Source organism: Nocardia sp. NPDC050406, assembly GCF_044459025.1.
Taxonomy (GTDB): Bacteria; Actinomycetota; Actinomycetes; order Mycobacteriales; family Mycobacteriaceae; genus Nocardia.
Genome location: NZ_JBITIM010000006.1, coordinates 56,056 through 102,327 on the forward strand (window position 1 = coordinate 56,056; position 46,272 = coordinate 102,327).

The following is a 46,272-nucleotide window of genomic DNA, read 5'->3' on the forward strand; positions in this document are numbered from 1 at the left end:
CCCGTTATCAGACGTGTGTCCCATATTGCCCCGCAGGAAGGACCCGATGATGACGCATCGCCCCGTTCCCGACGACGAGTACGCCCCCGACGAGTCCCGCACCATCCGCCCCCATGCCGGGGAGACCCTGGAAGACACCCGCAACTGGCCCGGCTTGGTGCTGCTCGGGATCGGAATCATCGCGGCCGCACTCACTTTGACGGCCGCGGGATACGGATTCATGGGCTGGATGACGATCGGCATCGTGGCCACCGTGCTCTGCCTAGGCATCGGCGCGACGCTGGTCATCCTCGAGCATCGGCGGGTGAAGAAGCTCCAGGGCCGCGACCTGCTCGATCCCGGCGGTCACTGACCGCCCTGGTCGACAGCGCGTGCGCGCCCGGGTGGCCGCCGCGCCGTATCGGCGGCCATCGAGCCTGATTCCGGAGGAGAAGATCATGTCCCAGCCCAGACTCCGAGCCCGCACCGCCGCGGCGGCGACGCTGATGTGCGCCGCCGCCTTCGCGGCCGGATGCTCCGATTCCACCGAGACCACCACACCGGGCAATTCCCTCACCGAATCCGGGCGATCCCCGGTCATCTCCTCGCCCGGCGCGCCCACCGTCTCCGACGAGGCCGCCGAGCAGCTGTGCGACATGATCGCCCCGGAGATCTCCACCTGGCGCGACCAGGGCCCCGCGCTGGGCAAGGTCGCCTTCAACGGCACCGTGCACAACTGGGCCCTGCGCAACAGCGGCGTGAACGCCGCCGTGGCGAACGATCGCGCGGTGGTGGACCAGATCACCACGGCGCAGTGTCCGGACGTACGAGAGGAAGCCATGCGGGTCTTGCAGATCGACAGCCTGGCCGACGGATTGGCGGGATTCTGATGAACACGCACACACGCACCACGCGCACCTTCGGTCACTCGGGGCGCACCCTCGGGGCCGCCGCGGCGGGCGTCATGGCCGCCGCGCTGCTGGCCTCGGGGTGCGGTGAGGCCGAGAAAGCCGTGAACAAGGGCGGTGACACGCCGTGCACCGAATTCGTCCAACAGGACGGAGAAAAGCAGCGCGTAACCGTCCGCAAATTCCTGGAACAAGAACAAAGCACGACCACCGAACCGAGCGCCGACACCGTCGACGCGGCCATAGTCAGCATCAAGCTGATGTGCGAGGCCCAAGCCAATCCCGAAACCCCGATCAAACAGGCTGACCTCACTGGGATTTTCGTACCGAAATAGCGATCTTCGGGCTCGCGCGCAAACCTTTGGCATCCCGAAAAGCCTGCTGCCCCTGCATATTCGAGGTTGCAGATGTACTTGCATCTGTATGTCGCACAGTCATAGACTCACATCTGCAAGGCAAACAGGGGACTTCCAGAGAGCCGAGCGGTGAATCAATGGCGAGTCGTCGCCACCGACTTACCGGCGGCCTGGCGTCAGGGGCGTTCGAATGAACCAGCCAATCAACCTCAGCCGACTCGGGTTCGCCGACAACAGCCGGACCGAACATAGTTATTCACGCGAGACGGCAACGGCATTCGTGATCGACAAGGTCGAATCCACCGGAGCGGCCACTCGGTACGATTTCGATGTCGAACGAATCGTCACCACGGCACACGCCATGGTGAACGATTGGGATCTACACCAGATGCAGCCGGAAGCCTTCTGGCGCATCGCGTCCAGCTTCATCCGTCAGTAGATTCCGGGGCGGGTCCGCGAGGACCCACCCCCCAGACATACCGAAGGCCGCCGCGGGCGCGGCGGCCGTTCCGGTGAGAGCTGTTGTTCCACACAGGCTTTCACCGCACCTGCGGGCAACACTCAGCTCGGAGCCGTATCGCTCCGAGCTTTTTCGCGCTCCCGAGCCGGTGGCTCAGAGCTTCTCGGCGATCTCCAGCAGCAGTTTGCGCGACCGCTCGGGCGCTTCCGCCTGCACGCTCAGCTGGTCCATGACCTGCCGGTACAGTTCCAGATCCGCGCGCCGGTCCAGATACAGCGCACTCGTCAGCTGCTCCAGGTAGACGATATCGGGCAGCTCCGGCTCGGCGAAGCGCAGCATGGTGAACGAACTCCCCGCTGCCGCATGGCCTCCCGCCGCGAACGGCACGATCTGAATCGTGACATTCGGCCGCTGCGACATCTCCACCAGATACTCGATCTGCTCCTTGAGCACCTTGGTACCGCCCACGGGACGGTGCAGCACCGCCTCGTCCAGCACGGCCCAGAAGCTCGGGGCGCCCGGCCGGGTCAACAGCTCCTGGCGACGGCGGCGCAGCGAGACGCGGCGTTCGGCGTCGGCATCGTGGCCCAGCGCCACCACCGAACGAGCATAGTCCGGCGTCTGCAACAGACCCGGAATCAATTGGCCCTCATAGGTACGGATGCTCTTGGCCGCGTGTTCGAGTCCTAGGTAGGTCTCGAACCACTGCGGCAACAGGTCGCTGAAGCGATGCCACCACCCGGGTTGGTTGACCTTGCGCACCAACTCCAGGAAGGCTTCGCGTTCCCCGGGATCGTTGACGCCGTAGAGCGACAACAGATCCCGGATATCGCGTTCCTTGAATCCAGTCCGCCCGAGTTCCAGGCGACTGATCTTCGCGTGGGAGCCGCGGATGTGGTCACCTGCGGCTTCACGCGTTATCCCACATTCCTCACGCAGCTTGCGCAGCTGACCACCGACGGCGATACGCAGGGCAGTCGGGCCACGCTCGGCGACAGTGGAATCCACCCGACCGGGTACTACCGGTTCTGCGATCATTGGGCCTACTCCGTTGCTCGGTTGTCCGGCAGTGGACCACAACCCATCGTCGCGAACCACCGCGCCGATTGCCAATGCTACCTTTCAGCGCGCCAAATCGTCGAACTCTCCGGACTTCGCGCCGCGCAGGAATGCATCGATCTCGGGGCGGGTGTAGACGAGCACCGAGCCCAGGGGGTCGCGCGAGTTGCGCATGGCCACCAGGCCGCTCGCCAACTCGGCCACTTCCACACAGTTCCCGCTGGGGTTACTGAAAGTGCTCTTGCGCCAAGACAGTTCGGTGGGATCGATTCGGGTTGCGGATGTGCGTGTCATTTCCGACTCCTTGCCAGTACCGCCCGCAGACGGTGTGCCCAGTACTTGCAAACGTTCGATCAGGTGTACTTACAGTTGCAACCGCAACTTGAACGATAGCACGCAGGTAGCCCGCTATCGATGCCTCGAAAAAGCTGATCCTTTGCAACACAACAGCTTTGATCTTGATCGCCCCGAGACCATGCGAAGTTGCGAAGATATTCCGGCAATTCCGACTGGACGGTACGGTTGGCCGCGACCCTCGCCAATCACCCCATCCGCACGCCGCCATATGGCGAATCTTGTAGTGTCACTGGGCAGATCGACCCGTGTCAGTACCGCGCGCTCTCGTCGAGGAGACCTACAATGCCCGAACCCGATCCCGCGATCCGCACCGACATCCCGCATTCCGCTCGGATCTGGAACTACTGGATGGGCGGTAAGGATAATTACGACATCGACCGCGTGGTCGGCGATGCCAGCATGGAGATAGATCCAGACATCTCACTCATGGCGGTGCAGTCCCGACAATTCCTCATTCGCGCCGTGCGCTACCTGGCGGGTGAGGTCGGCCTGCGCCAGTTCCTCGACATCGGCACCGGCCTGCCCACGATGCAGAACACCCACGAAGTGGCACAGGGCGTCTCGGCCGAGTCCAAGGTGGTCTACGTCGACAACGACCCGCTCGTGCTGGCGCACGCCCGCGCGCTGTTGACCAGTGCCACCGACGAGGGCCTCACCACCTATATCGAGGCGGACTTCCACCAGCCGGAGGAGATCATCGCCGCCGCGCAGAAGGTCCTCGACTTCTCCCAGCCGATCGGCGTCATGTTCATGGGCGTCCTGGGGCACGCGCGCAGTTACGACGAGATGCGGCGCATCGTGGCCACCGTCATGGAGTCCGTACCGTCGGGCAGCCACCTGGTGCTCTGGGACGGCACCGTCGACAACCCGAACTACGTGCGACTCTGCGAGGAGTACACCAAGTCGGGCGGGGTGCCCTACGAGCCGCGGACCCAGGACCAGATCGCGGCGGTCTTCGAGGGCCTCGAGATGGTGGAGCCGGGGTTCACCCGCATCACCCGCTGGCATGTCGACGACGCGGAGGTCGGCTCCATTCAAGATGTTTCGGCCTACGGGGCCGTGGCGCGTAAACCCTGACGCCACAACAACATCAAAAAGGACAAACCACTCCCGACACCCAGGCTCGATCGTGCAGATGTACTTGCATCTGCACGACACGCCCCCTTAAACTCGGCCATAGACGAATATGGCCGGACTGCGCCGGATCGTATTGGGAGCCCCGCGCCAACGTCGCCCAACCGATAATCCGTTTGCGGCCAGAGGCGTCCTATGACTCAAATGCTTTCGCGTTCCGGCACCCCGCATTCCTCCGGGCCCGGAATAGCCCACTACACCGACATCTCCGGTGACTGCGAGATCGAGCCGCGCGCGCTCACCTACCGGCAGGCACGCGCCATCCTCCGCGCCCACGACCAGCACTTCGCCTGTCGTCAGTATCTGGCCGCCATCGCCTACCTCTCGGCGGACAACAACGACGACTGACCGGTCCGTCGCCTAGTCGACGGCGTGTTTTCCCTTGCGTGCCAACGTCCGCGGCGGGTACCCCGGAAGGGGAACAGTCGCGAGGGAACGAGCGCCGAGATGATTCTTATTGCCGCACAGGACCTGATCACCAGCACCGATCTGTACGCGCAGGTCTTCAACCCGACGCCGGAGACGCCACCGGTGGCGGACAAGCTACTCAAGCTGGTCCGCTACTTCACCTGGTTCGTCCTGCTCTCCGGCACGCTGGCCATCATCTACGCGGGCGGCAAGTTCGCCTGGGAGAAGTGGCAGGGCGGGCCGCTGGAATCGCCCAAACGTATTGCGGGAGCGCTGATCGGCGGCATTGTCGCCACCAGCGCGGGCACCATCATGAATGCCGCCATCGGCGTGTGACCGGTGTTTTCGATCGTGCGCGCGGCACCCGCACGGCGTGACTCCTCGTCCCAGACAATAGGACCGGGGATCACGCCGTAGCCGCGTGCGGGGTCTCCCGCCCCTCCCCCTGCGCGATATCCACACCGACCAGTTCCACGAACCGCGCCACCACCTTCTGGTGGTACATGCCGAACAGATCCTCGAACAGCGCCAGCTGCGCCTCGCTCGGTCCACCGTCGGACTCCCACACGGCAACCAGTGCGCGCCAGACCAATACGTGCAGATCGGGTGTGGCCGCGAAGTAGGCCCGCACCGCCTCCGGCACCTCGAGGACCATATCCCCGATCGAATTCAGGATCGCCCGCCGCATGGTGTGGCCCAGCGCGGTCTGCAGACGGCGCAGCAGCGACAGCTCGATGGTGAGCATCCGCTTCGGATCCGGATCCGTACCGCGCGCAATGGTTTCCAGCTCGTCGATCTCGGCCTTGAGGATCGCGGTGTCGATGCGCCGCTCGCCCTCGGTGTAGTCCAGCAGGGTGTCCAGGACGATGGCGCGTTCCTCGTCGACGATATTGCTGAACATCTCCACGGCCACCTCGGGCAGCGGCATGGAGAGCCGGAACAACCGCCGGTACACCTCCACCCCGCCCGCGCCGCGCACATCGCGAATGGTGAAGCCCTTGCCGCGATGCGCGTCCACGAAGCCGTGCGATTCGAGCCGACCCAGAATCAACTGCGCCGTAGCGCGATTCATATTGAATTCGTCCGCGACCTGCCGGACGGAGGGCATCAGCTCGCCGGGCGCGTACTGCCCGAACGCGACGCGGCGCGCGAGCTCATCCGCGACGTCCGCGACGACCGTCCGCTCTCCCATCGTGACACCCTCCATACTGAAATTTACGTCCCAGACAGTCTAAGTGTTAACAGGGCAAACCGCACACGCGTACGAAATCGTGAGATTTGCCGGGAATCCCCTAGTGGGTCAGCAATTCTCCGACCGTGACGAAGGTGTAGCCGCGCGCCCGCAGTTCGCTCACCAGCCGAGGCAGCGCGGCGCGCGAGGCGGCCCCGGAGCCGTACATGGTGTGCAGCAGGATGATCGAGCCCGGGCGCACCTGATCGAGGGCCTCGGCCACGATCTCGTCGGCGGTCGGGCTCTTGCCGGAATCGGGCTCGACATCCCACATCACCGTGGTGCGGTCGTGTCGGGAGAGGTAGAGCGGCAGCGCGAACAGCTTCTTGCCGAACGGCGGGCGAAAGGTGATCGGGCCCCGGTAACCGGTTTTCGCGATCTCGGCGTCGGTGCGCTCGACCTCGTCGCGCACGCTGCCGGGCGTGGTGAGGACCATGCGCTCGTGGCTGTAGGAGTGGTTGCCGATCTCGTGGCCCGCGGCCGCGATGGCGGCGCCGAACTCCGGATGGGCCGCGAGTTCGGAGCCGGTCAGATAGAAGGTGGCCGGAACCGCGGCCTGCGCGAGCAGGCGCAGCACTTCGGGCGTGTGCTCGGTGGGGCCGTCGTCGAGGGTGAGCGCGACGACCTTGTCGGCGGTGTCCACGTGCGGGACTATCCGTCCGGCCACCTGATAGGTGCGCGAATTCATGAGTACGTACAGACCGCACCAGGTGGCAATGAGAACGACCAGGGCGAGCGCGCCACCGATGAGCAGTTTGCGTTTCACGTTTCTTCTCTTATTCCTCGCCGGTATCCGGATCGGCAATGGTCTCGGCCCACCGGCGCGACCATGCCCAGACCGGTTCCAGCGCAGCGGTGAGTTCGCGTCCCGCCGCCGTTAATTCATACGACTTGTCGGTTTGTTTAACGACCAGGCCCGCATTCTGCAAGCGCTGCAATCGCACCGACAACATACTCGATGAGCAATTGCCCATGCGGCGGCGCAATTCCAGAAAACCGAGCGCCCCGGGTTCGAGTTCCCAGAGCACGCGCAGCACCCAACGCTGTCCGAGCAGATCCATGGCGGTGAGCAGGGGTGCGGCCGCGGCGTCGGCACGGCTCGCGGCGGGTGGCTGGCTTGCGCTTCTCATTTCGAACCACCATAGTGATTCTAAATCAGAAGCATGAGTCAGGGGCGTCCGAGCCCCGATCGGAGCGTGGGCGGATGCGGGTGGAGGAACGTCGAATCGTGTTGATCACCGGGGCTTCTCGGGGGATCGGGGCGGAAACGGCACGGCTGCTGGGCGAGCGCGGCGACCATGTGGTGGTCAACTATCGGGAGAAGCGCAAACGGGCCGAAACCGTCGCGGCGGCGATCGCGGCGGCGGGCGGCAGCGCGTCGGTGGCGGGGGCGGACATCACCGATCCAGAGGCGGCGGCGGGGCTGATCGAGTCCGTGGTCGAGGAGTTCGGGCGCTTGGATGTGTTGGTGCTCAACGCTTCCGGAGGTCTGGAGCGCGGGGCCGCCGAGGACTACGCCATGACGGTGAACCGGGACGCGCAGACCCGATTGGCACGACTGGCGCTGCCACGTATGGCCGCCGGTGCGCGCATCGTCTTCGTCACCAGCCACCAGGCCCACTTCAGCGCAACCCGTCCGGTACCGACCGGGTACGAGCCGATCGCCCACAGCAAGCGTGCGGGTGAGGACGCGCTGCGCGCCATGATCGGCGAATTCGACAGTCGCGGAATCGGTTTCGTGGTCGTCTCCGGTGACATGATCGACGGCACCATTATCGTGCGGCTGCTGGAGCGGCGCGATCCGGAGGCGGTCTCGACGCGGCGCGAGCACGGTGCGCTGCCCACCGTCGAGGAGTTCGCCGCCGCCATCGCCGAGGCCACCACCGTGCGGGCCGAAGCCGGGCACACGATCTATGTCGGTGGCGAGGACTTCCATGACAGCATCGAGGTATGCCCCACTGGCTCGACGTCCTCCCCGAATTCGCCCTCGCCTGCCTGATTCTGGCCGTGCTGCCCGGCCCGGCCACCGCGCTGTTCCTGCAACGCTCGGTGCGCGACGGTCGCAGCGCCGGACTGGCGGCGGTGGCGGGCAACGAGATCGGGGTCTTCGCGTGGACGCTGGCGGGCGGCGCGGGACTGTCCGCGCTGCTGGTGGCCAATCGGGTGCTCAATCACGCGGTGCACATCGTCGGCGCGGTCGTGCTCGTCTGGCTGGGCGTACAGGCGTGGCGCAGTGCGCGACGGCCCGAGGAGTTCGCGGTGGGCACGGCGCCGCTGCGCGGCCGCTCCCCCGCCGCCGCCTTCCGCGCCTCGCTGATCTCGATCGCCGCCAATCCCAAGGCGGCGGTCTTCGGACTCACGATTCTGCCGCAGTTCCTGCCCGCGACCGGGCCGGTGCTGCCGACGGTCCTGATTCTGGCGGTGATCCAACTGGTCATCGACACCGCCTGGTGCGCCGGTGTGGTGTTCGCGGCGGATCGGGCCGCCGGATGGCTGCGCGATACCCGGATTCGCCGCCGCCTGGAGCGCACGCTCGCGGCGGTACTGGTCGCGCTCGGCTTCGGCTTGGCCGCGGACGCGCGCTGACCTGGGGTGTACCGGCTGGTCCGATGGGAAATCCGGTCATATGGTCAACGACGTCGAGAAGCGCTGGTCGGATCCGGACACGTTCAGGCATGCCGCCCGGTACGTCGTCGCCGTGCTGGTGCTCACCGGGTTGGCGATGGCCCTGGTCCTGCTGTGGGCGTCGGGTCGGGCCGCGTGTTCCGACGCGGACAGCACGTTGTGCGACAACCCGTCGCGGCTCGTGGTGGGGCTGGTGCCCGGCGCGGTACTGCTGCTCGGTGGTCTCGGGGCCTTCGTGCAGACCTTCCGGGCATGGCGCCAGGGGCGGGCCTGGCCCATCTGGCAGGGAGCCGGATGGTTTCTGTTCATGCTGATGGTGGCGTATCTGGCCATTGCCGGGGGCGCGGGCTGACGGTCAGCGCACCGGGCAGCGCGCGGCCGCCTCGGCGGTGCCGTCGTGTTGGTCGTACGGCGTGCCGTGAATGCCGACGCGGGCGGCGAGCAGACGGGCCACGCGGGTGTTGAACTGCCAGGCCGGATCCACATGGCGGGCACGGCGATTCCTGCGACGACGCGCTCCGGGCAGGTGATCGTCGAGAGCGCGCAGCCGCACCGCGGTGGTGGCGGCGACACCGGTGAGCTCCTTCCACGGCCGGGTCGGGACCGAGCGCAGCGGGGTGTCGGCGAGGAGGGCGCGCACCAGGCCGTCGCTGCTGTAGTAGGCGAGCAGGCCCACCAGGGGCGCGGTCGCGGCGATCTTCAGTCGATCGGCGAAACCGTTGTCGGCGAAGCGTTTCGTGGCCGCACCGGCCATGGTCGCGGTCCATTCGGGGGCGGTGCCCGCGGTGGCGACCATGTAGTCGGCCATCTCCATGCCTTCGCGGGCCGTGCGCGGAACGAGTTCCTCGGCGACGCCGAACAGGTAGGCGATATAGGCCCAGTAGTGCATGACAGCGTCGAGTTGCCTTGTGCCGCAGCGCCGTCCGTGTACATGGTCGAAACAGATGGGTGAGATGCCGAAAGTGACGGCCGCACCCATGGTGGTGGCGTTCGAGATCGGGTTGCCGTGCACGGCGAAGTGCTCCGGACCCCATGTGCGGCGCAGCCCCGCCCGAACCTGGGCGTGCATGAGCCGCACGCGCACGGTGTCGGCGAAGACCGGCGACCAGCGGTCGATCGCGCCGGGCACGGTGACATTGCGGAACCAGGTGGCGGTCTCCAGGTTTCGCCGATACGGGTCGTTGACGAACCGTCCGGTGGCCCCGGTGGCCGAGGCCACCTCCGCGCCGACGAAGGTGCCCATGAAGTCCTGGACGCCCATGGCCAGTTTTCCGGCGGTCGAGACATTGATCCAGAGGCGGCGGCCGTACTCCCACAGGTCCGGGTCGAACCACTCCGGCGGATTGTCCAGGGAGGCGAAGAGATTCACCAGCTCCGGGGGTGGATCGTCGAGGCTGTCGATGCCGTGCGCCAGGGCTTGGTCCAGCAGCGCACGGCATTTCGTATTGCCGATCCGACCGAAGGCCCTGACCACCGCGTCCATCGGCTCGTCGCCCTGCCAGAGGTGGTCGGCCATGAGCCGGGTGCGCGGCGTATCCACGGGTTCGGGGCGCACGTCGATCCACGGGCCGAGCATGGCCCGGCGGGGCTGGTACCAGAGCTCCGAGGGCACGGCGCGCGGTGGCGGCGGGCGCAGCGGCATACCCGGTCGGTAGTAGTAGTCGTAGGGGTGCGCTCCCCGCGCGGGACGAATATCGGTGTGTGGCCGCATGGTCAGTACCCCGTCAGCTGTCGGAATCGGGTGCGGGCGGTCGAGCCGTGATCGGCGTGGACCGGGCAGTAGTGCTTGGCCTCACCACGGTGTTCCGGTGCGGGCCAGAGCAATTCGGGCGCCTCCGGAGGGGCGAGGGAGTCCGGGCGCTTCCCGGCGGCCCGGCGTCGTCCGGCGCGGATCCGCGGGAAGAAGTACTTGACCTCATCGGGCGTCACGCGATTCATGGCCGACAGCGCACGGCAGAGCAGATCGAACAGGTACTGGTCGCGGGCGGTCCAGGTGAAGCCCATGGTCCGCCGGATCGGCGGATCGCACAGGCCGATGGTGACGAACTTGTAGAACCGCGCGCCGGATGGGCGAATCAGGTGCTCCCACAGCGGTTTCGGCACATGGCGCAGCACCGGGAACGGGGGTACCGGGGCCTGGTCGGCCAGGTGATACACATCCCAGGCGGCCTTGGTGGGTTCGAGACCCCGGCTGACCATGCACCGCCAGTACCGCTGGAACTCCGGCCAGCTCTCGGGCACCACGCGCATACTCATGCCGTACATCTCGTACCACTGGTAATGCTCGCGCCACAGCTGTTCCCGCTCCTGCGGTTTCAGCCCGCCCATGAACAGGTCGGCGGCGCGCAGGGTCTGGACGAAGAACACCGCGTGCGCCCAGTAGAAGGTCTCGGGATCGAGGGCGTGATAGCGCCGCCCTCGACCGTCCACGCCCTTGATGGTGCGGTGGTAGCCCACGATCTCCCGCGCGGTCTGTCGGGCGCGCGGGCCGTCGAAGACCACGCCCACAATGGGATACGCCGACCGCAGCACCCGCTGATAGAACTCGTCCTGGATCTCGGAGTGGAATTCGACGCCCGCGCCCAGTCCGGGATGCATGTTCTGCACCATGCCGAGGAACAGCCCGGTGGGCGCGAAGTACAGGGACCCGAAGATCTTCCAGGTCAGCGAGTCCGGGCCCAGTGGATCCGGCTCGCGACGTGGCTCGCGCGACACCTCGTTGTGTGACACCATGCCCTAGGCTGACACGAATATTTGCTCGCATTCAATTCGCGTTCGCCGGATGCGACGGAAGAGATATGCCACCGAAACGACACACTTCGAAAACCACTGCGGCACCGCGGAAGACACCGGTTCAGGAGCGCTCGCGCGCCATGCTGGCGCGCATTGTCGATGCCGGGGAGGCCACGCTCATCGCGCACGGCTACGACGGAGCCTCCACCAATCGCATCGCCGCGGCGGCCGGAATCAGTCCGGGCTCGCTGTACCAGTACTTTCCGAACAAGGACGCCATCGTGTCGGCGGTGATCGAGCGCTATACCGCCCAGGTGGCCGGGCGGGTACGCGAACATGTGGTGGCACACCTGGCGAGCCCACCGGAAATCGGTGTGCCGGAGGCCGTTTCGGTGCTGCTCGACGCACTCGGCGCACATCCGGAGCTGCTGCGCGCGGTGGTGGAGCAGACGCCGCGGCTCACCTCCGGAAGCGCGGTGGTCGCCTTCGAACAGCAGATCGGCGAACTGGCGCGGGTCGCACTCACCATGCGGCGCAAGCAGGTTCGGGTCGAGGTGGATTTCGATACCGCGGCGTGGATGCTGGTACGCGCGGTCGAACACCTCACGGTGCGGTATGTGCTCGATCAGCCCCCGATACCCCGGGAGCGCTTCCTGGCCGAGATCACCCGTTTGGTGCTCAACTACTTTCGGGAACCGACGCGAACCGAACGCGAGTAGTCGCCCTCGGCGGGCAGCGCGAGCAGCAGGTCCACGGCGCGCGCGGCGCTCTGCGCGGCACTCTCCATGGTGGCGCTCCAGTCGGTGCGCGTCCAGTCCCCCGCCAGCACCAGGGTGGGCACCGACGTACGCTGGTCCGGCCGTAGGCCGTCGGTGCCGACGACCTGGCTGAACGTGGCGCGCGGCATCGGAACCACCTGGGCGTGCACCACTTTCGCGTCGCGGGCGGCGGGATAGTAGCGGCGCAGCAGGGCCATCTGCTCGTCCACGACCTCTTCCTGGGATTTGTGGATCTGCTCGTAGGCCCCGCTGGTGGTGAGGCAGTACAGCCAGCCCTTGGCGGTGTCGCGGTCGTGCATGCGCTGCCGGTCGAAGACCTCGTCGATGATGCCGGTCCCGCCGATGAGCGCCTCGAACTCGCCCTTGGTGCCGAGCGGGCGATCCAGGTACAGGTTGGTGCTGACGATCGGGGTGAAGCCCAATTTGTCGGCGGCGGAGTAGATCTCGTCGTGTTCGGGCAGCTCGTCGAGCAGGCCGCCGATATTGGAGTTCGGGACCGCGCACACCACCGCGTCGGCGGGTAGTTCGGTGCCGTCGGCGAGCAGTACGCCGGTCACCGCGCCGTCTCGAATAGTGATGCGCCGCACCACGGCCCGGTACCGCACCTCGACGCCGTAGCGCTCGAACACCCGCTGCGCGCCGGTGACGAACAGCGTATCGAGATCGGTGGTGGGATAGCCGATGGTCACCGGCCGACGATGTTTGACGCCCAGTCGGATTCCGGTGGCGAGCACATCGGCGAAGACCTTGGCCGACTCCTGCCGAACCGGTTCGGCGGCGATGCCGAGCGCCAGCCAATCCCACAGGGCCTCACGGGCCGTCGCGGGCATGCCGACACGCTCGAACCACTGCTCGGTGGAGAGGTCGGCCAGATCGGCGGGCTGGTTGAGGCATTCCCAGCCGAGCCGGGCGGTGGCGATGCCAGCCCGAATACGGTCGCCCGGACTCGCGTCGGGGTGCGCACCGAGGAAGGTGCGGATGGCTCCTAACCCCTTCGTGGCCATGACCGTCGCGCGGCCGCCGGGCCAGCGCAGCACGCCCTTGTGCGGGAAGGCCACGTACCGGCGGGTGCCGACACTGGTGAGATAGCGGAACAGATGCTCGTATCCGCTGGCGATGACGTGCTGGCCATTGTCCGGAATATCGTCCACGGGCGGGGCGCTGAGCGCGTGCGTGCGCCCGCCGAGCCGACCGCGCCGCTCCAGCAGCGTGACTCGTTTCCCGGCCTCGGCCAGCCAGACGGCGGAGGCGAGCCCGGCGAGCCCTCCCCCGATCACCACATAGTGACGCGGATCGTTCATGAGCGCTCTCCGACCGGACGTGCGTACCGACTTCCGTTCCGGGACGTTACCCCGCAACGACGAAGCACCGCAGGACAATTCGCCAGGCGAGGGCGAATCGTCCCGCGGTGCCGGACGTTTCGAGGCGGTGGTCGGCGCTCAGGCCACGGGTGTCCGCGCGTCGTCGTCGCCGTGCCGCTTGGACAGCAGCGGGTACCCGGCGCACACCAGCACACCCCACACCAGGCCCACGATCAGCGCGCTGCGCCCGGCCTCGGTGAAGAACAGCAACACCACGACCAGACCCAGGAAGGCCAGCGCCAAGGCGGTGGTCACCGGCGCGCCCGGCAGGCGGTAGTCGCTGGCGGGCAGCAGACCCCGCTTCACCTTGCCTCGGTAGATCCAGTGGCAGACCAGGATGATGCCCCACACGAAGATGATGCCCATGGTGGAGACCGAGGTGATGTAGCTGAACGCCTTGTCCGGCGAGATGACGTTCACGCCGACGCCGATCACCATCATGGCCGCCGAGATCGCGATACCGGAGGCGGGCACCGAGCGCGAACTCAGCGTGCTCAGGCTCTTGGGGGCCTCCTGGCGCAGTGAGAGACTGCGCAGCATGCGCCCGGTCGAGTAGATACCGGAATTGCACGACGACAGCGCCGCGGTGAGCAGCACGAAGTTCACGATGCCCGCGGCGGCCGGAATGCCGATCTGCTGGAACACCTCCACGAACGGGCTCTTGCCCGCCTGGAAGTTGCGCCAGCTCGACACCGACATGATCACCAGCAGCGCGCCCACGTAGAACAGGCCGATGCGGAAGGGCAGGGTGTTGATGGCCTTGCGCAGGGTGGCCTTGGGGTTGGCGGCCTCACCCGCCGTGATGCCCACGAGCTCCACGCCGACATAGGCGAAGACGACGATCTGCAGTACCAGCAGGAACTGCCCGAAGCCGTTCGGGAAGACGCCGCCGTCGGCCCACAGATTGGTGACCGTCGGATTCTGGGCGTGCCCGAAGCCGAAGACCAGCACGCCCAGACCGATGAGAATCATGAAGATGATGGCGGTGACCTTGATGGTGGAGAACCAGAATTCGCCCTCACCGAACAGGCGCACCGACACCAGATTCGCCACGAACATGACGCCCAGGACGACCAGGGCGGTCACCCACTGCGGGATGTCGAACCAGTACTGCACGTACTTTCCGGCGACGGTGATCTCGGCCATGCAGGTGGCCACCCACACCGCCCAGTAGGTCCAGCCGGTGGCGAAGCCAGCGAAGCGGCCCAGGAACTCGTTCGCGTATTCGGCGAAGCTGCCCGAGACCGGACGGTAGGTGAGCAGTTCGCCCAGCGCCCGCATGATGACGAAGATGGCCAGGCCCGCCGCCAGGTAGGCGAGGATGAGCGCCGGTCCGGCCTGTTCGATCGCACCGCCCGCGCCGTAGAACAGGCCGGTGCCGATGGCGCCGCCGATGGCGATCATCTGGATGGTGCGCGACGACAATCCCCGGGAGTAGCCCTCGTCGCCGGAGATACCCGGCGGGGCTTCCTGCTGCCGTTCAGAGGTCAATGGTGTTCCTTCCACGTGCGCGGCCGCCCCACCCGGCCTCGTTGCCCGAGCGAGCGGCCACACCGAGCTTGCCGACGGATTGCCGTGCTCGGCCCAACGGCGGATGAGGTTACCGGTTGACGTATCACGGGTCACATTGAGCGGCGGGGTTTCGCATTCGCCGGGCGGTGGCGGGCTCAGGCGTCGACCAGTTCCACGCCGGTGACGATCTCGGCTTCGATGCGGATGACGTGGTCGGCGGGCAGGGTGATCCAGGGGTCGAGGAGGTCCTCGTAGCGACGCACCTGCTCCGGATCGAAGACCACGCGGGCCACGCCGGTGACGATGACGCTCCAGCCGCGGCGGGTGGTCTCGTCGAAGTCGTCGGCCTCGAAGGCGACGACCTGACCGTCGCCGCGCAGCAGACTCGCGCCCAGATGCGCGCGGATGACCACGGTGTCGCCGTCCATCAGGTGGTTGACGGGTCGGATGACGGGAAGTCCGCGGCGCGAGAACACGATTCGCCCGTAGGCGATATTCGCCAGCCGTCGCAGTGCTTCGGCCGCGGGCAGCTCACGCAGCGTCCGCGCGCCCTCGCCGCCCATGCCTAGGATTGTCGTCCTAACCGAGCCGATACGCCAATCCCGTTGTCGCGCGGGCTGGTTCGTTGCGGGGTTCGCCGTGCGGACCGCAGGGCGAAGCGAGCCTCGCGATGATTCAGGCGCTACGGCGGGTCACCACGCGCCGACGAACCATTCGAGGGTGGCGAGCGCGATCGCGCCGAGCAACGCCGCCGTGAGCGCCGTCGAGAGGGTGAGGCGGGCGACTCGCCCGGCATCGGGTGCGGCGATGCGGGCTGCCGCCACACCGCCGAGCGCGCCCAGCACGGCGAGCACCAGCGCACCGCCCAGCAGGAGGTAGAACAGGCTCGCGAAGGACGCGGTCACGGCGCCGGAGAGGCCGCAGACATAGCCCGCGAGCGGGGCGGGGAAGCGGTACAGGATCGCGACGACCGCCGCGGCCAGCGGCGCCGCGAGGTTGGCGGCGACCGCGCCGCCGACAGCGGCGCGCGCGGTCAGGTTGTTCGGCGTGTTCGCCCCGGGGGCCATGAGGTCATCCTAGGAATCGGACCGTGTACAGCACCGCTTGATCGAAACCGGTCGGTACTATCTGAATGCTTGCTAGACATTAGCGTGCCTTTGGAAAGGGACCGGCGATGGCGGCGAAGCGAGCGTGAGCGGACTGCCGCAGTACGCGGCGATGCTGGCGACGGCGGGCGTCCTCCCCAGCGACGATGACCGCTGGGCCTGGGAGGTGAAGTTCGACGGCATCCGGGCCATCGCCTATATCGGCGAGCGTTTGCGGCTGGTTTCCAGGAACAACAAGGACATCACCGCGGCCTGGCCCGAACTCGACGCGCTCGCGCCGCATACGCCGCCGTTCGTACTCGATGGCGAGATCGTCACCTTCGACAAGAGCGGGCGGTCGTCGTTCGAGGCCCTGCAGCCGCGCATGCATCAGCGCAATCCGGCCATGATCCGGGCCCTGTCGGCCTCGATTCCGGTGGTGTACATGATCTTCGACATTCTGCACGTCGGGGATCGGTCGTTGATCGCGCTGCCGTATCGGCAGCGGCGGGAACTGCTCGAGCAGCTGCATCTGGCGGGGCCGCACTGGCAGGTACCGCCGCGCTTGTACGGTGCGGGCGCGGATGTGCTGGCGGAGTCGAAACGGCTCGGGCTCGAGGGAATCGTGTGCAAGCGGCTCGACAGCCCGTACGTGCCCGGGTCGCGCAGTCCGTACTGGCGCAAGATCAAGAACATTCGGGAGCAGGAGGTGGTGGTGGCGGGGTGGCGGCCGGGCGGCGGGCGACGCTCGGGCACCATCGGGTCGCTGCTCATGGCCATTCACGACGAGGGCGGCGATCTGGTCTACGTCGGCAATGTGGGCACCGGCTTCACGCGGGCGACGCTGGCCGACCTCCAGGCGAGACTGCGACGGCTGCAACGGAATACACCCACGGTCGTCGCCGATGTGCGCGATGCGGTGTGGGTGGAGCCGACGCTGGTGGGCGAGGTGTCCTTCACCGAGTGGACCGGGGACGGCAAACTGCGCCACCCCTCGTGGCGGGGGCTGCGGCCGGACAAGTCGGCCGATGACGTGGTGCGGGAGTCATGATCTTGACCTCGAGCGGACTCGAGGTTTCAGAATGGCGATCGTCCCATGAATTCGGAAGAAGGAAGTACAGTGCCGAAGCTTGATCGCATCATCGAGTCCGCCTTGTACGTCGACGATCTGGAGCGCGCCGACAAGTTCTACCGCGAGGTGCTGGATCTGGGGGATCCGATGATCGCCACGGAGACGTTGTACGCCTACGACATCGGCGGCCAGAACGTCCTGCTGCTGTTCCTGCGCGGCGGGTCGCTGGAGACGCGGGTGCTGCCCGACAGTCCCGGCCTGCCGAAGGGCGAGATCCCGCCGCACGACGGAAACGGTCCGCTCCATGTGTGTTTCGCGGTGTCGGAGCAGGAGCTGCCCGAGTGGGAGAAGCGACTCGACGCCCACGGCGTTCCGATCGAGGGCCGCACCCAGTGGGGCCGCGGCGGCCACAGCATCTACTTCCGCGACCCCGACGGGCACCTCCTCGAACTCATGACCCCGGGCAACTGGCCCACCTACTGATTCGACACCAACTCGCAGCGGCCGTCGACGCATTCCCGGCGCAGGCGGCCCGCCGAGATGGTCGCCATCAGGCCGATGACCCAACACGTCGGGCAACCGCGCAACGCGACCATCCCGACCGGCGCGAGCAGCAGACTCACCGGCCCGATCAGCGGCAGCAACGCGAAAGCCCCGACGAGACCGCCGAATCCGAGCACACCCCGAACCAGGTGGCGCGGCACCGACGCACTGGCGAAGTTCCGTTCCGCACTCACCGCGCATCCGCTCCGGAGGCCATCTCGGTCAACTGCGCGCGGACCGCACCACGCGCCCGATGCAACCGGGACTTCATCGCCGCCGTACTCAATCCGAGCGCCCCCGCCACCACCCGTCCGCTGTATCCCTGGATATCCCGCATGATCAACACCTGCCGCTGATCCGCCGGAAGCGCCGCGATCACGGCCGCCACCCGCTCGGCCTCGAGCCGCCGCAGCAGTTCTTCCTCGGCCGACGCCGCGGGCGAACTTCCCGACACCTCGGGCGGGCGCACCAGGAATCGTGCCCGCCGCAGGCATTCGTGCCGAACTATCCGAAACATCCACGCCGCCAAGGCCCCCGTGGCGCGCAATGTCCCGATCTTTCGGTACAACACGATCACGGCTTCCTGTGCCGCGTCCTCGGCATCCTCCGGCGTCGCGCACAGGGCGTGAGCGAACCGCCGCACATGCGGATACGACCCCGATATCAATGCCGCGATCGACTCCCCATCCCCGTCGACCGCCGCCGCGACCACCCCGTCGGCGGCCCAGCCCGTCTCACCCACGAGACCGCGCCCGCCGCCGCAGCACCACGGCGCACGTGCACCCGAGCAACGCCACCACGACGACCCCTATCCCCACTGCAATCACGTCGACCTCCAGTTCTCGTGCCAACCCGGTTGTCGGCACACATACAAGAGGCCGCGAGTCCCCGAAAGGATTCAACCGGATTGGACGAAGGACGAGATGCGCGAGGGATCAGGACGCGGTGGCGGTCGTGCGGGGTGCGTGGCGCGGGCTATTTGGCCGAGATGCCGTTCTCCCGAATCAGTTCCAGGACTTCGCCGTAGGTGAGGTCTGAAGTGACGATGAGCGATTCGGAGGAGTTGTCGCGATTGACGGCGTCGATGGAGTTCAGGCCCAACAGGGTGCGCTCGGCCTGGTCCACCTCACGGGCGTAGTTGGGGAGCTTGAAGGTGTAGGTCATGGCGGGGCCTTTCGTGGGCGGGTTGTGTTGTGGCAGTAGCCGGGCCGCGCGGCGCCAAACCCGCCGGGGCGGCGGAAACTGCTGTTCGTCGCCACGTTTGGGGGTCGGGAAGCCGGGAATCACCGCAACATGTTGACCATCATCGGGCTGATCGCCCTCCTCGGGGCCGTGGCCGTGGGCGTTGCCGGTGTACAGGCGAACAGCGGCGAAAGCCATACGGTGCCCGGCGGATTCACGGTGTTCGGGCAGAACTACGAGATGTCCACCGGCGCGTTGTTCGGGTACGGGATTCTCGTGGGTGCCATCGGCGCCTGCGGGCTCATCCTGCTGCTCACGGCGGTCTGGACAGTATCGCGGCGCAGTACCGTCGCGCGTCGTCAGCTACGGCAGTCGAAGCGCGAAATGGCCGCGGCCAGAAAGGAAGTCGCCAATGCGCCAGCACGGCCGACGGCGGCTCCGCAAACCACACCGACGTGGTCGTTCAATCGGTTCATGAACCGGCCCACCACGGGCAAACCGGCCGCACCCGCTCACAAATAGGAATTTTCATGATCATTCTGGGCCTTATCCTCTTGATTGCCGGATACTTCTTCGGCCAGCCCCTGTGGACCATCGGCATCATCGTGCTGCTGATCGGTCTGGCCATGCTGCTACTGGGCTCCGTCGGCCGTCCCGTCGGCGGCCGCAGGCACTACTACTAGTCGCCGACCCACCCGACAACATCGGCCCACACCGCCGCCCGACCACTCGGGCGGCGGTTCGCCGTCTGCGGATACCGTGGTGATCATGGCGACGACGGTTCTGGTACCCGACGACTACGGCCTCGAAGTGATCTCCGCGCTCGACGGCGTGCGAGCGGTCCGCTACGAACCCGGCGACCCGTACCCGCCGGGGCCGAGGACGCCGAGATCCTGATCCCCGGCTTCCTCTCCGGTTCCCATGCCACGGCCCTGGCCTGGCAGCTGCCGAAACTGCGTCTCGTACAACTGCTCACGGCCGGAGCCGAAGCGTGGGCGGGCCACATCCCCGACGGCGTCGCGCTCTCCACCGCGCGCGGCGCGCACGGCGCGAGCACCGCGGAATGGGCGCTGACCGGCCTGCTCAGCGTCTACCGCGAATTCACCGACTTCGCGGTGGCCCAGCGCGAGCACCGCTGGACCCAGCACCAGACCGACACCTTGTCGGGCAAGCGAATCCTGATCGTCGGCGCGGGTGATCTGGCCGCGCAGATGAGCCGCAAGCTGGCGGCCTTCGACGCGTCGGTCACCTTGGTGGGCACCACGGCCCGCGAGGGGGTGCACGGTGTCGACGAGCTGCCCGACCTCCTCGGCGACGCCGACGCGGTGGTGCTGACCGTCCCCGTCACCAGCAAGACGATCGGCCTGGTCGACGCGGCGTTCCTGGCACGCATGGCCGATGGCGCGATCCTGGTCAACGCGGCGCGCGGACCGATCGTGCGCACCGACGCCCTGCTCGCCGAACTCACCGCGGGCCGTCTGCGGGCCGTCCTCGACGTCACCGATCCCGAACCCCTGCCCGCGGACCATCCGCTCTGGGACGCCCCGGGCCTGCTGCTCACCCCGCATGTCGGCGGCAGCAGCCGGGGCAGCCGCGAACGCGCCTACGCGGTCGCCGCCCGCGAGATCGCGCGCTATCTCGGCGGGGAGCCGCCGCGCAACCTGGTACACGGCGAATACTGAACGGGCCGTTCGGCGCTCAGAGCGTGTCGCGACCGATGTGGCTGTTCATACCGCGCCACTCCCGATCCCACTTCGCATTGCGACGCGAGGTCAGCAGCGCGTGCGTGATCCACACCAGTGCCGCTGCCGCACACCAGGTTTCGACCAGAATGGCGAGTCCGGTGCCCACGCCCTCGGCCGCGGCGGTACCGGCCCGTGCGGGCGGCGTGGTGGGCTTGCCGTCGGCGGTGATCCACAACTGGGTGGTGGATCCCGCCACCGCGGGTGTCGCCAGGTCGACGTCGACGGTCTCGGTGCGGCCGTCGTGTTCGAAGCGCACCGTCGCCGGGAACCGCTCCAGCCGAACGCCGTTGTGCGCGGAGACGACGGTCTCGGGCGCTCCGGTGACGGTGGCGGTGACCCTGGTCTTGTCGGCGTCGGCGGCGGCGATGCGCGCCGCCGCCCCCGTATAGCTGGCCGTGCCGACCGCCCCCGCGATGGGTATCGCGACCAGTGCCGCGAGCACCGCCAGCAACCACACCAGCGACTCCCAGCGGTCCGAGGCGCGCATGAGCGGATTCGGGTTCCACGGTTGCACCCGCCACAGGCGCAACGGCAAGTTCGCCGACACCTGGACCACCTTCTCTCCCCGGCGTCGCTGACACCTACTACATCGGAGCGAATGCCCCTTCTGATACCTCGGCAAACCCACCGTGGCCGGTCGCGGCGCGCGATGACCATTGGTTTTGCCATTCGGTCACCCGAATCGCGCGATATCCGCCGCGCTGCCCGCCCGATACGGCCGCCAGGCGGGCAGTCGTGCGCCGGTGGGTGATCCGGTGGCGACGAAGGTGGCCAGCGCACCGCCGAACACGGTCGCCAATTCCCGGTCGCCCGCCCGGATTTCACCCAGCATGGGCGCGTCGGGGAAGTGATCGAAGGTGCCGAACAGGAACGGCAGCTCGGCGCAGTGGCAGGCGCCGATCCCATTCGGGTCGGGCACGGGTCCGCGGTCGAATCGGTACAGGTAGGTCGGGTTGCCCTGCGCCGCAAGGCCATCGGCGAGTTCCCGGGCCCCCGAGGCGAAGAAGCGCTCGCCCAGCGCGGCCGAAACCGCCTGCGCGGGATCGCCCGCCGCGAAGAGCTCCGATTCCGCCTCGACGCCCAGCAGCGCCGCCGCCTCACCCCGCGACAGCATCCGAATGGCCGGGTTGAACGCGAAGAACGCGCCCATCTCGTTCCCGGTCCACCCCAACAACACCTCCTTGCCCGCCAACGCCCCCGAGGCGATGGCATCCTCGAACAGCCGCGGCGTGCCGGGACCACCCAGCACCGGCCACATCGGCGGTTCCATGGAACCGGGCCGCCCGGTGTCGGCCATGAGCCGCGCGTAGGCCGCCAACAGCCGCGAGACCGGCAGCTCCCGCAGGCGCTCCCCCGCCCCGTCCTCGAGACCGAGCACCCGCAGATAGGCGGCCGCGATGTCCTCGGCCTTCGCCGGATCCTGCGGCGGCATCCGCCACGGCCCCGACTGCGCGATCACCCGCCGCACCAGCGAGCCGGTGGCCGGATCGCAGGCCAGCGCGAGCGCGGAGAACGCACCCGCCGACTGCCCGCCCACGGTGATCCGCGCCGGATCCCCACCGAACGCGGCGATATTCTCGGCCACCCAGCGCAGCGCCGCCGCCTGATCGCACGCACCGAGATTCACCGCGTCCGCCTCGGGCAGATACAGATATCCCAGCGGCCCGAGCCGATAGTTCGCGGTGACCACCACGATGTCGCCCAGCGCCGCCAACCGCGACCCGTCGTACCAGTCCCATCCGCCGCTGCCGCTGGTGAATCCGCCACCGTGGAACCACAGCAGCACCGGGAGCGGTCCCTCGGATTCGGCTGGGGCCCAGACATTCAGGTTCAGGCATCCGTCCTCGTCCCAGTCCGGAATGCGGGTCCCCATCACCGATTCCAGCCGCGACGGCCACTGCGGCGCGGACGGCCCCGACCGCACCGCCTCGCGCACGCCGGTCCACCCGGGATGTGGCTGCGGTGGCGCGAAGCGCAGCTTGTCCACCGGCGAGGCCGCGAACGGGATTCCGCGATACGCGAGCGCCCCGCCCTCGGCCACTCCGCGCACCGCTCCCCTCACGGTCCCGATCACCAAATCCCCTGTGTCGCTGATCATCCGCGCAGTCTGCCGGGTGTCGGGCGCGCGGTCCACCCGACGTCCCGGTCACAGGTCGGCGAATTCGCTTCCGGCCGGGCGTATACGGCGTAGATTCACGCCGACGCGTCAGAGGAGTTCGGCCATGGTCTTCCCGCAGCAATCCCGGATTCGCACGGATATCCCACATTCGGCGAGGATTTGGAACTTCTGGATGGGGGGACGCGACTACTACGAGGTCGACCGGCTGGCCGGAGAGGCCGGAATCGACGCCTACCCCGGCATCACGACCATGGCCGTCGAGTCCCGTCGGTTCCTCATCCGCGTGGTGCGCTACCTCGCCGCCGAGGCCGGGATTCGCCAATTCCTCGATATCGGAACGGGTTTGCCCACCATGCAGAACACCCACGAGGTGGCCCAGGGCATCGCCCCGGAGTCGAAAGTCGTGTACGTGGACAATGATCCGATGGTGCTCGCCCATGCCCGCGCATTGCTGACCAGCACCACCGACGAGGGCGTCACCGCCTACCTGGACGCGGATTTCAACAATCCCGAGGACATCATCGCCGGGGCGCGCAATGTCCTCAACTTCACCAAACCCGTCGCGGTGCTGTTCATGGGCGTGCTCGGCCACGCCCGCAGCTACCGCGATATGCGCCGCATCGTCGACACCATGATGGCCGCGGTGCCCTCGGGCAGCTACCTCGGACTCAACGACGGCAGCACCGACGATCCCGCCTACGTCACCCTGTGCGAGAACTACACCCGTACCGGCGGCGTGCCCTACAACCCGCGCACCCCCGAGCAGATCGCGAGCGCCTTCGAGGGCCTGGAGCTGATCGCGCCCGGCGTCGTCCCCATCGATCACTGGCGCGTCGAGGAATTCGACCCCGACAAGCACACCTCGGTGCGCGGCGGGGTCGGGCGCAAGCCGTGATTCGCGGGTAGGGTGCGGCGGTGCACTACGCCGAATTCGTCGAACACGGGAGCTCGATCGTCGACCGGCTCACCACCACGCAGACACCGCCGGTGTGGTGGATCGTGCTGGTCACCGGAGTCGCCGCGCTGCTCACGGTCATGTACCGGCCGACCTGGCGACTCACCCGCAATGTGGTGACCATCGTCCACGAGGGCGGCCACGCCGCCGTGGCGCTGCTGACGGGGCGGCGGCTCAACAGCATTCGCCTGCACTCCGACACCTCCGGGCTCACCGTCTCCAGCGGCAAACCGTACGGGCTCGGCATGGTCCTCACGACCATGGCCGGATACCCCGCGCCCGCCATTCTCGGCCTGGGCTACGCGGCGCTGCTGGGCGCGCACCGCATCACCCTCATGTTGTGGACCGCCATCGCGCTGCTGGCCATTCTGCTGCTCAAGGTGCGCAATGGTTTCGGGCTGCTGTCGGTATTCGTGCTCGGGGCCGTCATCTTCGGCGTCTCCTGGTTCGGCACCGACGCCCTGCAAGCCGGATTCGCCTATTTCGCCGCCTGGTTCCTGCTGCTGGCCGCCGCCCGGCCGGTGGTGGAGCTGCAGCGCAATCGCCGCCACGAACCCAATTCCGATGCCGACCAGCTGGCGCGGCTCACACGAATTCCGGGCCTGGTCTGGGTGCTGTTCTTCGGTCTCGTCGCGGTGGCCGCCCTGGTGGTCGGCGGACGGCTGCTGTTGCAGGACATCACCGGCGTGTGTGTCCCGTGGTTCACCCAGAGCACCTGCCCGGCGCCGACCACCCCCTGACCCCGCGTTCTCGCGGGAATCTCCGCCCTGCGATGATTCTCGAGAATGGGGGCTAACATTCGGGACAGGGCCCGGATGATCACCGCTCGACGCATCCGGACGCGGACCGGCACGAACTCTCGACGGTCCGAAGGGTTGAGGTACCGCAGGAGGATTCGGATGGACAGACCGGCGTGGGCCCCCGAGGGCGTGGATATGACGCAGGCCAGTCCGGCACGCATGTACGACGCGCTGCTGGGTGGCTCGCACAATTTCGAGATCGACCGCAAGGCAGCGGAAATGGGTAAGCAGCTGGTGCCCGATCTGCCGCGCCTGGCCCTGAGCAATCGGGCGTTCCTGCGCCGGGCGGTGCGCTTCCTGGTGGACTCGGGCGTGCGGCAGTTCTTCGATATCGGCTCCGGAATCCCCACCGCGGGCAATGTGCACGAGGTCGCGCAGGAACTCGACCCGCGGTGCCGGGTGCTCTACGCCGATATCGATCCCGTGGCGGTGGCGCACGCCAAGGCCATTCTGGCGGGCAACGACCGCGCGGCCGCGATCGAGGCCGATCTGCGCAAACCCGCCGACCTGCTGGAACGCGCCCGGGCGACCGGACTCATCGACTTCGAGCAGCCCGTCGGCGTACTGCTGGTGGCCGTGCTGCACCTGGTCGGCGACGAGGAGCGGCCCGCCGAACTGGTGACCGAACTGCGCGCGGCCGTCCCCGGCGGCAGCTATGTCGCGATCTCGCATCTCACCTCGGCCCAGCGGCCCGAGGACGCCGCCAAGCTCGGCGCGAACGCGGTGAACGAGAACAAGATCGGCATTCACTTCCGGTCGCGCGAGGCCATCACCGCCATGTTCGACGGCTGGGAACTGGTCGAGCCGGGGGTGGTGGAGCTACCCGCGTGGCGACCCGAATCCGATCAAGACCGGCACGAAAACCCCGGGCGCTCACTGGGTTTGGCGGGCGTGGGGCGCAAATCCTGAGACGGCGGCGAGTGGGCAGGGGGTAGCGGCGATGGCGGAAGCGCGAGAGCTGGCGGTGCGGTGGGCCGACCTGCTCGACGGCGCGGTCGCGCCGACCCTCACCCGCGCGCAGGTGGAAGACCTGCTCGCCCGCTTCACCCCCGGCCTCATCGCCGCCGTCCGCGGCACCGGTGACGCGACGGTGGCCCGGGACGCCGCCGCCGCCCTGGTCGCCGCCAACTACCGCGACCCGCTGGCGGTGTACCGCTCGGTCATGCTCATCTGCGGTGAACTGTTCCAGTCCACCTATCCGAACACGGCGGCCCCCGACTATCTCGACGCCCGCGATCGCGCCGTGGCCGTCGCCGCCGAATTCGCCGCCGCCTTCACCGGGGATCTGCGCACCGCCGCCCTGGCCGAACAGGAGACCACCCTCGCCGCCGCGCTCACCGCGGCCCGTGAGGCCGAGGCGCGGCGGCAGCTGTCCGAGGCGCGGTTCGAGGCCATTTTCACCGGCGCGTCGGTCGGTATCGGCACCATCGACATCACCACCGGACAGGTGGTGGACGTGAATGCCGCCATGGCCGAAACCCTCGGCGTCCCCGCCGAACTCATGCCGGGACGCTCGGTGGCCGAGATCCTCGGCCCCGCCAATATCGGGCACGCCTTCGAGGAGTTCCAGCGGCTGCTCTCCGGCGAGGTGGACCGCTTCCGCGTCGAGACCGAGCACACCCGCCCCGATGGCGGCCATGCCACCATCGACCTGTCCATGTCGGTGGTGCGGGACGGAGATGGCAAGCCGCGCTTCCTCATCGGCGTCACCGTCGACATCACCGAGCGCAAACTGCTCGCCGATCGGCTCTGGCACGACGCCCACCACGATTCGCTCACCGGACTGCCCAACCGGCTGCTGTTCCTGGACCGGCTCGCCAGCGCCGAACCCCCGGTCGGCCTGTGCTATCTCGACCTGGACGGGTTCAAGGACATCAACGACCTCCGCGGCCACACCGCGGGCGATCGGGTGCTGCGCGAGGTGGCGACCCGGCTGCTCGGTACGGTCTCCGCGGTCGGCGGTATGGCCGCGCGCATCGGCGGCGACGAGTTCATCGTGCTCGTGGACCGTTGCGACGCCGACGAATTGGCGAAACTCGCCGACGAGATCCTGGCCGCGCTGGCCGTGCCGTTCGAGGTGGACGGGCAGCCCATGGTGGTGGGCGCGAGTATCGGCACGGCCGTCGCCGCCACCGCCCCGACGGCCGCCGACGATCTCATGCACGCCGTGGATACGGCCATGTACCGCAACAAGTCCCAGCGCGGCGCGCGGCAGTCGTACGGTCCGCGCGGGCGCTAGGCGACCGCTCTCGGCTCAGGCGGTGACGCGGGCGTGCGAGTGCACCATGCGCACGAATTCATCCACCAGCGGCGCGAAGTCGTCCTGATGCCCGGCCGCCGACAGCTGCTGGTAGCCGACCAGCATGGCCATGGCCAGCGAGGTGAGGTGGGTGGTGACCGCCCGCTCCCCCACCACGCCGAAAATGGCCTTGCCCACCGTCTTCCGGCGGTCGTCGTCGACTCGGCGCAGCACCGCGCCCACGCCGGGATCGTTCGCGCCCCAGGCGCGTATGGCCGCCTCGGCGCGGTGGTGCAGTCCGAGGGTCAGTTCGCGTAGTTTCTCCACATCGGATTCGGCGGTGCCGCTGCCGAATTCCATCTCCCGCAGGCGACGCACCTGGTCGCCTTCCCAGTACGCCAGCAGCGCGTCGACGAATCCGCGCCAGCTGCCGAAGTGGTGGTAGAACGAGCCGCTGGTAACACCCAGCCCCCGGCACAGCACCCCGATATTGAGGCCTTTGAAACCGGCCTGCGCCAGTACGTCGAGCCCCTGGTCGAAGTACTGCTCCTTACTCACCAGACGCGCCATGCGATTACCGTAACCCACTTCCGCCGCCGCCGAATTCGGTGCCCGAAAAACACCTCAGACGACAAAGGGAACGAGGGCTTTTCGCTCCGCCGGGTAGTCGGCGAACTTCTCCCGGTACCACCGGTGCGTGGCGAAGGCGCGCGGGACGAGATTGCCCGCGGTGATCAGCAGGATCACCACGCCGGGCAGCGCCCAGGTGAGGATGGCGAAGCCGGACCAGGCGATGAGCTCGCCGAGATAGGTGGGGCTGGTGACGAATCGGAAGCCGCCGCCGAAGGGGATCTTGTATTCCGTTGCGCCCGGGTCGTTCTTGTCGCGCAGATTGCGGACAATACTCTCCGAACTCACCAAAAGCCCGAAACCACACAGGTACACCACGAGGCCGATGAGGAAGCGCGGGTCGGTGAGCCAGTCGGTGCCGTACTGCCCCAGGTAGTCGTGGCTGAACAGGGTGCCGTTGAGGTAGCCGTGCAGCGTGGTCACGAACATGCCCATGCCGAGCACGGAGATGTTGAAGCTGCCGCGTTTGCCCGGCACCTGCCGGATGGACAGCGGGAAGAACCAGCCCCGGTTGCCGTAGTGCAGCAGCCAGATCGCGGCCAGCGCCAGGGAGGTGGGCTCGAAGCGGTTCGGGCCGGTCAGATAGCAGATCAGGAAGACCACGGTGGCGGGTATCTCCATCAGCCACCAGCCGAGCTTCGGATTCAGGTTCAGCCCGAGTTTCGCCGTGGCGAACCGGCCGTACGGGCTCTGCCCGAAAAGCCCGCCCACCAGCACGAAGGCCGCGAAGGCGAAGGCGATGGTGAGCACGGTGTCGTAGACGGTATTGCCGGTGTACCAGGTCATCGTGGTCCTTCGTCGAACGAAAACTAGAACACGTTCTACCATGCTCCGCTTCACTGCGCATCGGTGGTCCGATTCGGCGTGCGACGCGAACCCTTGCCGGACAAGGCCATTGACCTCCCGGTAATTTATCCGCCGGGAATTGGAGGAGTGGGAGATGGGCGAGGACAGGTGGGCGGAGTTGACCGAGCGCATACCGCGCTTTCTCGAGGAGGAGGATGCGGCCGATGCCGAAGCCGGGGTGGGCTGGAGTCCGCACTTCCTGCAATTGCGTGACGAAACCACCGGGCGGCACGTGCATTTCGCGCAGCAGGGCGCCGATATCGAAGTGCTGCTACCGGTACCCGACGATGCCGCCGACGCCGAACGACTGCTGACGGTGCTGCGCGAGCAGCCCGACGACCTCTGGGAGCCGTGCCCGCTGCCGCTGGAATCGGATGCGGCCCAGCCCAATCCGGAGCTGCGCGCGGTGGAGCGGGTCTGGCGGCGGCCACAGTTGGCGCGGGCCTGGCACACCGGATGGCGGCGCGGCGGGGATGCGACCGAGCGGCGGCGGGTGGCCGCCTCGGTGGTGGCGGTGCTGCGCGACGGCCTGGACGTGACGCCGGAGGGATTGCGCTGCGCCACCTGGAGTCTGGACACCCCCGGCACCGCGACCTACGGATTGCCCGCCGACCGGCCGACCGCGCGCGACGCCGACCCGGTCTGCGACGGCTGGGCCGATTTCGAAGCACGCCTGGCGTGGGCACTGACCACACTGCCCTGGGACAGCGTGCTCAGCCTGAGCACCCCGCATCCGGGCCCGGACCCGTGTTTCGTGCAGTTCCTGCACGGGCGGCGGCTGCACAACGAGGCCAGCGGTTGGGATGTGGCCGGTCTGGGCGCGGCCGAGTTCGAGCGCCGAATGAGCGCTCTCGGTTGGACTTTCGCACCGCAGAGCGGCGCGCTCATCTGGGAGGGCCCGGAGGCCAATGCCGGATACCACCCGCGCCTGGCCGGGACACCGCAGCGCACCGTGGCCACTTTCCGGGAGGTGTTCACGGTGGGCCATCCGCAGGATCTGGTCTTCCGCGCCTTCCGCAACGGCGGCCGCGACGATCCGGACCTGGCGTATCTCGATCGTGAACTCGGGGTGCCGCGCGACGTGCGGTGAGGCTCAGGCCAGGTGCGCGAGGAGGCGGGAGAGATTGTCGGCCAACTGCTCCCGCACCTCGGGCGCGGCGACGAGGCCGTCCGCGCCGAGCTGCTCGCGCCGCACGGTGACGCGCGCGCTCGCCTCCTCGACGATCTCCGCGCCCACGTAGCCCAGGACAGTCCGCAGACTCTCGACCGCGCCGTCACCGCGCCCCTCGAAGGCCACATTGATCCAGGCGACCGGCTTCTCGTTCAATTCGCCGCTGCCGACGGCCCATTCGAGGGCGTTCTTCAGCGCGCCGGGCAGCAGACCCGCGTACTCGGGCGTACAGAACAGCACCGCGTCCGCGGCGGCGAGGTGCGCGCGCAGCTCCGTCACCGCGGCGGGCGCGGGATCGTCGCCCGGCACGAACTGGGGCAGGTCGGCCAGCCCGGTGTAGAGCACCGTCGCGACCTCCGGCGGCGCGAGCTGCCCAAGTGTGCGCAGGGCAGCGGTATTGGTGGAGCCGTCGCGGGTACTGCCCGAGATCAACAGGATGGTCGGCGCTGCGGTCATGCACCGAGCCAACCCCAACGGCGGCGGATTTATTCGCCGGTCACCCGGTGAGCGGGATGCCCCGAGCCCGACCGTCTCGCGCCTAGGCGGCCGCCCGGTGAATATCAGCGATGATCTTGTCCTTGCGCCACAGCGCCACCGTGCGCCCGATCTCGCGCACCGGACGCGGCAGCACCCGGTCGGTGACCTTGACGGCGCGCACCCACCAGCGCATCCGGCGCTCGTCGCGCGCCGACCATTCCAGACCGAGCAGCGCGCGGGCGTCGGGCGGCAGGACCCCGGTGTTCACCCACACTGCGAAGGGGCCGACGACGCCCCACATGATCGGCTTCCACAGCCAGGCGGGCACGCCGTCCGGCACGGGTGCGCGGCGCATGGTGGCGAGGACATCGTCCACGCAGGGGTGGTGTTCGAGGCGCTCGGTCAGCATGCGGTCGAAGAAGCGCTCGAATTCGGCGACATCGGCCGGGGCGTCGCGTTCGCGCAGTCCGGCCAATACGCAGGCCTGTCGCCAGCCCGCGTAGAGCTCCTCTTTCTCGGTGTGCGACAAGCCCTTTCCGAATCTGTCGGCAATGACGGTGGAGGCCCAGTAGGCGGTGCCGAGCACCCAGAAGTAGGCGTCGGGCTCCCAGGCGTGGTAGCGGCGGCCCGCGTGGTCCACCCCGCCGATGCCCTTGTGCATGGCGCGGATATCGCGACCGTAGGCGGCGGTGTCGTCACCGTAGAAGGCCAACGCGATGGTCGGCCAGTAGGAGCGCTCGAACCGGCCGAGGGTGTCGGTCTGGAAGATCGAGTGCTCGGCCACGCCCGATCCGATGACCGGATGGGCGACCTGGAGCAGCAGCGCGCTGGGGGCTAGCATGACGAGCCGCCAGTCGGCGGCGTAGCGGGCGGTCAGCGAGTCCGCGGGTACCCCGCGTCGCGGCGTGGACGGCTCGTCCGTCGCGTACATTTCGGGAACAGGGCTGGCCATGGCACGCCTCCACATTGAGGAATCATTTGTGTCCGCAAAGGTAGGTTTCGAGAAACAAATGTGTCAAGATTTGGTGCGGGTGACGGCGGACACCGCAGGGGAGGTGTGGCTATGAGGCCAGCGCGCAGCTACGGCGGCGTGGCGGCGGACGAGCGGATGCGCGGTCGCCGCGAACAATTGATCGACGCCGCCATCGAGGTGATGGCGCGCGAGGGCGCGGGCGCGCTGACCGTGCGCCGGGTGGCGGCCGGGGCGGGCCTGTCGACCCGGTTCGTCTACGAGAGCTTCGCCGATCTCGACGACCTCACCGGCGCGGCCTTCGACCTGACCGCGCGCGAACTCGCCGCGCGACTCGACACGGCGGTGCGCGACGCGCCGACCGAGCGCCGAGCCCGCGTCACCGCCGTGCTGGAGGCCATCGCGGACTTCTTCCTCGCCCAGCCCGCCAAGGGAAAGTTCTTGTCCACCAAGGCCTATGGTCACCCGGGCAGTGCGCGGCGGCGACTGGAACGAGCCGAGGACTACACGGCGGGATTCGCGGCGGTAGTGGCCGGACTGGTGCCGGGGGCGCACCCCGACGACCGCGCCGTGGTGCTCACCGCGCGATTCCTGGTGGCCGCCTACGGTGAGACCATCACGGCCTGGGCCTACGACGAAATGACCTACACCCGAGACGAATTCGTGCGCGACAACGCCGAGCTGTTCCTCGGCGCGTTGGAGGGTCTGGACCGCATCGTGCGGAATCAGTCGTCGATCAACCGCAGTTCGTAGTCGCGGAAGTGTGCGGTGAGCTCCAGGCCCGCGAGTTCCAGGGCCGCCGCCACGACGGGATCGTCGAATTCGAACACCCGCAGTACGACCACGCTGGGGAAGCGGTCCTGCACCTCGGCCAGCAGCGCCGCGAAGAGCCCGGCGAGCCCCTCGGCGGTGATCTCGTCGTAGGAGATCTGCTCGCCCGCGTTCACGTACGCGATGTCGTCGATGATCGTGGTGGTGATGGTGGCGAGCGGCTCGCTCGACTCCCCGGCCAGCAGCGCCACGATGAACAGATGCCCGGGCGGATCCTGCGACTCCGCCTCGGCGTGCAGGATCCACTGATCGGGATCGGTGCCCAGGGCACTCGGCGGCTCCCAACTGGCCGCCTCGGCGGTCCACAGCCGGGCGTACTCGCCGATGACGCTGGCCTCCAGCACGGCCGCGGCCTGCCCCTCCGGGCCGGTGTCGGAGCCTTCCCAGCGCAGCACCCGATAGCCCGCGCCCTGCGCGTGTCCGGCCGCGGAGGCGATGAGCGTGGCGAAGACATCGGTCTCGTCCGGCGTGGCGGGCGTGTCGTCGGTATGTCCCAGGCGGATGGAGCGGACGAGGCGATCGGCATCGACGACCTGCACCCAGGCGTCCAGGGGTCCGGCCGCCCGCAGCTCCGCCCACCCGAGGAGCCTGCCCTCGTGTCGTGCCGCGATCGTGCCCAACAGGTCCGATGGCGGTTCCATGGCTGTTTCTTCCAACCCGAACAGTCCGGCCGCCCCCGCCAGTTCGTTCGTCAGGCGCAGGCCGGTACCTGGGTGCCGATCCCACTCGAGTGCCATGTCCATAGCCGCACAGTAGACCGACCAGTTGCTGTTGAGTAGCTACCGCGCGGTCGGTATTGCGTTTCGAGACCCATCCCATCAGGGGAAATGCGGTCTCCGGTCAGTCGAAACGCAACGCTTGTGTCGGACAGCTGTCCAGTGCCAATTGGGCCACTTCCCGGTCGGCCTCGGCCACCGTATCGACCCGGATCGCGACCTTGCCGTCGTCGCCGACACGGAACAATTCGGGGGCGAGGGCCTCGCACATGCCGTGGCCCTCGCAGCGGGTGTGGTCGGCCTCGATTCTCACGACAGCCGCTCCAGCACGATGGGCAATCCGTCGGCGGGCAGCGGACCGGTGCCCGCGATGAGCGGTACCCGATAGTCGTCGGGCACGCTCCAGCGGTAGCGCAGCAGCATGCGGTGCAGGACGGACTTGACGGTCATACCGCCGAAGTACAGGCCGATGCACTTGTGCGCGCCGCCGCCGAACGGGGCCCAAGCGAATCGGTGGGCGGCGTCCTCGCGGTGCTCGGCGTCGAAGCGGGAGGGATCGAAACTGTCCGGATCTCGCCAGTACTCGGCCTGGCGCATCATGGTGTACGGACCGGTCATGACGAGGGTGCCCTTCGGCACGTAGTGCCCCGCGATCTCGGTGTCGGCAATGGTTTCGCGGGCCTGCTGGGCCACCGGCGCGTACATCCGCAGCGCCTCCTTGAAGGCCAGGTCCAGACTGGGCAGTTTCGCCAGATCGCCGTAGTCGAGATCGGGTTTGCCCAGCGCCTGGGATTCGGCGCGCAGGCGCTCCTGCCAGTCGGGGTGGCGGGCGAGTTCGTAGGCGAGCATGGAGATGGAGATGGCGCTGGTGTCGTGGGCGGCCATCATGACGAAGATCATGTGCGCGACCACGTCGTCGTCGGTGAGCGTGTGCTCGGGCAGCGTCGCGACCCGCGCCAGCACACTGAACAGGTCCGTACCGTCGCCGACGCGGCGCTGGGGCAGCTCGCGGGCGAAGTACTCCCCGAGTACGCGACGGCCACGTAATCCCTTGCGCCACACCCCGCCTGGGATATCGGCGCGGATCATGGCGGTGCCGCCGTGCACCGCGTCCTCGAAGGCCCGCGACAGCCGGGTGCTCTCCGGGCCGAGTTCGGCACCGGCGAAGACCACCGTGGCCTGATGCAGGAGCAGCTGTTTCACGGCGTCGTAGAGCAGGAACTCGTTACCCGGCCGCCAGCCGTCGATACCGTGGGCGAGCAGCGGGGAGGTCAGTTCGAGATAGCCGTCGAGGCGGGGACGGGTGAAGACCTGTTGCAGGATGCGACGGTGGTACAGGTGGTCGTCGAAATCGCGCAGCAGCAGCCCACCTCGGAAGAACGGGCCGATGAGGAATTCCCAGCCGCGCTGGGCCGAGAAGGCTTTCCCGCGATCGAGCATGACCTCTTCCAGGGCCTCCGGGCTGCCGATGCCGACCACCGGACGGCCGAAGCCGCCCATCCAGTTGACCGGGCCGAAGCGCTGTAATCGCTTGCGCGAGAAGTCGATCGGATCGGCCAGGGTGGAGAGGATATAGCCGATCCAGGGCGGCCCGAAATCGCCCATGACGGGCTCGAGGCCACTACCGGGCGGCGGTTCGGCCAAGGGGCGCGGTGCGGAGGGGTAGCGCTCGACGACACCGATGGCGGCGCGCTGGATTCGCTGATTGAGCCGTGCCCGCGCATGCTTCACGCGCGTCGACGGATCCCGGAGTTCCCGGGGCACAAGGAGATTCATCGTCGTCTCTCCCTTCGAGACATATCAACGGTACCGGAAACAGAGGTTTCCGTAAACGATCGTTTCCGGATTTCTGTGCGAAGCTGTGTAGGTGACGCGGGAATTCAGCGGCACCTATCGCGGGGCCACCACCGACGAGCGACGCGAGCAGCGCCGCCGTCGACTGCTCGATGCCGCGCTCGATATCATGGGCACGCAAGGGCTTTCGGCGCTGACCGTGCGCGGGGTGTGCGAACAGGCGCGGGTGGGGCCGCGCTTCTTCTACGAGTCGTTTCCCGATCTGGATGCGCTGGCGGGCGATCTGCTGGACGAAGTCCAAGAGGCCGCACTCGATTCCGCCAGTGCCGCCATCGCGACCACCGAGGGCAGCCAGGAGGACAAGATCCGCGCCGGGGTGGCCGCGCTCATCGTCGCGCTCACCGACGATCCGCGGCGCGCGAATATCGCACTGGCGCAGGCACATGGCAGCGAGGCGCTCATGCGCCGCCGCTTCGCGGGTATGCGCAGGGTCGCGGAGGTGATCACGAAGGAGGCCCGCCAGCTGCTCGACATCCCGGAGGGCGAGGACGCCGCGCTCACCGCGCTCGCGCAGCTGATAACCGGCGGGTCGGCGGAGTTGATGCTGGTGTGGCTGGATGGCGGGCTGAAGGTGGAGCGGCCGGTGCTCATCGAGGTGATCGCCGATTACGTGGTGGGCATGGTGGATCGGCTGCCCGCCCTGGTCGAGAAGCTGGAGTCGCAGGACTGATCAGCAGCGCACGCCGGTGACCGCGAAGCGCTCCACCTCGGTGACGTGCCCTCCGGTCGCGACGGCGATGGTGAGGGTGCCCGGGCAGGACGCCGAAATGGGAACGCTTGCGCTCCAAGGCATGTCGGTGCCACCGGCCGGAATCTGCCCGACCTCGCCGACGGGGTCGGAAGCGCCGAGTTGATGGACGCGAATATCGAGGCTCTCGTCCACGCCGGTGATGCGTCCGCCCACCGCGATCGGTGAGTCGATCCGCTCGCCGTAGCGCGGGGTGGTGAGGGTCAGGAAGCGGTCCTCGGTGCCGACCACCTCCCAGGGCGCGTCCGCGCCGGTGCCCAGGCGGGCGAGATGGAGGACGGCCGCGGGCAGTCCGGTGTCCTTGTCGTCGTCCGGATAGTCGTAGCCGACGGTGATCCAGGCCTCGCCGTCGCGCAGGTCGGTGGCGACCACGCGGTCCAGGCTCGCGTAGCCGAGGTACTGCTGGGTGAAGGCCAGTGCCGTGGCGGCGGCGTCGAGATGCCAGGGCTGGTGGCCGCCCTCGCGGTAGGCGGCCTGCCACGCGGCGGCGTCGGCCTCGGTGGCGAAGGGCCACAGGGGTTGATAGCGGAAGACGCTCGGTGTGGTGGGCGTGGTCGGGGCGGGCAGTGCGCCCGGCACCGTGGTCACGGGGGCCGAGGAGGTCGCGGCCGGTAGGGAGTTGGCGGTCGTTTCGCCGGTCTCGCCGCCGTCACGGCTGACCGTGTACAGCACGGCCGCCGCGGCGACGACGACCGCCACCACGGCCACGACCAGTGCCGTTCCGGCGCGACCGTCGCCGGAGGAATTCGTGCTCATGATCCAGAATGCGCCTGTTCGGCGTGAAATGCCCGTTCCCATTGTCGTTCCCGTCGCCGAGGACACGTTTGGATCACGGGAGCCGGGTACTCGCGACGGAGCGGGCTCGTGACCCTACTGCGAAGGTGACCGGTCTCGCCGCCCGGGAGCCGATGCCGTGCCGCTTTCGATCAGGCTCCCGGGCACCTCGCATCGCGCGGGCGGGCTAGGCTGCGACGGTGACTCCCCTGCTGCACCAGCGGTTTCCGGAACTCGCGGACACGCTGCCGCATCTCTCGCTGCACGCCGGGCCGACGCCGGTGCGGCCGCTGTCGCTCGGCGCGGGTGACGCGACGCTGTGGCTCAAGGACGATGGCGTGTTCGGCCAGGGCGGTTGGGGCGGCAACAAGGTGCGCAAACTGGAGTGGCTGCTGCCTGATGCGCTGCGACAGGGGCGGCGCACGCTGGTGACGGTCGGCGCGTTGGGTACCAACTGGGGTTTGGCAGCCGCCCTGTACGGACGTGAGCACGGGTTGAAAACCGTTCTGGCGCTGGTGGATCAGCCGGAGGACGACCATGTGCGCGAGCAGTTGAAGCGGTTGCGCGACTGCGGGGCCGAATTGCACTTCACCCGCACCAAGGCGCGCACGGTGCTGCGCGCGCCGCTGATTCTGGCCCGGAACTTCTCGGGTACGCGGCCACCGTACGTGCTTCCGGCGGGCGGTTCCTCACCGGTCGGCGCGTTGGGCTACGTCGAGGCCGCCCTGGAGATCGCCGAGCAGGTGCGCACCGGGGCATTGCCCGAGCCGGGGTACCTCGTGACGGCCGTGGGGTCGGGTGGCACGGCGGCGGGGCTGTCGCTCGGATTGCGGTTGGCTGGACTGTCGACCCGGGTGGTGGGCGTGGTCGTGAACGACACACTGCGACTCGACGAGCGCACCGTGGGACGGCTGGCGCAACGCGCCGCCGACGTGCTGCGCAAGCGGGGGGCGACGCTGCCCGACAACCTCTCCGTCCCGGGCAATCTGGATATCGTCACCGACTGGCTGGGCCCCGGCTACGGCCAGTCGACGCCGGATGCGGTTGCGGCGCTGAAACTCTCGGCGGAGATGGAGGGCTTGGTCTTGGAGCCGGTCTATACGGCCAAGGCGATGGCGGCGCTGTTGGATATGAATGCTCATGGCCATTTCGGTGCGGGCCCGGTGCTCTTTCTCGATACCTACGGTCCGCGCTGATCGCATGTCGCGGGCGCCTCGTACCCTGGATCCATGCCCGCTGTGCCCGCCCTGGATCTCGGCCCGCTGCACGATCTGCTCTCCGGCCGTCGGGTGGCGGTGCTGACCGGGGCCGGGATCTCCACCGACAGCGGCATACCGGACTACCGCAGTCCCGACGCCCCGCCGCGCAATCCGATGACCTATCAGCAGTTCGTGGGCGACCCGGTGTTTCGGCAGCGGTATTGGGCGCGCAATCACATCGGCTGGCGGCGGATGGATGCCTCGCGGCCCAATGCGGGGCATCGCGCGCTAGCGCGGCTGGAGCGGGCCGGGGTGGTCACCGGTCTGATCACGCAGAATGTGGATCTGCTGCACACCAAGGCGGGGCATCGCCGGGTCATCGATTTGCACGGCAGTTATCTGCGGGTGCGGTGTCTGGCGTGCGGGGCGGTGATCTCGCGGTTCGCGCTGGCCGATCGGTTGGAGGCCGCCAATCCCCGCTTTGTCGATGATCTTTCGCTGACCGGGGTGGAGGTGGCCCCCGACGCCGACGCGGTCATCGCCGACACCTCGTCGTTCCGGATGGTCGACTGCGACCGATGTGGCGGGATGCTCAAACCCGACATCGTGTATTTCGGTGAGTCGGTCCCCAAAGACCGTGTGGCGGCGGCTTTTTCGATGGTCGACGCCGCGGATGCGCTGGTGGTGGCGGGATCGTCGCTGACGGTCATGTCGGGGCTGCGTTTCGTTCGGCACGCCGCGAAGACCGGTCGGCCCGTGGTCATCATCAATCGGGGGCCGACGCGGGGTGACGAATTGGCGACGCTGCGGGTGGATTCGGGCTGTTCGCCGGTGCTCACCGCGCTGGCCGACTCCTTGACCGTCGCGGCTGTCGCCTCGTAGCGATACCGCTAGGCGAGTGCGGCCGTGAGGCGGTCGAGGTAGTCGGCGACCGGTTCCAGGGTGACCAGGCCGGTGCCCGCGCCCGCGAGTTCGCCTGCGGCGGGGAGCAATCGGTCTCTCAGGTCGGCGCACAGGCCGCGCTCGTCGAGGGCCAGCGCGGCACGGGCGACGAGGCACAGGCGTAGCTCGAGGAGCAGGTCGGAGGGCGGTGCGGGCAGCGCGCGCACGGCTTCGCGCGCCTCGCTGTCCCGGCCTTCGGCGAGCAGGAGCAAGGGGCGCACCCACTGTTCGTGCGGACCCCAGTCGGTGGCGGGGTCGGGGTCGAGGGGCAGGTCGTGGCGTAGGCGCAGGCACAGCAGCGCGAGGGGCAGTAGGCCGTGTTCGAGGCCGGGCATGGCGGAGCCGGGGAGGGCGGCGGCCGCGGCGCGGTAGGCGGATTCGGCCTCGGCGTACGGTGCCGAAAGAGACTGGCGCAGTGCGGAGTACCAGCGGGTGAAGACGGAGACCAGGGTCAGGCCGTATTTGTCGCCGAGGGCGTCGGCGGCGGCCGCGTGGGCATCGGCGGTCGCGAAATCGGCCAGGGCACTATGGGATTGCACGGCGATGAGGTGGCCGAGTACCTCGAAGCTGACCAGGTCGTGCGCGCGCGACAGGTCGATGATCTCGGCGGCGATGCGGGCGCGTTCCGGGGCGAGTCCGGCGCGGTGGAAGGTCTGCATGAAGCGGGCATTGAGTGCGAAGGCGAGCAGTGCGGGGTCGTCGAGGCTGCGGGCGAGGCGTTCGGCGTCGCGGGCGGCGTCGCGGCCGCGCTCGCTGTCGGCGGCGCGCAGTTCCAGTGCGATGGTGGTGAGCAGGCGGCTGCGGAGCTCGGCGGCGGCGTCGGGCAGCTGCGCCAGGGTGCGTTCGGCGACGGCCACCACCTGTTCGGCGAGCCGTGGGTCGTCGTTGTCGGTCCAGAGTGCGGGGACGTCGAAGGCGGCGAGGAGGCGGGCGGTCAGCTCCGGGTCGTCGAGGGTTTCGACGTCGCGGAGTGCTTGGGCGCGTTGATTTCTCGACTCTTGCAGGTCGCCGGTGAACGCGGCGGCGCGGCCGAAGCCCATGGTGGCCTCGAGTTTGCCTCGGAGGTCGCCGTCGCGTGTGAAGGCGGTCGCGGCCGCGGCGAACCAGCGCGCCGCCTCGTGCGGAGCGAAGACACGCTCGGCTTCCCGGCCCGCCGCCAGGGAGTAGCGCGCGGCGCGAGCGGCGGTCGCGCGACTGTCGGCGCGCACGAAATGGTAAGCGAGAGTGGCCGGTTCAGCACCCGCACGCTCCAGCAGCTCTCCCACCGTGCCGCGCCAGGCCGCCCGGCGCGGGCCGCTGATCTCCCGGTAGAGCACATCCCGCACCACGGCGTGCTCGAAAGCCACTTGCCCCGAATCGGATTCGACCAGGAATCCCGCGCGCAATGCCGCGTCCACCGCGTCCAATACCGCCGTGGCATCCCCCGCCAGATCCATCAGCACCTCGCGGTCGATCTCGACGCCGATCACCGCCGCCTGTTCCAAGACGGTTCGCTCCCCCGCCGTCAGCCGAGTCATGCGCTGCCGCACCACATCCCGCACCCCTGCCGGAATCCCTTGCAGCGCTTGCTCCCCCTCCTCGCGGAGCAGCCGCGCCATTTCCCGGGTGAAGAAGGGGTTTCCGTTCCCTCGCCGATGAATGCGCCGCGCCGCCTCCGACTCCATGTCCACCCCGGCGACGGCGTGCACCAATTCCCCCGTTTCCCCAGAACTCAACCCGCCCAACGTGATCCGCACCGGTTCTGCGCGCGCCCACCGCGCCAATGCCCCCGTCAACCCCGCCCCCACATCGGTTCCGCGATACACCCCCACCACCAGCACGGCCCCCTCGATCCGCGCGGTCACCAACGCGGACACCAACTCCAGGGTCTCCTCCCCCGCCTGATGCAGGTCATCGAACACCAGCAGCACCGGTCCCCGCCCCGCCACCGCCCGCACATACTCGACAGCCTCCTGCCGCGCCCGAAACCGCAGTACCGCAGGGTCGACGCCGAAATCCTCCCCCGCACCACCGTCGGCTCCCACACCGCCGTCGGCTGCCGCACCACCGTTAGCCCCCACACCACCGTCGACCCCCACAAAGCCCTCGACCCCCACAAGGCCCTCGGCCCCCGCATCGACTGTCGAGGCGGTGCCCAGACCACGCCCCGCCTCGACATCCCGAGCCGCAGTGTCCCTCTCACGATCCGCTCCCGATTCCAGGGCCGAGGCGGCTTCCACATCACCAGCTGACGGGTTTCCTTGCGCCCCTCCGAGTGGCACGGCCGGACCGGTTCCGGGGGCACCGCTCGCAGACGAGGCCGAGACACCACGGTCACGGCTCGCTGCGGCAGGATCGGACATTCCACCCAACTCGGCCAAGGTGGCGGCAATTCGGGTCCACGGCCAGTTCGGCGGTGTGCCGCGGTCGGCGGGGCTCGGTCCCCACGCGGTCAGCCACCCCTCGGCGGCAAGAGCGGCCGAGAATACTTGGGCGAGAGCGGTTTTCCCCGCCCCTTCCATTCCGGAAATCAGGGCCAGGCCCACACCGCCGTGCGCTGCCCGGTCCTGCGCGGTGTTGTGGAGCCGGGCGAGTTCGGGCTCGCGGCCGACGAATACTCCGGCGGACCTGGGGGCGGCACCCTCGGAGTAGGTTCGGCGGCCGTCCGAGTTCGCCAGCGCCGCTGGTGGATTCGTCCGGCTCTCGAGGTGGGCGCGCCGTATCGGCGCGTCGAGTTCCGGGTCCTGGGCGAGGATCGCCGACTCCAGTGCCCGCAGCTCCGGGCCCGGGTCCACGCCGAGTTCCGCGCGCAACAGTGTGCGGATCTTCCGCAGCGCCGCCAGCGCGTCCGCCTGTCGCCCACCGCGATACAGCGCGAGGGCTAGCAGCTGCCAGGCCTGTTCACGCAGTGGATGTTCGAGCAGGTGGGCTTCCATGGCCGCGACGGCGTCGGAGACATTGCCCAACGCCAGCAGTGCTCGCGCCCGTTGCTCGACCGCCAGCAGGCGCAATGCGTCGAGTCGACCGATTTCGGCTCGCACCCAGGCGAATTCGGAGAATTCGGCATAGGCGGGTCCCTGCCACAGCTCCAAGGCGGCGTCGAGTTCCGAGACCGCCTCCGCCGCGTCGTCCGCTGCGAGGAGTTCCCCGGCATGCCGGACGGCGCTCTCGAAGCGTCCCGCGTCCGTCTGATCCGCAGCGATCCGCAGCGCGTACCCCGGTGGCTCGGTCACCAGCACCCGCGCGGGCTGTCGCGGCGGCCGGTCCGGTTCCAGCACCCGGCGCAGCGCGGCCACGAAGGTCTGGATCGCGCCGGTCGCGTTCTCCGGCGGGTCGTCCTCCCACAGATCGTCGACCAGTCTGGTCACCGGCACCACGCGCCCCCGCGCCACCAGCAGTCGCGCCAGCACTGCCCGGTGTCGCGGGCCCTTCAGCGACAGCCGACCGCGGTCGTCCTCGGCCCACAGGGGGCCGAGCACACCGAAGCTCAGGCTCATGGCGTCGCCGATCCGGTCACGCACCGATGCTATCGACGCGCCGTTCCATCGGATCGGACGGTTACGCCGACGCGCCGCTCAGTCAGCGCTGATCGACTGCTCAGCGGCACGCGCGAACCTGATGCCACTACCGAACGAAAGGAACACCATGTCCCCGCGTATCCCGGGTTTCGACTATCAGCGCGTCCGCGTCGCCGACGATGTGTCGCTGAATGTCGCCGTGGCCGGATCCGGCAGCCCCATCGTGCTGCTGCACGGCTTCCCGCAGACCCATCTCATGTGGCGGCACGTCGCCGCCGACCTGGCCGCCGACCACACCGTCATCTGCCCGGACCTGCGTGGGTACGGCGACAGTGACAAACCCCTCGACACCGATGGGCAGACCTACTCCAAGCGCACCATGGCCGCCGATATCGTCGCCGTCGCCAAAGCTTTCGGCTTCGACCGCTTCGCCCTGGCGGGACACGACCGCGGCGCGCTGGTCGCCATTCGCGCCGGACTCGACCATCCGGAGACCGTCACCCACCTCGCCTCGCTGGATGTTGTTCCGCTGCTGGACACGTGGGATGTCATGCGGGGTGTCTCGGCCGCCGTCGGCTACCACCTCTACCTCATGGCACAGCCGCCCGGCCTGCCCGAACGGATGATCGCGGCCACCGCCGACGAATTCTTCGGATCCTTCCTCGACCAGTGGACGCGCGATCCCGAGGCCATCCCGGCCGATATTCGCGCCGCCTACCTCGCGGCGAGTCGCGCGGCCGTCCCCTCGATCGTCGCCGACTACCGTGCGTCGGCGAATATCGACGTCGATCACGACACCGTCGACCGCGCCGCGGGCAACACCCTGCGCATGCCGGTGACTGTGCTGCAACAGGATTGGGGCGCGGCACTCGGTTACGACGCCAAGGGGATCTGGCAGGCGTGGGCCCCGGATCTCGATCACCGGACCGTGACCTGCGGCCACTTCATGGCCGAGGAATCGCCCGCCGAGATCATCGGGGCGATAAGGGAACTCGTCCAGCGCTAGGCCGAGTCACCGCGAATCTCGAGGCGGCGCACCATGGTCACCAAGGCCGTGCGCCGCGCCTCGTGGTCGTCGGCGTCCGCGCCGAGAATCATGCGCACCACCTGCGGGGCCGCGAACCACCACGCGGCCAGCGCGGCCACGGCGTAGAGCAGGTAGCCGGGTGCGACATCGTCGGGCAGCGAACCCGCGCGCTGCGCCTCGGCCAGTGCGGCCACTTTGTCGGCGTAGTGGGCGGCGCGGGCCGTTTCGGCCGGGAGCTCACCGTTGGCCGACACCAGCCCCTCCCAGTGCAGCAAACGCAGCAGGTGCGGATGCGTGCGGTGGTAGTCGAAGACGTGTCCGGCGTATTCGGCCAGATTCCCGGCTTCGTCGGCGGCGAGCGGACTGGCCGCCGCCAACTGCCCCAACTGATCGGTGAGAACGGCCTCGAACAGTCCCCGCTTATCGCCGAAGTACTGGTAGATGCGTTCCTTGTTGATGCCCGCGCGGGTGGCGATGGCGGCCACGCGGGCGCCGTCGGGCCCGCGTTCGGCGAATTCCTGGACGGCCGCCTCCAGTAGTCGCCGCTTGGTGCCCTCGGTATCCCACGCCATGGCCACCATCCTAGTAATTCCAACCGTACGGTTGCAGTTGGACGTCGCCCTGTGTCAAACTCCAACCACACGGTTGCAGATGGTCAGGAGGTGGCGAGATGCCGGAGCTGCGGTCTCGTACGGTCACACACGGTCGGAATATGGCGGGCGCGCGGGCGCTCATGCGGGCCAGCGGGGTGCCCTCGGCGGATATCGGGCGCAAGCCGGTGATCGCGGTGGCGAACAGCTTCACCGAGTTCGTGCCGGGGCACACCCATCTCCAGCCGGTGGGGCGGATTGTCGCCGAGTCCATACGCGAGGCCGGGGGTATCGCCCGTGAGTTCAATACGATCGCGGTCGACGACGGAATCGCCATGGGGCACAGCGGAATGCTCTACTCGCTGCCCTCGCGCGATCTCATCGCCGATTCCATCGAGTACATGGTGAACGCGCATTGCGCGGACGCGCTGGTGTGTATCTCCAACTGCGACAAAATCACTCCGGGCATGCTCATGGCGGCGCTGCGGCTGAACATTCCGACGGTGTTCGTGTCGGGTGGGCCGATGGAGGGCGGGAAGGCGGTGCTGGTGGACGGCACGGTGCGCAGCCGCCTGGATCTCATCGTCACCATGTCGGAGGCCGTGTCACCGCGAGCCTCCGACGAGGATATGGCCCTCATCGAGGAGAATGCCTGCCCCACCTGCGGTTCCTGCGCGGGCATGTTCACGGCGAACTCCATGAACTGCCTCACCGAGGCACTGGGCCTGTCGTTGCCGGGCAACGGCACCACCCTCGCTACCCACACCGCGCGCCGCAGCCTGTACGAGGCGGCGGGGCGCACGGTCATGGATATCACCCGGCGCTACTACGACGACGGCGACGAGGGGCTGCTGCCGCGAAACATCGCCGACCGCAAGGCTTTCGACAACGCCATGACGATGGATATCGCCATGGGCGGCTCCACGAACACCATTCTGCATCTGCTGGCGGCGGCACAGGAGGCCGAACTCGACTACACCCTCGCCGATATCGAGGCCATGTCGGCGAAGGTGCCGTACCTGTGCAAGGTCGCCCCGAATGGCGACTTCCTCATCGAGGATGTGCACCGTGCGGGCGGTATCCCGGCCATCCTGGGCGAGCTCGACCGCGCGGGGTTGCTGCACCGGGATGTGCGTGCGGTGCACGCGGATTCGCTGCGCGCGTGGCTCGACGCCTGGGATGTGCGCGGCGCGAACCCGACGCCGGAAGCGGTCGAGTTGTTCCACGCCGCGCCGGGTGGAGTGCGCTCGTCGAGCGCCTTCTCTCAGTCCGAACGGTGGCACACCTTGGATCTCGATGCCGCACAGGGCTGTATCCGCGACACCGACCACGCCTTCTCCTACGACGGCGGCTTGGCGGTGCTGCGCGGCGACCTGGCCCCTGACGGCGCGGTGGTGAAGTCCGCGGGCGTCGATCCGTCCATGCACAGCTTCACCGGCCCCGCCGTCGTGGTGGAATCCCAGGAGGAGGCCGCCGACGCCGTGCTCTCCGGCCGGGTGCGCCCCGGTGACGTGCTGGTGATCCGCTACGAGGGCCCGCGCGGCGGCCCGGGCATGCAGGAAATGCTCTATCCCACCGCGTATCTGAAGGGCCGCGGCCTGGCGGACAAGTGCGCGATCGTCACCGACGGCCGCTTCTCCGGCGGCTCCTCGGGCCTCTCCATCGGCCATGTCTCCCCTGAGGCGGCAGCGGGCGGCCCAATCGCCTTGGTCCACGACGGCGACCTCATCACCATCGACATCCCAACCCGCACACTGACCCTGAACGTCAGCCCCAACGACCTTGCCGCCCGCCGCGCGAAACTCGAATCCGGACACGGCTTCCGCCCGGCCGACCGCAACCGGCCGATCTCCCTCGCCCTACGCACTTACGCCTTGCTGGCCACATCCGCTGACCGGGGCGCGGTGCGTGACGCCACCAAGCTCCCCGCGTAGTAATTGCCCTGGAGGGCTGGAGAGGTTGAAGTTCTCGCAGTCGGATTAATTGTAGGAGTGTGTGCATCCTCTTATCAGGAACGGGCTCTCGTCTTGGGCGACACCTGTTTTGAACGAATTAAGTGTGGTTGCGTCGCCTGCCTTTCCTGACTTCAGCTGACGCGACATTGGGTGCCGTCAGCCTGCGATTCCAGCCTGCGGACTGCACTAATGCTGTTTTAGAGACTATTCACTGACAGATACACCCGGAGTTGTGGCGCGGCGGGGACTCCGTCTGGATATGTCATCAGGGCGGTTCGAGTGATGCGGGTTTGCCTTCGGCACAACTCCTGTAGCGCACGCGCGGTGGGCTCGGCACAGCTCCCGGAGACTCGAGCGGTGAAGTGGACCTCAAAGCGGCACACGAGGATTCCGGCGCGCTGTGATTATGTCTCGGATCTCGACGTGCGCCGATCCACTCTTGGTGAATCCGGGGCGTGGTGCAGTCTGCAGATGGTGGTTGGACGGAGAATGCGGGTGTAGCCGCGGTCGGCGGCTATACGTCGGCCAGTTCGGCCAGCACGTCGGACACTTTGGTCTCGGCCACCTCGGCCTCCTGCTCGTCGGATGTGGGCCGCGGGACTCGGCCTACGACCGGGCTACCAGTTGGACGGTCCGGCGGGGCATGCGGCGAGGTTCACGAATCGCACCCCCGTGCCAGGCGCGAGTTCCCGTTCTGGGCCGGTCGAATACCACCAGCGTCGGGTTAGCGCCCTCGGTCATTTCGAGGGCCGTTCCCGGCGACGCCGTCTGCTAGTGGCAGGGACGAGATAGCGGTTGTGGCGGCGGATTGGCTTTGTGGGTAGCGCAGGCTTGGGCGCGACGGAGGTATCACCCGCGATATGTCACCACTGGGGTTCTCGCGATATGTCACCACTGGGGTTCTGGTGATATGTCACCACTGGGGTTCTGGTGAGGTGGGTGCGCTGGTCTGGATGATGCCTGGAGGGGCTGGCGCGGTGGAACCATGTGCGTTGGCGCGGGTTTCGCGGAGGTGGCGCGCCTCTATCCGGACGTCGGCCTGGTACAGGACCTCGTCGGGATGATGCACATGGTTGACCTCGAGTAGACCGGTGGGGCACGGGTGCAGTGGGATTTCCCCGGGGGTTTGTGGCACGGCAGGACCTCCGCCCGGGTTGTCACCACGGGGGTTCGGGTGCGGCGGGTCTTCCTGTGTCGGGCCGTGATTCGCGTCGGCGGCGTGCCTCTATTCGGACGTCGGCCTGATACAGGACCTCGTCGGGATGATGCACATGATTGACCTCGAGTAGACCGGTCGGGTCCACATGCGCGGGGGCTCGCCACCCGACTCTGCCCGGATGGTCCGAATTGCCGTCGAGGACTTCGGTTTCCCACCCCGACTGTGTGCCGGTGATTCTTGCGTG

General features: G+C 68.3%; 54 protein-coding genes and 1 pseudogene. 28 read left to right on the forward strand and 27 right to left on the reverse strand.

Annotated elements, in window-relative coordinates:
• The first annotated feature begins 49 nt into the window (after positions 1 to 49).
• From ACIBH2_RS33130 to ACIBH2_RS33145, 4 genes are all read left to right on the forward strand, one after another.
• Positions 50 to 352 carry a hypothetical protein gene (locus ACIBH2_RS33130; RefSeq protein ID WP_397124819.1) on the forward strand — a complete coding sequence of 101 codons (303 nt, stop codon included), beginning with the start codon at positions 50 to 52 and terminating at the stop codon, positions 350 to 352.
• Positions 353 to 437: 85 nt separating this feature from the next.
• The gene (locus ACIBH2_RS33135; RefSeq protein ID WP_397124821.1) at positions 438 to 869 is read left to right on the forward strand and encodes a hypothetical protein; all 432 of its coding nucleotides are present in this window, start codon (positions 438 to 440) and stop codon (positions 867 to 869) included.
• Positions 869 to 1,222, forward strand: coding sequence for a hypothetical protein (locus ACIBH2_RS33140; RefSeq protein WP_397124823.1), 354 nt, complete (start codon positions 869 to 871; stop codon positions 1,220 to 1,222). Before ACIBH2_RS33135 ends, ACIBH2_RS33140 begins: the two co-directional genes overlap by 1 nt.
• 211 nt (positions 1,223 to 1,433) lie before the next feature.
• Positions 1,434 to 1,682, forward strand: a complete 249-nt coding sequence (locus ACIBH2_RS33145; RefSeq protein ID WP_397124825.1) for a hypothetical protein — start codon at positions 1,434 to 1,436, stop codon at positions 1,680 to 1,682.
• Positions 1,683 to 1,856: 174 nt separating this feature from the next.
• Here the strand turns inward: ACIBH2_RS33145 and ACIBH2_RS33150 are convergent, their stop codons facing one another.
• Positions 1,857 to 2,741 carry a helix-turn-helix domain-containing protein gene (locus ACIBH2_RS33150; RefSeq protein WP_397124827.1) on the reverse strand — a complete coding sequence of 295 codons (885 nt, stop codon included), beginning with the start codon at positions 2,739 to 2,741 and terminating at the stop codon, positions 1,857 to 1,859.
• 84 nt (positions 2,742 to 2,825) lie between these two features.
• Positions 2,826 to 3,056 carry a DUF397 domain-containing protein gene (locus ACIBH2_RS33155; protein WP_397124829.1) on the reverse strand — a complete coding sequence of 77 codons (231 nt, stop codon included), beginning with the start codon at positions 3,054 to 3,056 and terminating at the stop codon, positions 2,826 to 2,828.
• Between the two features lie 345 nt (positions 3,057 to 3,401).
• Between ACIBH2_RS33155 and ACIBH2_RS33160 the strand changes: the two genes are divergently transcribed.
• From ACIBH2_RS33160 to ACIBH2_RS33170, 3 genes are all read left to right on the forward strand, one after another.
• On the forward strand, positions 3,402 to 4,196 hold the full coding sequence (locus ACIBH2_RS33160) for an SAM-dependent methyltransferase (RefSeq protein WP_397124831.1): 795 nt from the start codon (positions 3,402 to 3,404) through the stop codon (positions 4,194 to 4,196).
• A 201-nt stretch (positions 4,197 to 4,397) separates the two neighbouring features.
• Entirely contained in the window at positions 4,398 to 4,601 is a 204-nt protein-coding gene (locus ACIBH2_RS33165) for a hypothetical protein (RefSeq protein WP_397124833.1), read from the forward strand.
• Positions 4,602 to 4,700: 99 nt separating this feature from the next.
• A complete protein-coding gene (locus tag ACIBH2_RS33170; protein ID WP_397124835.1) occupies positions 4,701 to 4,997 on the forward strand; it encodes a hypothetical protein in 297 nt (98 codons plus the stop codon).
• Positions 4,998 to 5,067: 70 nt separating this feature from the next.
• Here the strand turns inward: ACIBH2_RS33170 and ACIBH2_RS33175 are convergent, their stop codons facing one another.
• From ACIBH2_RS33175 to ACIBH2_RS33185, 3 genes are all read right to left on the reverse strand, one after another.
• Complete coding sequence (locus ACIBH2_RS33175; protein ID WP_397124837.1) at positions 5,068 to 5,853, reverse strand: winged helix-turn-helix domain-containing protein; 786 nt, start codon at positions 5,851 to 5,853, stop codon at positions 5,068 to 5,070.
• Positions 5,854 to 5,953: 100 nt separating this feature from the next.
• A complete protein-coding gene (locus ACIBH2_RS33180; protein WP_397124839.1) occupies positions 5,954 to 6,658 on the reverse strand; it encodes a polysaccharide deacetylase family protein in 705 nt (234 codons plus the stop codon).
• Positions 6,659 to 6,668: 10 nt separating this feature from the next.
• On the reverse strand, positions 6,669 to 7,022 hold the full coding sequence (locus ACIBH2_RS33185; RefSeq protein ID WP_397124841.1) for a winged helix-turn-helix transcriptional regulator: 354 nt from the start codon (positions 7,020 to 7,022) through the stop codon (positions 6,669 to 6,671).
• A gap of 74 nt (positions 7,023 to 7,096) precedes the next feature.
• Here ACIBH2_RS33185 and ACIBH2_RS33190 point away from each other — a divergent pair, with 74 nt between their 5' ends.
• Genes ACIBH2_RS33190 through ACIBH2_RS33200 form a run of 3 tightly spaced genes read left to right on the forward strand, consistent with a single transcriptional unit; the run spans position 7,097 to position 8,869 of the window.
• A complete protein-coding gene (locus ACIBH2_RS33190) occupies positions 7,097 to 7,891 on the forward strand; it encodes an SDR family oxidoreductase (RefSeq protein ID WP_397124843.1) in 795 nt (264 codons plus the stop codon).
• Positions 7,843 to 8,478, forward strand: a complete 636-nt coding sequence (locus ACIBH2_RS33195) for a LysE family translocator (protein ID WP_397124845.1) — start codon at positions 7,843 to 7,845, stop codon at positions 8,476 to 8,478. The genes ACIBH2_RS33190 and ACIBH2_RS33195 overlap by 49 nt, the downstream gene beginning before the upstream one ends.
• Positions 8,479 to 8,518: 40 nt before the next feature.
• Positions 8,519 to 8,869 (forward strand): hypothetical protein, encoded by a 351-nt coding sequence (locus tag ACIBH2_RS33200; RefSeq protein ID WP_397124847.1) that lies wholly within the window; start codon positions 8,519 to 8,521, stop codon positions 8,867 to 8,869.
• Positions 8,870 to 8,872: 3 nt separating this feature from the next.
• Here ACIBH2_RS33200 and ACIBH2_RS33205 read toward each other — a convergent pair whose 3' ends face one another.
• Positions 8,873 to 10,228: an oxygenase MpaB family protein gene (locus ACIBH2_RS33205; protein ID WP_397124849.1), complete on the reverse strand. Its 1,356-nt coding sequence runs from the start codon at positions 10,226 to 10,228 to the stop codon at positions 8,873 to 8,875.
• Positions 10,229 to 10,230: 2 nt separating this feature from the next.
• Positions 10,231 to 11,250 carry an oxygenase MpaB family protein gene (locus tag ACIBH2_RS33210; RefSeq protein WP_397124851.1) on the reverse strand — a complete coding sequence of 340 codons (1,020 nt, stop codon included), beginning with the start codon at positions 11,248 to 11,250 and terminating at the stop codon, positions 10,231 to 10,233.
• A 140-nt stretch (positions 11,251 to 11,390) separates the two neighbouring features.
• On the opposite strand from ACIBH2_RS33210, the gene ACIBH2_RS33215 reads away from it, so the two are divergent.
• Complete coding sequence (locus ACIBH2_RS33215) at positions 11,391 to 11,969, forward strand: TetR/AcrR family transcriptional regulator (protein WP_397124853.1); 579 nt, start codon at positions 11,391 to 11,393, stop codon at positions 11,967 to 11,969.
• Here the strand turns inward: ACIBH2_RS33215 and ACIBH2_RS33220 are convergent.
• The 4 genes from ACIBH2_RS33220 to ACIBH2_RS33235 all read right to left on the reverse strand — a co-directional run bounded on the left by ACIBH2_RS33220 (position 11,933) and on the right by ACIBH2_RS33235 (position 15,969).
• Entirely contained in the window at positions 11,933 to 13,387 is a 1,455-nt protein-coding gene (locus tag ACIBH2_RS33220; protein WP_397124855.1) for an FAD-dependent oxidoreductase, read from the reverse strand. The genes ACIBH2_RS33215 and ACIBH2_RS33220 overlap by 37 nt on opposite strands.
• A gap of 81 nt (positions 13,388 to 13,468) precedes the next feature.
• Positions 13,469 to 14,881: an amino acid permease gene (locus ACIBH2_RS33225; protein ID WP_397124857.1), complete on the reverse strand. Its 1,413-nt coding sequence runs from the start codon at positions 14,879 to 14,881 to the stop codon at positions 13,469 to 13,471.
• Positions 14,882 to 15,057: 176 nt separating this feature from the next.
• Complete coding sequence (locus ACIBH2_RS33230; RefSeq protein ID WP_397124859.1) at positions 15,058 to 15,465, reverse strand: pyridoxamine 5'-phosphate oxidase family protein; 408 nt, start codon at positions 15,463 to 15,465, stop codon at positions 15,058 to 15,060.
• A gap of 129 nt (positions 15,466 to 15,594) precedes the next feature.
• Positions 15,595 to 15,969, reverse strand: a complete 375-nt coding sequence (locus ACIBH2_RS33235; RefSeq protein WP_397124861.1) for a hypothetical protein — start codon at positions 15,967 to 15,969, stop codon at positions 15,595 to 15,597.
• A 124-nt stretch (positions 15,970 to 16,093) separates the two neighbouring features.
• On the opposite strand from ACIBH2_RS33235, the gene ligD reads away from it, so the two are divergent.
• On the forward strand, positions 16,094 to 17,038 hold the full coding sequence (ligD, locus tag ACIBH2_RS33240; protein ID WP_397124863.1) for a non-homologous end-joining DNA ligase: 945 nt from the start codon (positions 16,094 to 16,096) through the stop codon (positions 17,036 to 17,038).
• 69 nt (positions 17,039 to 17,107) lie between these two features.
• Positions 17,108 to 17,542 carry a VOC family protein gene (locus ACIBH2_RS33245; protein ID WP_397124865.1) on the forward strand — a complete coding sequence of 145 codons (435 nt, stop codon included), beginning with the start codon at positions 17,108 to 17,110 and terminating at the stop codon, positions 17,540 to 17,542.
• Here the strand turns inward: ACIBH2_RS33245 and ACIBH2_RS33250 are convergent.
• The 3 genes from ACIBH2_RS33250 to ACIBH2_RS33260 all read right to left on the reverse strand — a co-directional run bounded on the left by ACIBH2_RS33250 (position 17,536) and on the right by ACIBH2_RS33260 (position 18,766).
• Complete coding sequence (locus tag ACIBH2_RS33250) at positions 17,536 to 17,796, reverse strand: hypothetical protein (RefSeq protein WP_397124867.1); 261 nt, start codon at positions 17,794 to 17,796, stop codon at positions 17,536 to 17,538. The two genes, ACIBH2_RS33245 and ACIBH2_RS33250, sit on opposite strands and share 7 nt — an antisense overlap.
• A complete protein-coding gene (locus tag ACIBH2_RS33255) occupies positions 17,793 to 18,344 on the reverse strand; it encodes an RNA polymerase sigma factor (protein ID WP_397124869.1) in 552 nt (183 codons plus the stop codon). The genes ACIBH2_RS33250 and ACIBH2_RS33255 overlap by 4 nt, the downstream gene beginning before the upstream one ends.
• 233 nt (positions 18,345 to 18,577) lie before the next feature.
• Entirely contained in the window at positions 18,578 to 18,766 is a 189-nt protein-coding gene (locus tag ACIBH2_RS33260; protein ID WP_397124871.1) for a hypothetical protein, read from the reverse strand.
• 129 nt (positions 18,767 to 18,895) lie between these two features.
• Here ACIBH2_RS33260 and ACIBH2_RS33265 point away from each other — a divergent pair, with 129 nt between their 5' ends.
• From ACIBH2_RS33265 to ACIBH2_RS33280, 4 genes are all read left to right on the forward strand, one after another.
• Positions 18,896 to 19,306 (forward strand): hypothetical protein, encoded by a 411-nt coding sequence (locus tag ACIBH2_RS33265; protein WP_397124873.1) that lies wholly within the window; start codon positions 18,896 to 18,898, stop codon positions 19,304 to 19,306.
• Positions 19,307 to 19,314: 8 nt separating this feature from the next.
• A complete protein-coding gene (locus tag ACIBH2_RS33270; RefSeq protein ID WP_397124875.1) occupies positions 19,315 to 19,467 on the forward strand; it encodes a DUF6131 family protein in 153 nt (50 codons plus the stop codon).
• Positions 19,468 to 19,552: 85 nt separating this feature from the next.
• Entirely contained in the window at positions 19,553 to 19,681 is a 129-nt protein-coding gene (locus ACIBH2_RS33275) for a hypothetical protein (RefSeq protein ID WP_397124877.1), read from the forward strand.
• A gap of 218 nt (positions 19,682 to 19,899) precedes the next feature.
• Complete coding sequence (locus ACIBH2_RS33280; RefSeq protein WP_397124879.1) at positions 19,900 to 20,466, forward strand: NAD(P)-dependent oxidoreductase; 567 nt, start codon at positions 19,900 to 19,902, stop codon at positions 20,464 to 20,466.
• Positions 20,467 to 20,482: 16 nt separating this feature from the next.
• Here ACIBH2_RS33280 and ACIBH2_RS33285 read toward each other — a convergent pair whose 3' ends face one another.
• Together ACIBH2_RS33285 and ACIBH2_RS33290 are read right to left on the reverse strand one after the other, a co-directional pair.
• Entirely contained in the window at positions 20,483 to 21,076 is a 594-nt protein-coding gene (locus ACIBH2_RS33285; protein WP_397124881.1) for a hypothetical protein, read from the reverse strand.
• A gap of 126 nt (positions 21,077 to 21,202) precedes the next feature.
• A complete protein-coding gene (locus ACIBH2_RS33290) occupies positions 21,203 to 22,627 on the reverse strand; it encodes a carboxylesterase/lipase family protein (RefSeq protein ID WP_397124883.1) in 1,425 nt (474 codons plus the stop codon).
• Positions 22,628 to 22,751: 124 nt separating this feature from the next.
• Here ACIBH2_RS33290 and ACIBH2_RS33295 point away from each other — a divergent pair, with 124 nt between their 5' ends.
• From ACIBH2_RS33295 to ACIBH2_RS33310, 4 genes are all read left to right on the forward strand, one after another.
• The gene (locus ACIBH2_RS33295) at positions 22,752 to 23,543 is read left to right on the forward strand and encodes an SAM-dependent methyltransferase (protein WP_397124885.1); all 792 of its coding nucleotides are present in this window, start codon (positions 22,752 to 22,754) and stop codon (positions 23,541 to 23,543) included.
• Positions 23,544 to 23,563: 20 nt separating this feature from the next.
• Positions 23,564 to 24,343, forward strand: coding sequence for a M50 family metallopeptidase (locus tag ACIBH2_RS33300; RefSeq protein ID WP_397124887.1), 780 nt, complete (start codon positions 23,564 to 23,566; stop codon positions 24,341 to 24,343).
• Positions 24,344 to 24,502: 159 nt separating this feature from the next.
• Positions 24,503 to 25,312: an SAM-dependent methyltransferase gene (locus ACIBH2_RS33305; protein WP_397124889.1), complete on the forward strand. Its 810-nt coding sequence runs from the start codon at positions 24,503 to 24,505 to the stop codon at positions 25,310 to 25,312.
• Positions 25,313 to 25,343: 31 nt separating this feature from the next.
• The gene (locus ACIBH2_RS33310) at positions 25,344 to 26,642 is read left to right on the forward strand and encodes a diguanylate cyclase domain-containing protein (RefSeq protein WP_397124892.1); all 1,299 of its coding nucleotides are present in this window, start codon (positions 25,344 to 25,346) and stop codon (positions 26,640 to 26,642) included.
• Between the two features lie 15 nt (positions 26,643 to 26,657).
• Here the strand turns inward: ACIBH2_RS33310 and ACIBH2_RS33315 are convergent, their stop codons facing one another.
• Positions 26,658 to 27,212, reverse strand: a complete 555-nt coding sequence (locus ACIBH2_RS33315; protein ID WP_397124895.1) for a TetR/AcrR family transcriptional regulator — start codon at positions 27,210 to 27,212, stop codon at positions 26,658 to 26,660.
• A gap of 54 nt (positions 27,213 to 27,266) precedes the next feature.
• Positions 27,267 to 28,058, reverse strand: a complete 792-nt coding sequence (locus ACIBH2_RS33320; protein WP_397124897.1) for a 3-oxo-5-alpha-steroid 4-dehydrogenase — start codon at positions 28,056 to 28,058, stop codon at positions 27,267 to 27,269.
• A 154-nt stretch (positions 28,059 to 28,212) separates the two neighbouring features.
• Between ACIBH2_RS33320 and ACIBH2_RS33325 the strand changes: the two genes are divergently transcribed.
• A complete protein-coding gene (locus tag ACIBH2_RS33325; RefSeq protein ID WP_397124899.1) occupies positions 28,213 to 29,208 on the forward strand; it encodes a TY-Chap domain-containing protein in 996 nt (331 codons plus the stop codon).
• A gap of 3 nt (positions 29,209 to 29,211) precedes the next feature.
• On the opposite strand, the gene ACIBH2_RS33330 is transcribed toward ACIBH2_RS33325, so the two are convergent.
• Both ACIBH2_RS33330 and ACIBH2_RS33335 read right to left on the reverse strand, forming a co-directional pair.
• Positions 29,212 to 29,745: an NADPH-dependent FMN reductase gene (locus tag ACIBH2_RS33330; protein WP_397124901.1), complete on the reverse strand. Its 534-nt coding sequence runs from the start codon at positions 29,743 to 29,745 to the stop codon at positions 29,212 to 29,214.
• Positions 29,746 to 29,827: 82 nt separating this feature from the next.
• Positions 29,828 to 30,718, reverse strand: coding sequence for an oxygenase MpaB family protein (locus ACIBH2_RS33335; RefSeq protein WP_397124903.1), 891 nt, complete (start codon positions 30,716 to 30,718; stop codon positions 29,828 to 29,830).
• A 111-nt stretch (positions 30,719 to 30,829) separates the two neighbouring features.
• Here ACIBH2_RS33335 and ACIBH2_RS33340 point away from each other — a divergent pair, with 111 nt between their 5' ends.
• Positions 30,830 to 31,489 (forward strand): TetR/AcrR family transcriptional regulator, encoded by a 660-nt coding sequence (locus ACIBH2_RS33340; protein WP_397124906.1) that lies wholly within the window; start codon positions 30,830 to 30,832, stop codon positions 31,487 to 31,489.
• Here ACIBH2_RS33340 and ACIBH2_RS33345 read toward each other — a convergent pair.
• From ACIBH2_RS33345 to ACIBH2_RS33355, 3 genes are all read right to left on the reverse strand, one after another.
• Positions 31,462 to 32,310 carry a hypothetical protein gene (locus tag ACIBH2_RS33345; RefSeq protein ID WP_397124908.1) on the reverse strand — a complete coding sequence of 283 codons (849 nt, stop codon included), beginning with the start codon at positions 32,308 to 32,310 and terminating at the stop codon, positions 31,462 to 31,464. The two genes, ACIBH2_RS33340 and ACIBH2_RS33345, sit on opposite strands and share 28 nt — an antisense overlap.
• A gap of 97 nt (positions 32,311 to 32,407) precedes the next feature.
• Positions 32,408 to 32,596 (reverse strand): ferredoxin, encoded by a 189-nt coding sequence (locus tag ACIBH2_RS33350; RefSeq protein WP_397124910.1) that lies wholly within the window; start codon positions 32,594 to 32,596, stop codon positions 32,408 to 32,410.
• Positions 32,593 to 34,059, reverse strand: coding sequence for a cytochrome P450 (locus ACIBH2_RS33355; protein ID WP_397124912.1), 1,467 nt, complete (start codon positions 34,057 to 34,059; stop codon positions 32,593 to 32,595). Before ACIBH2_RS33355 ends, ACIBH2_RS33350 begins: the two co-directional genes overlap by 4 nt.
• 91 nt (positions 34,060 to 34,150) lie before the next feature.
• On the opposite strand from ACIBH2_RS33355, the gene ACIBH2_RS33360 reads away from it, so the two are divergent.
• Positions 34,151 to 34,807 (forward strand): TetR/AcrR family transcriptional regulator, encoded by a 657-nt coding sequence (locus ACIBH2_RS33360; RefSeq protein WP_397124914.1) that lies wholly within the window; start codon positions 34,151 to 34,153, stop codon positions 34,805 to 34,807.
• Here the strand turns inward: ACIBH2_RS33360 and ACIBH2_RS33365 are convergent, their stop codons facing one another.
• Positions 34,808 to 35,641: a hypothetical protein gene (locus ACIBH2_RS33365; protein WP_397124916.1), complete on the reverse strand. Its 834-nt coding sequence runs from the start codon at positions 35,639 to 35,641 to the stop codon at positions 34,808 to 34,810.
• Between the two features lie 218 nt (positions 35,642 to 35,859).
• On the opposite strand from ACIBH2_RS33365, the gene ACIBH2_RS33370 reads away from it, so the two are divergent.
• Both ACIBH2_RS33370 and ACIBH2_RS33375 read left to right on the forward strand, forming a co-directional pair.
• Positions 35,860 to 36,855, forward strand: coding sequence for a 1-aminocyclopropane-1-carboxylate deaminase/D-cysteine desulfhydrase (locus tag ACIBH2_RS33370; RefSeq protein WP_397124918.1), 996 nt, complete (start codon positions 35,860 to 35,862; stop codon positions 36,853 to 36,855).
• A gap of 33 nt (positions 36,856 to 36,888) precedes the next feature.
• Positions 36,889 to 37,740, forward strand: a complete 852-nt coding sequence (locus tag ACIBH2_RS33375; RefSeq protein WP_397124920.1) for an NAD-dependent protein deacetylase — start codon at positions 36,889 to 36,891, stop codon at positions 37,738 to 37,740.
• A gap of 8 nt (positions 37,741 to 37,748) precedes the next feature.
• Here the strand turns inward: ACIBH2_RS33375 and ACIBH2_RS33380 are convergent, their stop codons facing one another.
• Positions 37,749 to 41,300 carry a BTAD domain-containing putative transcriptional regulator gene (locus ACIBH2_RS33380; RefSeq protein WP_397124922.1) on the reverse strand — a complete coding sequence of 1,184 codons (3,552 nt, stop codon included), beginning with the start codon at positions 41,298 to 41,300 and terminating at the stop codon, positions 37,749 to 37,751.
• A gap of 124 nt (positions 41,301 to 41,424) precedes the next feature.
• On the opposite strand from ACIBH2_RS33380, the gene ACIBH2_RS33385 reads away from it, so the two are divergent.
• Positions 41,425 to 42,303 (forward strand): alpha/beta fold hydrolase, encoded by an 879-nt coding sequence (locus tag ACIBH2_RS33385; protein WP_397124924.1) that lies wholly within the window; start codon positions 41,425 to 41,427, stop codon positions 42,301 to 42,303.
• On the opposite strand, the gene ACIBH2_RS33390 is transcribed toward ACIBH2_RS33385, so the two are convergent.
• A complete protein-coding gene (locus ACIBH2_RS33390; protein WP_397124926.1) occupies positions 42,300 to 42,896 on the reverse strand; it encodes a TetR family transcriptional regulator in 597 nt (198 codons plus the stop codon). The genes ACIBH2_RS33385 and ACIBH2_RS33390 overlap by 4 nt on opposite strands.
• Positions 42,897 to 42,994: 98 nt before the next feature.
• On the opposite strand from ACIBH2_RS33390, the gene ilvD reads away from it, so the two are divergent.
• Positions 42,995 to 44,848 carry a dihydroxy-acid dehydratase gene (gene ilvD / locus ACIBH2_RS33395; protein WP_397124928.1) on the forward strand — a complete coding sequence of 618 codons (1,854 nt, stop codon included), beginning with the start codon at positions 42,995 to 42,997 and terminating at the stop codon, positions 44,846 to 44,848.
• A 1,178-nt stretch (positions 44,849 to 46,026) separates the two neighbouring features.
• On the opposite strand, the pseudogene ACIBH2_RS33400 reads toward ilvD, so the two are convergent.
• Positions 46,027 to 46,272: pseudogene (locus ACIBH2_RS33400) on the reverse strand (hypothetical protein); the annotation flags it as partial.

What these genes read in the sequence shown, in the direction of transcription:
- ACIBH2_RS33130 (WP_397124819.1), top strand. Translation starts at nt 50, where the DNA reads ATGACGCATCGCCCCGTTCCCGACGACGAGTACGCCCCCGACGAGTCC.
- ACIBH2_RS33135 (WP_397124821.1), top strand. Translation starts at nt 438, where the DNA reads ATGTCCCAGCCCAGACTCCGAGCCCGCACCGCCGCGGCGGCGACGCTG.
- ACIBH2_RS33140 (WP_397124823.1), top strand. Translation starts at nt 869, where the DNA reads ATGAACACGCACACACGCACCACGCGCACCTTCGGTCACTCGGGGCGC.
- ACIBH2_RS33145 (WP_397124825.1), top strand. Translation starts at nt 1,434, where the DNA reads ATGAACCAGCCAATCAACCTCAGCCGACTCGGGTTCGCCGACAACAGC.
- ACIBH2_RS33150 (WP_397124827.1), bottom strand. Translation starts at nt 2,741, where the DNA reads ATGATCGCAGAACCGGTAGTACCCGGTCGGGTGGATTCCACTGTCGCC.
- ACIBH2_RS33155 (WP_397124829.1), bottom strand. Translation starts at nt 3,056, where the DNA reads ATGACACGCACATCCGCAACCCGAATCGATCCCACCGAACTGTCTTGG.
- ACIBH2_RS33160 (WP_397124831.1), top strand. Translation starts at nt 3,402, where the DNA reads ATGCCCGAACCCGATCCCGCGATCCGCACCGACATCCCGCATTCCGCT.
- ACIBH2_RS33165 (WP_397124833.1), top strand. Translation starts at nt 4,398, where the DNA reads ATGCTTTCGCGTTCCGGCACCCCGCATTCCTCCGGGCCCGGAATAGCC.
- ACIBH2_RS33170 (WP_397124835.1), top strand. Translation starts at nt 4,701, where the DNA reads ATGATTCTTATTGCCGCACAGGACCTGATCACCAGCACCGATCTGTAC.
- ACIBH2_RS33175 (WP_397124837.1), bottom strand. Translation starts at nt 5,853, where the DNA reads ATGGGAGAGCGGACGGTCGTCGCGGACGTCGCGGATGAGCTCGCGCGC.
- ACIBH2_RS33185 (WP_397124841.1), bottom strand. Translation starts at nt 7,022, where the DNA reads ATGAGAAGCGCAAGCCAGCCACCCGCCGCGAGCCGTGCCGACGCCGCG.
- ACIBH2_RS33190 (WP_397124843.1), top strand. Translation starts at nt 7,097, where the DNA reads ATGCGGGTGGAGGAACGTCGAATCGTGTTGATCACCGGGGCTTCTCGG.
- ACIBH2_RS33195 (WP_397124845.1), top strand. Translation starts at nt 7,843, where the DNA reads ATGCCCCACTGGCTCGACGTCCTCCCCGAATTCGCCCTCGCCTGCCTG.
- ACIBH2_RS33200 (WP_397124847.1), top strand. Translation starts at nt 8,519, where the DNA reads ATGGTCAACGACGTCGAGAAGCGCTGGTCGGATCCGGACACGTTCAGG.
- ACIBH2_RS33205 (WP_397124849.1), bottom strand. Translation starts at nt 10,228, where the DNA reads ATGCGGCCACACACCGATATTCGTCCCGCGCGGGGAGCGCACCCCTAC.
- ACIBH2_RS33210 (WP_397124851.1), bottom strand. Translation starts at nt 11,250, where the DNA reads ATGGTGTCACACAACGAGGTGTCGCGCGAGCCACGTCGCGAGCCGGAT.
- ACIBH2_RS33215 (WP_397124853.1), top strand. Translation starts at nt 11,391, where the DNA reads ATGCTGGCGCGCATTGTCGATGCCGGGGAGGCCACGCTCATCGCGCAC.
- ACIBH2_RS33230 (WP_397124859.1), bottom strand. Translation starts at nt 15,465, where the DNA reads ATGGGCGGCGAGGGCGCGCGGACGCTGCGTGAGCTGCCCGCGGCCGAA.
- ACIBH2_RS33235 (WP_397124861.1), bottom strand. Translation starts at nt 15,969, where the DNA reads ATGGCCCCCGGGGCGAACACGCCGAACAACCTGACCGCGCGCGCCGCT.
- ACIBH2_RS33260 (WP_397124871.1), bottom strand. Translation starts at nt 18,766, where the DNA reads ATGACCTACACCTTCAAGCTCCCCAACTACGCCCGTGAGGTGGACCAG.
- ACIBH2_RS33265 (WP_397124873.1), top strand. Translation starts at nt 18,896, where the DNA reads ATGTTGACCATCATCGGGCTGATCGCCCTCCTCGGGGCCGTGGCCGTG.
- ACIBH2_RS33270 (WP_397124875.1), top strand. Translation starts at nt 19,315, where the DNA reads ATGATCATTCTGGGCCTTATCCTCTTGATTGCCGGATACTTCTTCGGC.
- ACIBH2_RS33275 (WP_397124877.1), top strand. Translation starts at nt 19,553, where the DNA reads ATGGCGACGACGGTTCTGGTACCCGACGACTACGGCCTCGAAGTGATC.
- ACIBH2_RS33290 (WP_397124883.1), bottom strand. Translation starts at nt 22,627, where the DNA reads ATGATCAGCGACACAGGGGATTTGGTGATCGGGACCGTGAGGGGAGCG.
- ACIBH2_RS33295 (WP_397124885.1), top strand. Translation starts at nt 22,752, where the DNA reads ATGGTCTTCCCGCAGCAATCCCGGATTCGCACGGATATCCCACATTCG.
- ACIBH2_RS33305 (WP_397124889.1), top strand. Translation starts at nt 24,503, where the DNA reads ATGGACAGACCGGCGTGGGCCCCCGAGGGCGTGGATATGACGCAGGCC.
- ACIBH2_RS33310 (WP_397124892.1), top strand. Translation starts at nt 25,344, where the DNA reads ATGGCGGAAGCGCGAGAGCTGGCGGTGCGGTGGGCCGACCTGCTCGAC.
- ACIBH2_RS33315 (WP_397124895.1), bottom strand. Translation starts at nt 27,212, where the DNA reads ATGGCGCGTCTGGTGAGTAAGGAGCAGTACTTCGACCAGGGGCTCGAC.
- ACIBH2_RS33320 (WP_397124897.1), bottom strand. Translation starts at nt 28,058, where the DNA reads ATGACCTGGTACACCGGCAATACCGTCTACGACACCGTGCTCACCATC.
- ACIBH2_RS33325 (WP_397124899.1), top strand. Translation starts at nt 28,213, where the DNA reads ATGGGCGAGGACAGGTGGGCGGAGTTGACCGAGCGCATACCGCGCTTT.
- ACIBH2_RS33330 (WP_397124901.1), bottom strand. Translation starts at nt 29,745, where the DNA reads ATGACCGCAGCGCCGACCATCCTGTTGATCTCGGGCAGTACCCGCGAC.
- ACIBH2_RS33335 (WP_397124903.1), bottom strand. Translation starts at nt 30,718, where the DNA reads ATGGCCAGCCCTGTTCCCGAAATGTACGCGACGGACGAGCCGTCCACG.
- ACIBH2_RS33340 (WP_397124906.1), top strand. Translation starts at nt 30,830, where the DNA reads ATGAGGCCAGCGCGCAGCTACGGCGGCGTGGCGGCGGACGAGCGGATG.
- ACIBH2_RS33345 (WP_397124908.1), bottom strand. Translation starts at nt 32,310, where the DNA reads ATGGACATGGCACTCGAGTGGGATCGGCACCCAGGTACCGGCCTGCGC.
- ACIBH2_RS33355 (WP_397124912.1), bottom strand. Translation starts at nt 34,059, where the DNA reads ATGAATCTCCTTGTGCCCCGGGAACTCCGGGATCCGTCGACGCGCGTG.
- ACIBH2_RS33365 (WP_397124916.1), bottom strand. Translation starts at nt 35,641, where the DNA reads ATGAGCACGAATTCCTCCGGCGACGGTCGCGCCGGAACGGCACTGGTC.
- ACIBH2_RS33375 (WP_397124920.1), top strand. Translation starts at nt 36,889, where the DNA reads ATGCCCGCTGTGCCCGCCCTGGATCTCGGCCCGCTGCACGATCTGCTC.
- ACIBH2_RS33385 (WP_397124924.1), top strand. Translation starts at nt 41,425, where the DNA reads ATGTCCCCGCGTATCCCGGGTTTCGACTATCAGCGCGTCCGCGTCGCC.
- ACIBH2_RS33390 (WP_397124926.1), bottom strand. Translation starts at nt 42,896, where the DNA reads ATGGCGTGGGATACCGAGGGCACCAAGCGGCGACTACTGGAGGCGGCC.
- ilvD (WP_397124928.1), top strand. Translation starts at nt 42,995, where the DNA reads ATGCCGGAGCTGCGGTCTCGTACGGTCACACACGGTCGGAATATGGCG.